The sequence below is a fragment of the Herbiconiux sp. A18JL235 genome, assembly GCF_040939305.1.
GTDB lineage: Bacteria > Actinomycetota > Actinomycetes > Actinomycetales > Microbacteriaceae > Herbiconiux.
The window spans coordinates 113,019-168,442 of record NZ_CP162511.1 but is presented as its reverse complement, the minus strand read 5'-3'; the positions used below and the strand labels follow the sequence as shown (position 1 = coordinate 168,442).

Annotated in this window: 56 protein-coding genes (2 of these 56 cut by a window edge); 36 read left to right on the top strand and 20 right to left on the bottom strand. The window is 69.9% G+C overall.

Features of this window, described 5'->3' with window-relative positions; genetic code table 11:
- From ABFY20_RS00820 to ABFY20_RS00810, 3 genes are all read right to left on the bottom strand, one after another.
- A protein-coding gene (locus ABFY20_RS00820; RefSeq protein ID WP_368498050.1) for an ABC transporter substrate-binding protein crosses the window boundary here: on the bottom strand, nt 1-331 show its 5' portion. 986 nt of this gene lie to the left of the window's left edge; the window shows 331 of its 1,317 coding nt (coding positions 1-331); the start codon lies at nt 329-331; its stop codon lies beyond the left edge, outside the window.
- A 44-nt stretch (nt 332-375) separates the two neighbouring features.
- Complete coding sequence (locus tag ABFY20_RS00815; RefSeq protein ID WP_368498049.1) at nt 376-3,075, bottom strand: family 78 glycoside hydrolase catalytic domain; 2,700 nt, start codon at nt 3,073-3,075, stop codon at nt 376-378.
- Nucleotides 3,076-3,202: 127 nt separating this feature from the next.
- Entirely contained in the window at nt 3,203-4,231 is a 1,029-nt protein-coding gene (locus ABFY20_RS00810) for a LacI family DNA-binding transcriptional regulator (RefSeq protein ID WP_368498048.1), read from the bottom strand.
- Nucleotides 4,232-4,358: 127 nt separating this feature from the next.
- Here ABFY20_RS00810 and ABFY20_RS00805 point away from each other — a divergent pair, with 127 nt between their 5' ends.
- From ABFY20_RS00805 to ABFY20_RS00780, 6 genes are all read left to right on the top strand, one after another.
- Nucleotides 4,359-5,156, top strand: coding sequence for an HAD-IIA family hydrolase (locus tag ABFY20_RS00805; protein WP_171707436.1), 798 nt, complete (start codon nt 4,359-4,361; stop codon nt 5,154-5,156).
- 60 nt (nt 5,157-5,216) lie between these two features.
- Nucleotides 5,217-5,993, top strand: a complete 777-nt coding sequence (locus ABFY20_RS00800; RefSeq protein WP_368498047.1) for a DUF4190 domain-containing protein — start codon at nt 5,217-5,219, stop codon at nt 5,991-5,993.
- A gap of 254 nt (nt 5,994-6,247) precedes the next feature.
- Entirely contained in the window at nt 6,248-6,787 is a 540-nt protein-coding gene (locus ABFY20_RS00795; RefSeq protein ID WP_368498046.1) for an RNA polymerase sigma factor, read from the top strand.
- A complete protein-coding gene (locus tag ABFY20_RS00790; protein WP_368498045.1) occupies nt 6,784-7,374 on the top strand; it encodes an Asp23/Gls24 family envelope stress response protein in 591 nt (196 codons plus the stop codon). The genes ABFY20_RS00795 and ABFY20_RS00790 overlap by 4 nt, the downstream gene beginning before the upstream one ends.
- A complete protein-coding gene (locus tag ABFY20_RS00785; protein ID WP_368498044.1) occupies nt 7,371-7,715 on the top strand; it encodes a hypothetical protein in 345 nt (114 codons plus the stop codon). Before ABFY20_RS00790 ends, ABFY20_RS00785 begins: the two co-directional genes overlap by 4 nt.
- Before the next feature lie 37 nt (nt 7,716-7,752).
- Nucleotides 7,753-9,447 carry a BCCT family transporter gene (locus ABFY20_RS00780; RefSeq protein ID WP_368498043.1) on the top strand — a complete coding sequence of 565 codons (1,695 nt, stop codon included), beginning with the start codon at nt 7,753-7,755 and terminating at the stop codon, nt 9,445-9,447.
- On the opposite strand, the gene ABFY20_RS00775 is transcribed toward ABFY20_RS00780, so the two are convergent.
- The 4 genes from ABFY20_RS00775 to ABFY20_RS00760 form a co-directional block, all read right to left on the bottom strand.
- Nucleotides 9,444-10,031, bottom strand: a complete 588-nt coding sequence (locus tag ABFY20_RS00775; RefSeq protein WP_368498041.1) for a TetR/AcrR family transcriptional regulator — start codon at nt 10,029-10,031, stop codon at nt 9,444-9,446. The two genes, ABFY20_RS00780 and ABFY20_RS00775, sit on opposite strands and share 4 nt — an antisense overlap.
- A gap of 5 nt (nt 10,032-10,036) precedes the next feature.
- Nucleotides 10,037-10,585, bottom strand: coding sequence for a hypothetical protein (locus tag ABFY20_RS00770; RefSeq protein WP_368498040.1), 549 nt, complete (start codon nt 10,583-10,585; stop codon nt 10,037-10,039).
- Between the two features lie 66 nt (nt 10,586-10,651).
- On the bottom strand, nt 10,652-11,227 hold the full coding sequence (locus ABFY20_RS00765) for a DUF3618 domain-containing protein (protein WP_368498039.1): 576 nt from the start codon (nt 11,225-11,227) through the stop codon (nt 10,652-10,654).
- Entirely contained in the window at nt 11,224-11,367 is a 144-nt protein-coding gene (locus ABFY20_RS00760; RefSeq protein WP_368498038.1) for a phage holin family protein, read from the bottom strand. Before ABFY20_RS00760 ends, ABFY20_RS00765 begins: the two co-directional genes overlap by 4 nt.
- 70 nt (nt 11,368-11,437) lie before the next feature.
- On the opposite strand from ABFY20_RS00760, the gene ABFY20_RS00755 reads away from it, so the two are divergent.
- From ABFY20_RS00755 to ABFY20_RS00715, 9 genes are all read left to right on the top strand, one after another.
- The gene (locus ABFY20_RS00755) at nt 11,438-11,950 is read left to right on the top strand and encodes a hypothetical protein (RefSeq protein WP_368498037.1); all 513 of its coding nucleotides are present in this window, start codon (nt 11,438-11,440) and stop codon (nt 11,948-11,950) included.
- A gap of 216 nt (nt 11,951-12,166) precedes the next feature.
- The gene (locus ABFY20_RS00750; protein WP_368498035.1) at nt 12,167-13,063 is read left to right on the top strand and encodes an ABC transporter permease; all 897 of its coding nucleotides are present in this window, start codon (nt 12,167-12,169) and stop codon (nt 13,061-13,063) included.
- Nucleotides 13,063-13,845, top strand: a complete 783-nt coding sequence (locus tag ABFY20_RS00745; RefSeq protein ID WP_368498034.1) for an ABC transporter permease — start codon at nt 13,063-13,065, stop codon at nt 13,843-13,845. Before ABFY20_RS00750 ends, ABFY20_RS00745 begins: the two co-directional genes overlap by 1 nt.
- Before the next feature lie 46 nt (nt 13,846-13,891).
- Complete coding sequence (locus tag ABFY20_RS00740) at nt 13,892-14,962, top strand: PotD/PotF family extracellular solute-binding protein (RefSeq protein WP_368498033.1); 1,071 nt, start codon at nt 13,892-13,894, stop codon at nt 14,960-14,962.
- Nucleotides 14,963-15,008: 46 nt separating this feature from the next.
- Complete coding sequence (locus ABFY20_RS00735; RefSeq protein WP_368498032.1) at nt 15,009-16,223, top strand: ABC transporter ATP-binding protein; 1,215 nt, start codon at nt 15,009-15,011, stop codon at nt 16,221-16,223.
- Nucleotides 16,220-17,032 (top strand): carbon-nitrogen hydrolase family protein, encoded by an 813-nt coding sequence (locus ABFY20_RS00730; protein ID WP_368498031.1) that lies wholly within the window; start codon nt 16,220-16,222, stop codon nt 17,030-17,032. The genes ABFY20_RS00735 and ABFY20_RS00730 overlap by 4 nt, the downstream gene beginning before the upstream one ends.
- 8 nt (nt 17,033-17,040) lie before the next feature.
- Complete coding sequence (locus tag ABFY20_RS00725; RefSeq protein WP_368498030.1) at nt 17,041-17,724, top strand: RraA family protein; 684 nt, start codon at nt 17,041-17,043, stop codon at nt 17,722-17,724.
- Nucleotides 17,724-18,461 carry a 3-keto-5-aminohexanoate cleavage protein gene (locus ABFY20_RS00720; protein WP_368498029.1) on the top strand — a complete coding sequence of 246 codons (738 nt, stop codon included), beginning with the start codon at nt 17,724-17,726 and terminating at the stop codon, nt 18,459-18,461. The genes ABFY20_RS00725 and ABFY20_RS00720 overlap by 1 nt, the downstream gene beginning before the upstream one ends.
- 4 nt (nt 18,462-18,465) lie before the next feature.
- Nucleotides 18,466-18,963, top strand: coding sequence for an Lrp/AsnC family transcriptional regulator (locus tag ABFY20_RS00715; RefSeq protein WP_368498028.1), 498 nt, complete (start codon nt 18,466-18,468; stop codon nt 18,961-18,963).
- An 8-nt stretch (nt 18,964-18,971) separates the two neighbouring features.
- Here ABFY20_RS00715 and ABFY20_RS00710 read toward each other — a convergent pair whose 3' ends face one another.
- A complete protein-coding gene (locus tag ABFY20_RS00710) occupies nt 18,972-19,484 on the bottom strand; it encodes an Lrp/AsnC family transcriptional regulator (protein WP_368498027.1) in 513 nt (170 codons plus the stop codon).
- 146 nt (nt 19,485-19,630) lie between these two features.
- On the opposite strand from ABFY20_RS00710, the gene ABFY20_RS00705 reads away from it, so the two are divergent.
- Entirely contained in the window at nt 19,631-20,917 is a 1,287-nt protein-coding gene (locus ABFY20_RS00705) for an LCP family protein (RefSeq protein ID WP_368498026.1), read from the top strand.
- A 158-nt stretch (nt 20,918-21,075) separates the two neighbouring features.
- Entirely contained in the window at nt 21,076-21,561 is a 486-nt protein-coding gene (locus ABFY20_RS00700; RefSeq protein ID WP_368498025.1) for a DUF4190 domain-containing protein, read from the top strand.
- An 84-nt stretch (nt 21,562-21,645) separates the two neighbouring features.
- Here the strand turns inward: ABFY20_RS00700 and ABFY20_RS00695 are convergent, their stop codons facing one another.
- Nucleotides 21,646-23,541 carry a DUF2207 domain-containing protein gene (locus ABFY20_RS00695; protein WP_368498024.1) on the bottom strand — a complete coding sequence of 632 codons (1,896 nt, stop codon included), beginning with the start codon at nt 23,539-23,541 and terminating at the stop codon, nt 21,646-21,648.
- A 169-nt stretch (nt 23,542-23,710) separates the two neighbouring features.
- On the opposite strand from ABFY20_RS00695, the gene ABFY20_RS00690 reads away from it, so the two are divergent.
- A complete protein-coding gene (locus ABFY20_RS00690; RefSeq protein ID WP_368498023.1) occupies nt 23,711-24,835 on the top strand; it encodes an epoxide hydrolase family protein in 1,125 nt (374 codons plus the stop codon).
- 56 nt (nt 24,836-24,891) lie between these two features.
- Here the strand turns inward: ABFY20_RS00690 and ABFY20_RS00685 are convergent, their stop codons facing one another.
- Nucleotides 24,892-25,602 carry a hypothetical protein gene (locus ABFY20_RS00685; protein ID WP_368498022.1) on the bottom strand — a complete coding sequence of 237 codons (711 nt, stop codon included), beginning with the start codon at nt 25,600-25,602 and terminating at the stop codon, nt 24,892-24,894.
- 95 nt (nt 25,603-25,697) lie between these two features.
- A complete protein-coding gene (gene pyrE / locus ABFY20_RS00680) occupies nt 25,698-26,246 on the bottom strand; it encodes an orotate phosphoribosyltransferase (RefSeq protein ID WP_368498021.1) in 549 nt (182 codons plus the stop codon).
- A gap of 174 nt (nt 26,247-26,420) precedes the next feature.
- Between pyrE and ABFY20_RS00675 the strand changes: the two genes are divergently transcribed.
- Entirely contained in the window at nt 26,421-27,365 is a 945-nt protein-coding gene (locus ABFY20_RS00675) for a hypothetical protein (protein ID WP_368498020.1), read from the top strand.
- Between the two features lie 22 nt (nt 27,366-27,387).
- On the opposite strand, the gene ABFY20_RS00670 is transcribed toward ABFY20_RS00675, so the two are convergent.
- On the bottom strand, nt 27,388-28,173 hold the full coding sequence (locus ABFY20_RS00670; RefSeq protein ID WP_368498019.1) for a hypothetical protein: 786 nt from the start codon (nt 28,171-28,173) through the stop codon (nt 27,388-27,390).
- Nucleotides 28,174-28,228: 55 nt separating this feature from the next.
- A complete protein-coding gene (locus tag ABFY20_RS00665) occupies nt 28,229-29,116 on the bottom strand; it encodes an SDR family oxidoreductase (protein WP_368498018.1) in 888 nt (295 codons plus the stop codon).
- Between the two features lie 74 nt (nt 29,117-29,190).
- Here ABFY20_RS00665 and ABFY20_RS00660 point away from each other — a divergent pair, with 74 nt between their 5' ends.
- Entirely contained in the window at nt 29,191-29,676 is a 486-nt protein-coding gene (locus tag ABFY20_RS00660) for a tetratricopeptide repeat protein (protein ID WP_368498016.1), read from the top strand.
- A 13-nt stretch (nt 29,677-29,689) separates the two neighbouring features.
- Here the strand turns inward: ABFY20_RS00660 and ABFY20_RS00655 are convergent, their stop codons facing one another.
- Both ABFY20_RS00655 and ABFY20_RS00650 read right to left on the bottom strand, forming a co-directional pair.
- Complete coding sequence (locus tag ABFY20_RS00655) at nt 29,690-31,963, bottom strand: cell wall-binding repeat-containing protein (protein WP_368498014.1); 2,274 nt, start codon at nt 31,961-31,963, stop codon at nt 29,690-29,692.
- 70 nt (nt 31,964-32,033) lie between these two features.
- Complete coding sequence (locus ABFY20_RS00650; RefSeq protein WP_368498013.1) at nt 32,034-33,260, bottom strand: YihY/virulence factor BrkB family protein; 1,227 nt, start codon at nt 33,258-33,260, stop codon at nt 32,034-32,036.
- A gap of 94 nt (nt 33,261-33,354) precedes the next feature.
- On the opposite strand from ABFY20_RS00650, the gene ABFY20_RS00645 reads away from it, so the two are divergent.
- Genes ABFY20_RS00645 through trxA form a run of 3 tightly spaced genes read left to right on the top strand, consistent with a single transcriptional unit; the run spans nt 33,355 to nt 36,725 of the window.
- Entirely contained in the window at nt 33,355-34,197 is an 843-nt protein-coding gene (locus ABFY20_RS00645) for an exodeoxyribonuclease III (protein ID WP_368498012.1), read from the top strand.
- A gap of 58 nt (nt 34,198-34,255) precedes the next feature.
- Entirely contained in the window at nt 34,256-36,271 is a 2,016-nt protein-coding gene (locus tag ABFY20_RS00640) for an amino acid transporter (protein ID WP_368498011.1), read from the top strand.
- A gap of 43 nt (nt 36,272-36,314) precedes the next feature.
- A complete protein-coding gene (gene trxA, locus ABFY20_RS00635; RefSeq protein WP_368498010.1) occupies nt 36,315-36,725 on the top strand; it encodes a thioredoxin in 411 nt (136 codons plus the stop codon).
- A 107-nt stretch (nt 36,726-36,832) separates the two neighbouring features.
- Here the strand turns inward: trxA and ABFY20_RS00630 are convergent, their stop codons facing one another.
- Entirely contained in the window at nt 36,833-37,405 is a 573-nt protein-coding gene (locus ABFY20_RS00630) for an NAD(P)H-dependent oxidoreductase (protein WP_368498009.1), read from the bottom strand.
- Nucleotides 37,406-37,508: 103 nt separating this feature from the next.
- On the opposite strand from ABFY20_RS00630, the gene ABFY20_RS00625 reads away from it, so the two are divergent.
- Nucleotides 37,509-38,144, top strand: coding sequence for a TetR/AcrR family transcriptional regulator (locus tag ABFY20_RS00625; RefSeq protein WP_368498008.1), 636 nt, complete (start codon nt 37,509-37,511; stop codon nt 38,142-38,144).
- A gap of 69 nt (nt 38,145-38,213) precedes the next feature.
- On the top strand, nt 38,214-39,194 hold the full coding sequence (locus ABFY20_RS00620; protein ID WP_368498007.1) for a hypothetical protein: 981 nt from the start codon (nt 38,214-38,216) through the stop codon (nt 39,192-39,194).
- A 23-nt stretch (nt 39,195-39,217) separates the two neighbouring features.
- Here the strand turns inward: ABFY20_RS00620 and ABFY20_RS00615 are convergent, their stop codons facing one another.
- A complete protein-coding gene (locus ABFY20_RS00615) occupies nt 39,218-40,138 on the bottom strand; it encodes an AEC family transporter (protein WP_368499841.1) in 921 nt (306 codons plus the stop codon).
- A 67-nt stretch (nt 40,139-40,205) separates the two neighbouring features.
- Nucleotides 40,206-42,311, bottom strand: coding sequence for an acyltransferase family protein (locus ABFY20_RS00610; RefSeq protein WP_368498006.1), 2,106 nt, complete (start codon nt 42,309-42,311; stop codon nt 40,206-40,208).
- Nucleotides 42,312-42,483: 172 nt separating this feature from the next.
- Between ABFY20_RS00610 and ABFY20_RS00605 the strand changes: the two genes are divergently transcribed.
- Both ABFY20_RS00605 and ABFY20_RS00600 read left to right on the top strand, forming a co-directional pair.
- Nucleotides 42,484-43,923 carry a DUF6421 family protein gene (locus tag ABFY20_RS00605; RefSeq protein ID WP_368498005.1) on the top strand — a complete coding sequence of 480 codons (1,440 nt, stop codon included), beginning with the start codon at nt 42,484-42,486 and terminating at the stop codon, nt 43,921-43,923.
- 30 nt (nt 43,924-43,953) lie between these two features.
- Nucleotides 43,954-44,703, top strand: a complete 750-nt coding sequence (locus ABFY20_RS00600) for an SDR family oxidoreductase (protein ID WP_368498004.1) — start codon at nt 43,954-43,956, stop codon at nt 44,701-44,703.
- 12 nt (nt 44,704-44,715) lie between these two features.
- On the opposite strand, the gene ABFY20_RS00595 is transcribed toward ABFY20_RS00600, so the two are convergent.
- The gene (locus ABFY20_RS00595) at nt 44,716-45,762 is read right to left on the bottom strand and encodes a hypothetical protein (RefSeq protein WP_368498003.1); all 1,047 of its coding nucleotides are present in this window, start codon (nt 45,760-45,762) and stop codon (nt 44,716-44,718) included.
- Between the two features lie 146 nt (nt 45,763-45,908).
- On the opposite strand from ABFY20_RS00595, the gene ABFY20_RS00590 reads away from it, so the two are divergent.
- The 6 genes from ABFY20_RS00590 (at nt 45,909) to ABFY20_RS00565 (ending at nt 51,892) form a co-directional block, all read left to right on the top strand.
- Nucleotides 45,909-46,175, top strand: coding sequence for a hypothetical protein (locus ABFY20_RS00590; RefSeq protein WP_368498002.1), 267 nt, complete (start codon nt 45,909-45,911; stop codon nt 46,173-46,175).
- A 109-nt stretch (nt 46,176-46,284) separates the two neighbouring features.
- Entirely contained in the window at nt 46,285-47,604 is a 1,320-nt protein-coding gene (locus ABFY20_RS00585) for a sensor histidine kinase (RefSeq protein ID WP_368498000.1), read from the top strand.
- Entirely contained in the window at nt 47,601-48,329 is a 729-nt protein-coding gene (locus ABFY20_RS00580; RefSeq protein ID WP_368497999.1) for a response regulator, read from the top strand. The genes ABFY20_RS00585 and ABFY20_RS00580 overlap by 4 nt, the downstream gene beginning before the upstream one ends.
- A gap of 186 nt (nt 48,330-48,515) precedes the next feature.
- Nucleotides 48,516-49,412 carry an ABC transporter ATP-binding protein gene (locus ABFY20_RS00575; RefSeq protein WP_368497998.1) on the top strand — a complete coding sequence of 299 codons (897 nt, stop codon included), beginning with the start codon at nt 48,516-48,518 and terminating at the stop codon, nt 49,410-49,412.
- Nucleotides 49,409-50,641, top strand: coding sequence for an ABC transporter permease (locus tag ABFY20_RS00570; protein WP_368497997.1), 1,233 nt, complete (start codon nt 49,409-49,411; stop codon nt 50,639-50,641). The genes ABFY20_RS00575 and ABFY20_RS00570 overlap by 4 nt, the downstream gene beginning before the upstream one ends.
- Nucleotides 50,642-50,812: 171 nt before the next feature.
- On the top strand, nt 50,813-51,892 hold the full coding sequence (locus ABFY20_RS00565) for a low specificity L-threonine aldolase (RefSeq protein ID WP_368497996.1): 1,080 nt from the start codon (nt 50,813-50,815) through the stop codon (nt 51,890-51,892).
- A 32-nt stretch (nt 51,893-51,924) separates the two neighbouring features.
- Here the strand turns inward: ABFY20_RS00565 and ABFY20_RS00560 are convergent, their stop codons facing one another.
- On the bottom strand, nt 51,925-52,506 hold the full coding sequence (locus ABFY20_RS00560; protein WP_368497995.1) for a hypothetical protein: 582 nt from the start codon (nt 52,504-52,506) through the stop codon (nt 51,925-51,927).
- A 112-nt stretch (nt 52,507-52,618) separates the two neighbouring features.
- Between ABFY20_RS00560 and ABFY20_RS00555 the strand changes: the two genes are divergently transcribed.
- The 3 genes from ABFY20_RS00555 to ABFY20_RS00545 all read left to right on the top strand — a co-directional run.
- Complete coding sequence (locus ABFY20_RS00555) at nt 52,619-54,724, top strand: heavy metal translocating P-type ATPase (protein ID WP_368499840.1); 2,106 nt, start codon at nt 52,619-52,621, stop codon at nt 54,722-54,724.
- Complete coding sequence (locus ABFY20_RS00550) at nt 54,721-55,017, top strand: metal-sensitive transcriptional regulator (RefSeq protein ID WP_368497994.1); 297 nt, start codon at nt 54,721-54,723, stop codon at nt 55,015-55,017. Before ABFY20_RS00555 ends, ABFY20_RS00550 begins: the two co-directional genes overlap by 4 nt.
- A 77-nt stretch (nt 55,018-55,094) precedes the next feature.
- On the top strand, nt 55,095-55,424 hold the start of the coding sequence (locus ABFY20_RS00545; RefSeq protein ID WP_368497993.1) for a DedA family protein. The gene runs 408 nt beyond the window's last position; only the first 330 of its 738 coding nucleotides appear in the window; the start codon lies at nt 55,095-55,097; the stop codon falls past the right edge of the window.

Genomic DNA, 55,424 nt, shown 5'->3' with positions numbered 1-55,424 from the left:
CAAGATCCTCGACGAGGGCACCGTAGTTGCTGACCGTCGCCCCTGGGGCGAGCTGGAGCACGTCGGGTCCGTTGTCGGAGGTGAGCGCAGTGCGCAGGTTGTTGAGATAGTCGCTGTTGGAGTAAGACGTGAACTCGACGGTGATGCCGGGGTTGTCGGCTTCGAAGGCGTCGATAGTGGGCTGACTCTCGGAAGCGTTCCATCCCCACCATGAGATGGTGACAGGGCCGTCTGACGCCGAGGTGTCGCCGCTCGCCGCACATCCGGTGAGGATGAGTCCGGCTGCGGCGGCTACGGCCGCTACAGCCGTCCAAGGTCGGGTCGATCGCATGAGTTGCTCCTTTGCAGTGGGGAAGTGGGGGTGTCGGGAGTGAGTCAGGTGACGAGGCGGGTGACGCGGTGTCGCCCGGGATCCACACGCCAGCGATAGCGGGGTGACGCGCCAGCCAGCGGCGCGGCCAACGGCGGCTCCGTCTCGACTGCGGTGAGGGTGAGTTCGACGCCGTTCAGCAGCACCCGTTCTCGCGGCGACACCGCGAGAACGATCGTTGCGGAGCAGGAGGGCGGCAGCTCGATATCCCACTCGAGGGTGCTGCCGTCATACGACCATTCGCTGCGGATCAGGCCTCGAGGTGACTCGAACGAGGCGGCGACGTGACCCACGGCGGCGTCGACTGCCGGTTCCATCTCGAGATCAGCGAAAGCGAGAGAGTTCCGGGACTGTCGGATACCGGCGGCGTAGGCGTAGAACCATTCGTCGATGGATCCGAGCGAGTAATGATTGAACGAATTCATCTGGGCCGACTGGAATCCGTCGGTCGTCGTCCAGCCGTCCCACCGTTCCCAGATCGTCGTCGCTCCGTGATCGACCGAGTACAACCACGAGGGGTACTCCCGTCTGCGTGCCAGCGCCCACGCGAGATCTGACCGGCCGATGAGGGACAGCGTCGGCAACAGCAGCGCCACCCCGATGAAGCCGGTCGTCAGCGCGGGGCCGCGCCTTTCGACGGCATCGACGAGCCGCGAGGCCACCAAGGGGAGCTCCCCGGGGTTGATGAGGTCGAAGGCGAGCGCGAGACAATAAGCCGTTTGCGTATCGCTCCGCAGTACGCCTGTCGAGCTGTCGAGGAACTCCCGCCTGAAGGCGTCGACGACTTCGAGCCGGAGGGCGCGAAGCCGCGCGGCCTCACTCGTCGCGTGCAACACATCAGCTGCAGCTGCCGTCAGTTCCAGGCTACGGGCGAAATACGCAGTAGCGAGTAACTCGCGATCGGTTTCCTCCTCGACGCCGAGCCAGTCCCCGTAGTTGAGGCCGGCCGCGTGACGCCAGAGGTGGTCGGGGTTGTGACGGTCGATGTGGCCGATCCACGCGAGCATCGACTCGAATGAGTCCTGCAGAACTCGAATGTCACCGTACAGGCGGTAGAGAGTCCACGGCACGATGACACCCGCGTCGCCCCAGCCAGGGGCTGCTTGCTGGGGTAGACGCAGACGTGGGGCGACGTCGGCGAAAGCCCCGTCGTCGTCCTGCGTGTACCGCACGTCGCGCAACCAGCTGGTGAGGAAAGCGGAGACATTGGCGTTGTAGGCGGCGCTGGGCAGAAAGACCTGGGCATCGGCAAGCCAGCCGAGGCGCTCGTCGCGTTGCGGGCAGTCGGTCGGGATGCTCACCATGTTGCTTCGAAGCCCCCAGACGATGTTGGAGTGAAGCTGATCCAGACCCTCGTCATTCAGGGTGAGGGTGCCGACCTCGCGATTGTCGCTTCTGACGGAGACTGCTTCTATATCCCGATCGGTGAGTGCGGCCACATCCCCGATCAGTTCCGCGAAGCGGAATCCGTGACTGGTGAACGTCGGCGCGAACGTCGCCGAGCGGCCGCTGGAGACGAACCGATCCGTGGCCTCAGCGGTGCGGAGGTTGTCGACGTAGAGGTCACCTTCCGGTGTGATCGTCTCGCCATGCCTGATGGTTATCGAACCTCCGCGTTCGAGTGACGACACGGTGACGTTCAGCCTGCCCACGAGGTTCTGTCCGAAGTCGACGAGGATGCGATCAGGCTCGGAGTGCACGATCCTGCCGGCCCTGTGTTCGATGGCCCGGATGGGTGGGCGTGGCGTGGACGTAGGAATGCTGGATCCGATGTCTCGGGCGCGCACCGGCACCCACGATGAGTCGGCACCGCCCGGAAGGGTCCAGTCCCCCAGGTCCACCCGGTCGTCGACGTACTGACCCATGAGGAGGTCCGCGAAGCGGATGGGCCCCTCGGAGCTGGCCCACCCTTCGCCGCTTGCCACGACATCCTCCGACCCATCGGAGTAACAGAGGTGGGCTTGTACGAGCAGCTCCGGCTCGGCACCGTAGTGCTCCGCCTGTCTACGGCGATCGAAGCCGACATACCCGTGCCACCAACCTGCGGCGACAGTTGCACCGAAGGCGTTCGGGCCGACGCGGAGCGCGTCCGTGATGTCGTAGGTCTGGTACTCGACGCGATCGGAATAGTCGGTCCAGCCAGGCTCCAGCTCCCGGTCGCCGACTCGCTCGCCGTTTGCGAACAGCTCGTAGACGCCTCGAGCCGTCACATGCACCACGGCTCGTTCCAGGTCACGCCGCACCGTGAATTCGTGCCGGAAATACGGCGTCGGGGGCAGATACCGTACTGCGTACGACAACCCGTCGTCGGAGGGTGGGTCGGCGCGCACCACGGACTGAGGCCCGCTGGCGATCCACTGTGCTTGCCATCGGCCTGCCCCGACCAACCCGGTCAGGAACACCGACGACGTCCTGGTGGAGGACCCGTCGGAACTGCGCACCTCGACGCTCCACGCATAACGCGTATTCGAGATGAGCGAATCCTCCCCGTGCCGGATCCCGGCGGTGAGGGGAGTCATCCACTCACTCTCCCAGGCGTCGACCGCAGACCGCGTGCCATCTCGCCACACCCGCACTCGTACGGCTTCGGGAGCCGAGTCGGCGGCGTTGCTCAACGACCACGATAGCCAGACAGCGCCAGCCACACCGGTGGGCTCCACGAGCTGATCGCAGAGCAGCGAGAAGGCGACCTGGCCATCGGTCATGTGGTCGTCTCCGATCTTTCTCGAGTGCATGCTCCATGAATCGATTCATCAATAGCGTGAGACCAACCTACACAAGAGCGCCAGGGAAGTAAACAGGCCGTATCAGGAAAATATGTATCGGTTCATATCAGGCACTGCGTCGGAGGATGAGCTCAGGCTGCAATCGCACCGTCTGCGGGCTGAATGCAGAGCCGAGCTCGGCCTGTTCATGGAGCAAGGTCACCGCAGCGGTCGCGATCTCCTCGACAGGCTGGCGCACCGTCGTCAGAGGAACGGTTCCGGTGGCGGCGAAGGGGATGTCGTCGTAGCCGATCACTCCTATCGCCGCAGGAACCTCGAGGCCGGCCTGGGTCAGCGCTTGAATGATGCCGAAGGCCATCTGGTCGTTTGCCGCGAACACCCCGTCGGGCCGGAGCGCTTCCGGAAGTCCCACGATCTGCAATCCGACCGACAACCCGTCTGAGACGGTCATGTCAGAAGTCTCGATCACCTGAAGGCTGACCCCTTCAGCCTTGGTCACCGCATCACTGACGCCGGCGAGGCGGTCTGACACCTGCGCCAGGGGGCCACCGGTGAACAGCAGCCGTCGGCGGCCAGAACGAATGAGATGCTCACCCGCGAGCCGGCCACCTTCGACTCCGTCCAAGAAGACGGCCGAGAACCCCTCGTGCCGTCCTACGCTGTCGAACAACACAATCGGTACGCCCCGGCGTCTCATCGCCTGGAGACGCTCGGAGACCCCGCTGTTCGGGGCGATCATGAGTCCGCGCACCTGCTGCAGCTCGAACAGCTCGATGTACCGGTCTTCACGCTCGGGGCTGAAGTCGCTGCTACCCACCAGCACGGTGAAACCGTCACGCTCGGCCTGCGCCTGAGCAGCGTGGGCTACCTCTCCGAAAAAGGGGTTCGTCAACGACAACGTGATCAAGCCGTACGTGCGGCTCTGCTTCTGACGCAATTGGCGCGCCAGGTCATTGCGAATGAAGCCCAGCTCTGACATAGCACGCTGGACTTTGACGCGATTCTCGTCCGACACATAGTCAGGTCGGTTCAGAACGTTGGAGACGGTGCCTACCGAGACGCCCGCGCGAGCGGCGACGTCCCGAATCTTCACCACACCGTTGCGCCCCGTCGGAGATTGCGTCGAGTCGGCCATTCGCCTATCTTCGCGCACACCGCTCCAGATCTCCGTGCGAAGGCCGCGTGCAGGGAAGTCTTCCGCCGGGGCACGCGCCCAGGCTCGCCCGGTAGCCTGGGGGCGGATGCGACGAGAGGGAGTGCCGATGTCACGCCGCGACGAGATCGAATGCTGGCTCACCGATATGGACGGTGTGCTGGTGCACGAGAACCACCCCATCCCCGGGGCGGCCGAGCTGCTTCAGCAGTGGCGCGACGAGAACAAGCCGTACCTGGTGCTCACGAACAATTCCATCTTCACGCCGCGCGATCTGAGTGCGCGGCTACGCGCATCCGGCCTCGAGGTGCCGGAGGAGTTCATCTGGACCAGCGCGCTCGCCACCGCCGCCTTTCTCAAAGACCAGATGCCGGGCGGCAGTGCCTTCGTCATCGGCGAGGCCGGCATCACGACGGCTCTGCACGAGGCCGGCTTCATCATGACCGAGACGGCACCCGACTACGTCGTGATCGGCGAGACCCGCAACTACTCCTTCGAGGCGATCACGAAGGCCATCCGTCTCATCGGGCAGGGCTCGCGGTTCATCGTCACGAATCCGGATGCGACGGGGCCGAGCGCTGAAGGCCCGCTTCCGGCGACGGGGGCGATCGCCGCCCTCATCACGAAGGCCACGGGCAAGGAACCGTACGTCGTCGGCAAGCCGAACCCGATGATGTTCCGCTCGGCGATGAACCGCATCGGGGCGCACTCGGAGAACACCGGCATGATCGGCGATCGCATGGACACCGACGTGGTGGCCGGCATCGAGGCGGGGCTGCACACCATCCTCGTGCTCACCGGCATCAGCGACCAGGCCGAGATCGCCAAGTACCCGTTCCGGCCCGACGAGATCATCGACTCGGTCGCCGACCTGCTCTCGAACGAGCTCATCGAGACCGAACTCTGACGGCATCTTCCGAGCTTCGCGGCTAGAGCCGAGCGGGGAGCATCCGGGCAGGATGGAGGCATGACCACTCCGCCCCCGGCAGACCCCGTCGGCAAGCCGCGCCTGAACGTCGTCGGACTCGTCTCGCTGATCGTCGCCCTCGCCGGAATCGGCTTCGCCCTGGTGCCCGCCGTGGCTCCTGTGGGCTGGGCGCTCATCGCGGTGGGGCTCGTGCTCGGCATCGTGGCGATGTCGCTGCGCGGGCGGAGCCGGGGGCTCGCCATCGCCGGGCTCGCGGTGTCGGCGCTCGGGATCGTCGTGGCGGGCGTGGTGATCGTGGTGTCACTGATCGGGTCGGCCCAGACCTTCCCGTCGCCCTTCCCGTCGGCGACGACGTCGCGCGAGGAGAGCCCCGCTGCGAGCACCGGCGACGATCCGTCCGGCAGCATCGACGACCCGCTTCCGCTCGGCACCCCTCTCGAGCTCGAGGGCTGGACGTACACGATCGACGACGTCGACGCCGACGCCGACGCCTCGACGGTCGAGGCGCAGATGACCGCGTCGGGCAACTACTTCGTGCCGCTCGCGGCCGGGCAGAAGTACATCGTGATGAGCTACTCGATCACGAACGACGGCGACGCACCCGCCTACCCCGCCGAGGTGGTGACCACCCCCGTCTCGACCGACGACGACGACCTCAACGTCGACCTCCCCCGCTACGTGCTCGACGACACCAGCCTGCTGCCGCCCGGTGACACCCGGATGCTCTCGGTCGCCTTCCTCGTGCCCGAGGACTCCCAGCCGCTCCTGCGCGTCACCCCGAACATCGTCGCCGACCCCGTCTACCTGCAGCCGTAGCGGATCGAGCAGACCCCGCCGCGCCCGCTTCGGGGAGTCCCCGCGAGACACGCCGCGCCGCTGAGCGCTCGGCTCTCGGGGTGCGACGAATGCTCCGGGTGTGCGTTCTGCGGATAGTCGCCGTCGTCGCGCTCGATGCAGACCGGGAATGAGTTGCCCGCCGAATCGGGGGTGGTAGGCCCGAAAGCGTCACGGAAGAATCCGCGACCGCGCGAAGGGCAATCCAGGTGGCCGACCAGACTCGAATCCGCGGTGTGCACCAGCTCACCGACGGCGCTCTCGCATCCCGGGCCGCCGACGGCGACCCGGAGGCCTTTCGGCAGCTCATCGTCCGGCACTCCTCGCTTCTGCGCGCCTACGTCATCCGCATCGTGAGGTCGACGGCCGAGGCCGACGACGTGGTGCAGGAGGCCTTCCTCATCGCGTGGCGGCGGCTGCCGGAGCTGCGCGACCCCGAGGCCGTGAAATCCTGGCTGATGCGCATCGCGAGCCGCGAGGCGTTCAGCCACCTGAGACACCGGGCCGCCGACATGCCGCTCGATCACGTCGTGGAAAGACCCTCCCCCACCCTTCAGCCTGAGTCGTGCGTGGTTCACGACCTGCAGCTGAAGGCCCTCGCCACTGCGCTCGACCGGCTGCCCGAGGCCCAACGGCAGAGCTGGCTGCTGCGCGAGATGGCGGGCCTCGGCTACGCCGAGATCGCGGAGGAGCTGTGCGTGCCCGTCAGCACTGTTCGCGGCATGATCGCCCGGGCCAGGGCGAGCATCCTGGTGCAGATGGAGGCGTGGCGATGACCGACCCCGCCCGCGCCGCCCTCGACTGCGGCAAGACCGTCGAGGAGCTGAGCCTCTACCTCGCCGAGGGCCGCACCCCGCCCGACACCGAGATCGAGACCTGCCCCGACTGCCTCAACGCGCTCGAGAACCTCGCCCGCCTCGGTGGTCTGTCCCGGGAGCTGCTGCGGCATGACAGCGACAGCCTCGCGCCCGCCTCCGACCGGTGGATCGACCGCCTCATGACAGCCGTGCACGACGAACTGCGCGCGGGCCGCGACATCCCCATCCAGCACCCCGACCCGCGCGTGCACATCACGGTGAGCGAGGGTGCGGTGCGCGCCCTGCTCAGGGCAGTCGGCGACGAGGTCTCGGGGGTGCACGTCACCCGCACGCGCATCGACGGCGACGTCGAGACGCCGGGGGCGCCGGTGACCGTGTCGATCGCCATCGCCGCGGAATGGGGCCGGCCCCTGCAGGAACTGGCGGAGGCGGTGCGCACCGAGGTCTTCGACGCCCTGGTGCGTCACACCGACCTCACCGTCACCGCGATCGACGTCACCGTCGACGAGCTCTACGCCGACCCCACCGGAAAGGACCCGTCATGAACGACCTCAGCACCCCCGTCTCGCCCGGCACCGGGTCGCCCACCGCCACGGTGCTCGCCGTCGACGGGGTCGTCGCCGTCTACCCGGCACCCACGCCGCTCGGCACCCTGGCCGCCCTGGGATCGCTCATCGGCAACACGCCCGTGCGGGAGCAGCCGCGCGCCGAGGTGTCCGTCTCCGCCGGCACCGACGGGCCCGTTCTCACCGCCCGTATCGGCACCCGGCAGGATGCGGGGGCGGCCGCCACGGCACGCTCGGTCGCCGACGCTCTGCTGCTGCAGCATCCGGAAGCGCAGATCTCTGTGAAGGTCAGTCGCATCGAACGCACCGTCGCACCCTGATTCTCCGGGGCCGGGAGGAGCGCCGTAGGGTGTTCTGATGCCCTCCGAGACCCGACCAGCTCCCTCCCCCGCTCTCCGCGACGGCCGCCGCGTCGCGCCGTGGGTGTTCTGGCCCGCGGCCGTCCTGGTCGTCGCGTTCAGCGCCTTCGCCGCATTCTTCCCCGACGCGGCGGGTGTCTTCTTCGGCACCATCCAGACCACCATCGTCAACACCTTCAACTGGTACTACGTGCTCATCGCCGCGTTCTTCGTGGCCTTCGCCCTCTTCGTCGGCTTCAGCCGCTTCGGCGACATCAAGCTCGGCAAAGACGACGACGAGCCCGAGTTCTCGCTCGGCGCCTGGTTCTCGCTGCTGTTCGCCGCGGGGATGGGCATCGGCCTCGTGTTCTACGGGGTGAGCGAGCCGCTCAGCCACTACGTCGACCCGCGCCCCGGTGTGACCGGCACGCCCGCGCAGCTGGCGCAGTCGGCGCTCACCCAGACCTACCTGCACTGGGGCGTTCATGCCTGGGCGATCTACGTCGTCGTGGGACTCGGCCTCGCCTACGCCATCCACCGCCGCAAGCGGCCGATCTCCATCCGCTGGGCGCTCGAGCCGCTCCTCGGCAAGCGGGTGCACGGAGGGTGGGGCAATGCGATCGACACGGTGGCTCTGGCAGGCACGATCTTCGGTGTGGCGACCTCCTTGGGGCTCGGCGTGCTGCAGATCGGCGCGGGGTTGCAGGCCGCCGGCCTGCCCGAACCGGGAACGCTGGTGAACCTGCTCATCATCGGTGTGATCGTCGTCTTCGTCCTGATCTCCGTGCTCTCGGGTGTGAACAAGGGCATGAAGTGGCTGTCGAGCGGGAATCTCATCCTCGCCGCCGCGCTGCTGGTGTTCGTGCTGGTGGTGGGGCAGAGCGAGTACCTGCTCCGGGAGTGGGTGCAGTCGATCGGGGCGTACATCCAGAACTTCGTGGGGCTCAGCTTCACCGTCTCGGCGTTCCAGGGCAGCGCGGGGGAGGCGTGGCAGGCGGATTGGACCTCCTTCTACTGGGGGTGGTGGATGTCGTGGGCGCCCTTCGTCGGGATCTTCATCGCCCGGGTCAGCCGTGGCCGCACGGTGCGGCAGTTCGTGACGGGTGTGCTCGTCGTGCCGACGCTGGTCGGCATCCTCTGGTTCGCCGTACTCGGGGGCTCGGCGCTGTTCCGTGAGCTGCAGAACCCCGGATCGATGCTCGACGCGGCCGGCGAGGTCGACAAGGAGGGGGCGCTGTTCCAGCTCTTCGAGACCCTCCCCGCCACGCCGGTGCTCACCGTGGGTGCGATCGTGCTGATCGCGATCTTCTTCATCACCTCCGCCGATTCCGGGGCGCTCGTGATGGGGATGATCGCCACCGGCGGCGCCCCCGAACCCGCCCGGTGGGTGCGAGTGTTCTTCACCCTCGCCACCGCGGGCCTCGCCATCGCCCTGCTCATCGCGGGCGGCCTGTCGGCGCTGCAGACCGCGGCGACGATCATCGCCTTCCCGTTCAGCATCGTGATGCTCCTGATGTGCTGGTCGACGGTGATCGCCTTCCAGCGTGAGCGGCGGCTCTACGAGCGCGCCCAGCACGCGCAGCTGCTCGAGAAGGTCGGCGAGCGGTACGGGCTGGAGGTGGAGTCGCCGAACGAGAGCGGCCTGCGCCTACGGCCGTGGAGTCGGCGGCGCCGCGAGGCGCCCGAGCACGAGCCGCAGAGCTCGCAGCGTTAGGGGCCGGCGAGCTCGTCGAGGTGGAGCGCGAGGGTGTCGAGCATCTGCGAGCTGGGGGCGGCGTCACCCGTCCACAGGGCGTGCAGAGCGATGCCGTCGAGCACGGCTCGCAGTCGCCGGGTCTCGTGGTCGACGTCGCGGCTGCCCGCGAACATCCCTTCCGCCGTCAGGATGTCGAGCGCGAGCCGGCAGACCCGGTCGACCCCGTCGCTCAGCGATCGCGCGGCCGGTCGCAGCGCGTCGTCGGTGAGCGCCAGCACGCCGAGCTGCACCTGCGCAACGAGCTCGGAGCGGCGCTCGGCATCGAGCGGCAGCAGCTCGCCGAGCATCGCGTCGACCAGCGCCCGCCCCGTCAGGTCGAGAGATCGGATGCGCGTCGTGGCCCTGGCCTCGATGAGTTCGAAGCAGTACACGCGCAGGGCCTGCTGCGTGGGGAACACCCGCCTGAGCGAAGCCGCAGCGATCCCGGCTTCGGCCGCCACCCCGCGCACCGACAGCGCGGCGAGGCCGTCGCGCTCCAGCACCCGGAGGGCGGCAGCGGCGATCTGCTCGGTACGAGCCTCGGCGTCGATCCTCTTCGGCACGTGTCCTATTCTGCGGGTCGGAGACCCGCCTCGGGCTTCTTCGGCCAGATCGTGTAGCTCACGGCCCAGACCACGTCGATGCCGAAGACGAGGGCGAGGATGCCGAAGTACCCGGACAGGGCGGCAGTTCGATCGGGGTCGCCGACCGCCACGATGACGGCACCGAGGATTCCGGCGGCGATCCCCACCGCGAGCAGGGTGCGCAACACGTCGCGCCAGCACTTGGCGGTGTAGCGGGAGCCGGTGAGCTTCTCGGGCGGCGGCCCTCCGGCGAAGCGGTGCTGGAAGCGCACGTCGGCCCACGCGACCATGCGCGAGCCGTAGGCCACTGACACCCCGATGTAGATGGCGGCTATGCCGTGCTGCCACGACGCGGTCGCCCCGCCGAGCAGGTCGACGGCGACGAACACCAGCAGAACCGCATCGATCACCGGTGCCGCGAGCAGCAGTCCCGCGCCGAGGCGGGGCTTGCGCAGCAGGTACCGTGCAGCCAGTCCGCCGAGGATCGCCACCCAGAAGGCGATCTCGCACGACACGATCACGATGAGCACCATGAGCCCGCCCCTCTTTTGTTAGTACGAGTGTACTCACAAAAATGGAGCGGGCTCAGGTGGCCAGGATCAGCTCCCGGCGAGGTTCTCGCGCGAGTGCTGCACCTGGTCGGTCACCTCGTCCTTGGCGGTCGTGGCCTCGGCCTTGATGTTCTCCACAGCGCCGCTCGCGGCGTCCTTCACCGCGGCTGCGGCCTGCTGGGCAGGCTCCTTGAGGTGCTCGCCCATCTCCTTGGCCGCGTCCGTCGCCTTGTCGACGAGCGGCTGCGCCTGTTCCTTGAGGGTCGACGCCACCTCCTTCTCCTTCTCGGAGGAGGGGATAAGCGACGCGGCGAGCAGGCCGACGCCGAAGGCGATGAGACCCACGGCGAGCGGGTTGCCCTCGGCCTTCGACGCGACCCGGCCCGTGGCGCCCGCGACGGCGCCCGCCGCGGAGCCCACGGCCGAGGCACCGGAGTCGACGGCGGAGTCGGCGACACCGAAGACGCGGTCTTTCACCCCGCCGACGGCCTCCTTCACCTTGTCGGTCTGGCGGTGCACGATCTTCGACGGGGTGACCTTGTCGGCGAGAGCGTCGACGTCGCCGCCGAGCTCGCGACGGGTGCGCTCGATCTCAGCGCGGATCTCTTCTGGTGTGTCGCTCATCGGTTCTCCTCATTCCTCTTCAACGTCTCCGGGATCTTCTTCGGCGAGTCGACGGTCTTCGGAGCGCCGTCGACCTTCTTCAGCTGCGTGCGGCCGACCGCGAACAGGATGAGGGCCACGACCGCCCAGATGACGGCCACGCGGGCGGGTAGCCAAACGGCCGCGAATGTGCTTGTGCCCGCTCGCGCCGGGTCGGCGCAGACTGGAACGGTGCCGAAGAGCAGCGAGACGGATGCGCGCCACAGCCCGCGCAGACACCGCCCCCGAGTGAGCACCTCCTCACTGGCGGGCGCCTCGGTCGTGCTCGTCGCCGACCTCGCCGGCGTCACCGCCGTCACCGCGACCGGCTTCCAGCTCGCCCGAGCCGGAGACCCGGCCCGCGGTGTCGCGGTCTGCGCGCTCGTCGCCTTCACCGCGTGGGTCCTTGCCGTCGTAGCCGTCGTCTCGGCGGCCAAGGGCGTCTCGTCCCGATCGGCGCGACGCTGGGTCTGGGTGGGGCTGCTGCTCAACTCGGCGGGCTCGCTCGGCATCGCTCTCGCAGCGGCGGTCGCGGGCGGCGCCGAGGAGCTGGCGACCGGCGGCACCCCGGCGCCCGCTCTCGTCACGGCGCTCCTGGTCGCCGTCGGAGGGGCGCTGGTGAGCGCCGGCTACCTGTGGTTCCTGCGCCGCGACGCGCACCCCGATCCCGCTCCTGGGGAGCGGCTCGCCGCGCGCATCGACTAGCATCGCCGGGTCGCTGCGAACTGCGCCGCCCGCTCGGGCGCGCGGTTCCGCCCACCGCCGTGCACCGCATCCGTCGCGCCCTGCGAAATGCGCAAGCACGAAACACGCAGGCGACGGATTTCGAGGCGACCCGCCCACACGCGCCGCGACCGGTCGCGCAGTATTGACGACACACCGCACCACCACCCGATACCCGAAACCTCCGAGGAACATCCCGTGAACGCATCGAGCCCCACGACCGCGCGGCGCCGCTTCGCACCGTCGGCCGCCGGCTACCTGATGCTGCTGCCGGCTCTCGCCGTGATCGTGCTGCTCGTCATCGTGCCGATGCTCATCATCGCCCGCGACAGCTTCGCCATCAGCGACCCCCTCGGCGGCAACCTCGGTGGCTTCACCCTCGACAACTACACGAAGCTGATCGACCCGGTCTACGCCAAGACCCTCGGCTACAGCCTCGGCATGGCGGCCCTCAACGCCGTGGTGTGCACGGTCGTCGGATACATCGTCGCCTACTACATCGCCACCCGGCCGGCCTCGCGGCAGCCGATCCTGCTGGTGCTCGTCATCATCCCGTTCCTCACCGACTTCCTGGTGCGCACCTTCGCGTGGATCACCCTGCTCGGCTCGGGCGGCCCGTTCATCTCGCTCGCCAGGGCGCTCGGCGTCGACGCCCAGTCGCTCGTGCCGTCGCAGCTCGCCGTCACGCTCTCGCTCCTGTACGCCTTCCTCCCAGTCGCCGTCTTCCCCATCTACGCCTCCATGCGGGCGATCGACCCGTCGCTGAAGGAAGCGGCGGCCGACCTCGGCGCGGGCTGGTTCCAGACCCACGCCAGAGTGTTCATCCCGCTCTCGGCCTCGGGACTCGCTTCGTCGGTGATGCTCACCTTCGTCCCCACCCTCGGCGTGTTCGTCATCCCTGTGCTTCTCGGCGGCGGTAAGGACCCGCTCGTCGGGAACCTGATCGTGACCCTGTTCACCGAGTTCCGCAACGAGCCGCTCGGCGCCGCACTCTCGATGGTCGTACTCGTGCTCATGCTCGCCTCGGTCGCGGGCGCCGGCCTGGTGCTGCGCGCCAGGGGCCGCGCGTCGCGCCGCACCCGGAAGGAGGCGTGATGGACCGCCTGACCTCCTGGATCGCCCGACTCGTCTTCGTCTTCCTCTACCTGCCCATCGCGGCGCTCATCGTCTACTCCTTCAACTCCTCCGAGGTGAGCTACCGGTTCGACGGCTTCACCTTCCGCTGGTACGCCGAGCTGTTCCGCGACCAGCTGCTGCTCGACTCGCTGCGCACGAGCGCCCTGGTCGGCCTCATCGCGGCGCTCGCGGCGACGGTGATCGGCTTCCTCACCTCGTTCGCCCTGGTGCGCTTCAGGGTGAGGGGTCGCGCGTTCTTCATCGGCGCCATCCTCATCCCGCTCATCGTGCCCGAGATCGTGCTGGGTGTCGCGATGCTCACCGTCTTCAGCACCGCGAGCATCCCGACCGGCCTCCTCACCCTGGTGCTCGGTCACATCGTCATCACCCTCCCGCTCGCGACCCTGGTGATGATGGGCGCGATGTCGTCGCTCGACCCGAGCCTCTCCGAGGCGGCGACCGACCTCGGCGCCTCCCCGTGGGTGACCTTCCGGCGGGTGCTGTTCCCGCTGCTGCGCCCCAGCATCCTCGCCGCCTTCCTGCTGAGCTTCACCACCTCGTTCTCGAACATCGTCATCTCCACCTTCACCGCCGGCGTCGGCACCACCACGCTGCCGCTGCGCATCTACTCGACCCTGCGTACGGGGCTCACACCCGAGCTCAACGCGCTGGGCACGCTGCTCGTCGTGGCGACCCTCGGCATCATCCTCGTCGTGGGCGTCTCGCAGATGCGCCGCATCCTCGCCGGGCCTCGTCCGTAGCCCGCACCCTTCCCTGCAATCGCAACCCGACAGAAAAGACCCCAACATGAACAAGAAGTTCCTGGCCCTCGGGGCCGTCGCCCTGGCCTCCGCCACCGTGCTCGCCGGATGCTCGGCGGGCGACGCCTCGTCGACTTCCGCCGGCGGCGACGGCTCGCTCAGCATCTACGCCTGGTCGGGCGAGATCCCCGACTCGGTCGTCGCGGGCTTCGAGAAGGAGACCGGCATCCAGGTCACCGTCGACACCTTCGACAGCAACGAGACCATGATCTCGAAGCTCGCCGCCGGCAACTCCGGCTACGACATCGTCGAGCCCAGCCAGTACGCCGTGCAGCTCATGGTGCAGCGCGACCTGGTCTCCGAGATCGACCACTCGAAGCTCGAGGGCTTCGACAACCTCGCCGAGAAGTTCGTCGACCCCTCCTTCGACCCCGGCAACACCTACTCGCTCCCGTGGGCCTGGGGCACCACCGGCATCCTCTACAACGAGGCCTGCACAGGCGCCCCCGTCACCGGCTGGAGCGACATGTGGAACCCGGCCTACAGCGGCAAGATCTACATGCTCGACAACATGCTCTCGGCCTACATCGCCGGCCTCCAGGTGAACGGGCTCTCCGCCACCACCACCGACCAGGCCGACATCGAGAAGGCCACCGACTCGCTGCTCGAGCAGAAGCCGCTGCTCGGCGGCTACAACAGCACGAACTACGCCGACCTCGTCGGCACGGGTGACGCCTGCATCGCCGAGGCCTACTCGGGCACCACGTCGGCGAAGGCCGTCGAGGCCAACCCCGACGTGCACTACATCATCCCCGAAGAGGGCGGCACGCTCTGGACGGATAACTTCTCCATCGTCAAGGGCACGGCCAACGAGGATGCCGCGTACCAGTGGCTGAACTACACGCTGCGCCCCGAGGTGGCCGCGCTCCTCACCGACGACGCGTCGCTCGCCTCCGCCAACGAGGCGGCCCTTCCGCTCGTCGCCGACCAGTCGCAGGTGGAGAACCCGGCCATCTACGCCCCGGCCGACTCGCTCACCAACTCCGAGTTCATCGTCGACCCGGGAGACGCCCTGGCGTACTTCCAGGACGGCTGGACCCGCGTGCGCGCCTCCTGACGCGCATCCGCCCGCCCTTCCCTCCCACACGGAAACGCAGCCAACCATGAACGAGACCACCGAGACGCCGGCGGTGAAGCTCCGCGGCCTCACCAAGAGCTTCGGAGCCAACCAGGTCGTGCAGCCGCTCGACCTCGAGATCGGCCGCAACGAGTTCTTCAGCATCCTGGGCCCCTCCGGATGCGGCAAGACCACGCTAATGCGCATGATCACCGGCTTCGAGAAGCCCACCGGCGGCTCGGTGGAGCTCGACGGCAAGAACGTCGACGGCGTTCCGACCAAGTCGCGTGACCTCAACATGCTGTTCCAGAGCTACGCGCTGTTCCCGCACCTGACGGTGTACGAGAACGTCGCCTTCGAGCTGCGGGTGCGCCGCACGCCGAAGCGCGAGATCGACCAGCGGGTGCGGGAAGCCCTCGAGCTCGTGCGGCTCGGAGCCTTCGGCGACCGCAAGCCGGCCGAACTCTCGGGCGGCCAGCGCCAGCGCGTCGCCCTCGCCAGGGCCGTCGTCGGCCGCCCCGCGGTGGTGCTGCTCGACGAGCCGCTCGGCGCCCTCGACCAGAAGCTCCGCAAGGAGATGCAGTTCGAGCTGAAGCGCATGCAGCGGGAGGTGGGCATCACCTTCATCTACGTCACCCACGACCAGGAGGAGGCGCTCACCATGAGCGACCGCATCGCCGTGATGAGTGAGGGTCGGGTGCTTCAGGTCGCGAGCCCGATCGAGATCTACGACGCGCCCTCCTCCCGGTTCGTCGCCTCCTTCATCGGCAGCTGCAATCTGCTCGACGGCGTCGTCGACGTGCAGGGCGGCTCGGTCACCGTGCCCGGCGTGGGTTCCGTTCCCGCGGCGGTGCCGGCGGACGCCCGGCCCGGCACAGGTGTGACCCTCGCCATCAGGCCGGAACGGGTCACCATGACCGCGGCGGTCGCAGGCACAGCGGGCACGGCGGCGGGTTCGGCTCCGGCCGACTCCGTCGCAGGAACCCTCGTCGAACGCGTCTTCCTCGGCGACGAATGGACCTTCCACGTGCTGCTCGAGTCACGCGGCCTCGTGACGGTGAGCGTGCCGAGCGGCGCGGAGTCGGCAGCTCTCGGGGCTGTCGCCGACGGGTCGCCCGTCGTGCTGTCGTGGCCCGCCGATGCGGCGCGCGTGCTCCCCGCCGACGGCTCGGCAGCATTCCCGTCCTCCAGCCCGGCCTCCCCCGCCGCCGCATCCTCCAACCCCGCCGCATCCGTCACCACCCCGGAGGTCTCCGCGTGAACCCGTCCCTCGTCGCCGCTGTCGCCCAGCTCGCCCCCACCGTCGACGGTGCGGCGAACCGGGAGGCGATCGCCGCGCTCACGGCCGACGCCGCGCGAGCAGGCGCCCGGCTCGTGGTCTTCCCCGAAGAGGCGATGCTGCTGGCCGGCGACGTCACCGGCCCGCTCGGACTCGTCGTCGAGGAGGAGTGGCCGCTCTTCCTCGCCCAGCTCTCGTTGCTCGCCACCCAGCACGAGCTGTGGATCATCGCGGGCGGCTACGAGCCCACCGGCAGCGACCGCCCGTTCAACACCCTCGTCGTGGTGAACCCGCGCGGCGAGGTCGTCGAGTCGTACCGCAAGCTGCACCTCTACGACGCCTTCTCCTACCGGGAGAGCGACTACGTCACCGGCGGCACCGAGCTGCCCCCCGTGGTGATGATCGAGGGCGTCGCGATCGGCCTCGTGAACTGCTACGACATCCGCTTCCCCGAACTCAGCCGCGACCTCGTCGCACGCGGCGCCGACGTGCTCTCGATCTCGGCGGCCTGGGTCGCCGGGGCCCGCAAGGAAGAGCACTGGGAGACCCTCGTGAAGGCCCGTGCCATCGAGAGCACCTGCTGGGTGCTGGCCGCCGGCTCCTCGTCGCCGGAGTGCATCGGCAGCAGCCTCATCGTCGACCCCATGGGGGTGGAGCGCGCGGGCCTCGGCACCGTGAAGGAGGCGATCGCCGTCGTGGAGCTCTCGCTCGACCGCACCGCCGAGGTGCGTGAGGTTCTGCCCGCCCTCGCCAACCGCCGTCTCGTCTCGACCGTCACCGTTCAGGAGTAAGCACCACCATGCCGTTCAGCCAGGGCCCCACGCCCGCCGCCCTCCCCGCCGAGCTCGTCGAGAAGCTCGAGCGGGTCTCCTTTCCCACGCTCGGCCACTACCTCGAGGAGGGCTTCGCCGACCACGGCATCCGGCGCATGGTCGGCACGAAGCGCGTCGTCGGCAGGGCCATCACGGTGCGTCTCACGGCGCAGGACTCGACGGTGCTGCACCACGCCGCCGGCTGGTGCGAGCCCGGCGACGTGTTCGTCATCGACACCGGCGGCGACACCCGCCATGCCCCGGTGGGAGAGGTGCTCGCGGCGACGCTGACGCTGCGCGGGGCGGCCGGCGTGATCGTCGACGGCGTCGTCACCGACCTCGACGAGGTGGAGCAGTTCGGCCTCCCCGTGTACGCCCGCGGGTCGAGCGTGCTCACCACGAAACTACTATCGGTGGATGCCGGCGGCGTGAACATCCCCGTCACCTGCGGCGGGGTTGCCGTGCAGCCGGGAGACGTCGTGCTCGCCGACCGCAACGGTGTGTTCTTCGGCCCGGTCGACGTGGTCTCCGCCCTCATCGACACCGCGCTCGCCGACGATGCCGAAGAGCCCGAGCTGGTCGAAGAGCTGCGCCAGGGCGCCCGTCTCGGCGACCTCACCGGTGCGAGCGCCGCAGTCGCGGGCTGGGCTTCGGCAGGGGGAGCCGCCTGATGCTCGTCAAGGCAGCGATCAACGGAGGCCGCACCCGCGACGAGCATCCGGCCGTCCCCCTCACGAACGAGGAGATCGCCGAGGCCGCCCGAGCGGCGGTCGCCGCCGGCGCCGACGTCGTGCACGCGCACGTGCGCACCGCAGACGGCGGGCAGACCATCGCCCCGGATGCGGTGGCCGCGATGGTGCGCGCCGTCAAGTCGGTCGACCCCTCGGTGGTCATCGGCACCACGACCGGGCTCTGGACCTGCTCGGGCCACGAGGAGCGGATGCGCCACTTGGCCGCCTGGCCGGCCGACGCGCTTCCCGACTTCGCTTCCGTCGCCTTCTCGGAGGAGGGAGCCGCCGAGGCCGCCTCGCTCGTGATCGAGCGCGGCATGGTGCTGGAGAGCGCGGTGTGGCACCTCGACGAGGTGCCCGCCCTGCTCGCGTCGCCGACGCTGCACCAGAACGTGCGCGTGCTCATCGAACCCGAAGACGAGGAACCCGACGACGCCGTGGCTCACGCACGCGCCATCGCGGCTGCCCTGCGTTCCGGCGGCGTGACCGCCCCCCTGCTGTACCACGGCTACGACGCGACTGCCTGGCCCGTGGTGCGAGCGGCGGTCGCCGACGGCGCCGAGGTGCGCGTGGGCTTCGAAGACATGCTCGTGCTCGACGACGGGTCCGTGGCCCCCGACACCGTGGCGATGGTCGAGCTGGCGCTCGCGATCGAGGCGAGCGCCGCGCGAGAATAGGGGAATGGCTGCAGACGACCTCGATCGTCGCCTCGTCGAGCTGCTCGGCGAGGACGGTCGGCGCGCCTTCACCGACATCGCCGCCACCGTCGGTGTCTCGGAGGCCACCGTGCGGGCGCGCATCCAGCGACTCACCTCGAACGGCACGCTGCGCATCGTCGCCCTCTGCAACCCGCTCACCCTCGGGCATCAGTCGGTGCGGCTGCTGCTCACCGTGCACGGGCTGAGCCCGCGCAACGTCGCCAAGTCGCTCACCGGCCTGCCGACCATCGGTCACGTCGCGCTCACCTCGGGCGCTCACGACATCTACCTCGAGGCGACACCGCGCGACCTGGGGCAGCTCGCCGACCTGCTCGACGACATCCGCCGCACGCCGGGCGTGGTGACGATCGACCAGTTCGTGCTCACGCGGCTCTACAAGGACTACTCGTGGAACGGATTGCGCGACCAGTCGGGTGAGAGGGCCATGGGAGGCTCGCTCGGGGCCGCGCCCGCCGGATAGTCAGCGGCTCAACGGGGCAGCGCGCCGGTCGCCGGATGCGGGCGGGTCGGCCGCCCGATCGGCTCGCGGAAGCCCGACCACACGTACTCGTCCTTGATGACCTCCAGCACCGCGGCGGTCTCCAGGTGGTCGACGCCGGTGATGGAGCGCACGGTGTCGGTGAGGAAGGCGTTCATCTGCGCCTGGTCGTCGCACCGCACATCGGCGCTGAGGTCGTAGGAGCCGATGCACGCGGCCACGTACTTCACCTCGGGCAGCGCGGCGAGCGCCCGCGCCACAGTCTCCACCGTGGCACCGCGCACGCGGATGGAGAGGTGGGCCTCGACGTAGCCCATCTTGGGGCTGTTCGGCATGCCGACCACCTGCACCACCCCCAGCGAGAGCAGGCGGTGGTACCGCTGGCGCACACTCCCCTCGGAGAGTCCGACGTAGCGCGCGATCTGGCCGAAGGAGCGGCGGCCGTCGAGCCGCAGCTGGTCGATGATCTTGCGATCGATCACGTCGACTGCCTCGAGCTCCATGCCGCAATTGAATCACGCGCGACGGCAAATGCCCGGTCAACCCTGAGAAAGTGCCCGGCCGGCGGCGAGCCTCGTCGGCTACTATCGACGCTCGGACGGAAACGCACGCGCCGTCTTCTCCCCGCATCCACTCGAAGGACACGCATTTGAGCGACACCAGCCGGCGCCACGGACGTCAGAAGACCGGGCCCACCCGCCACGGCCGACTGCACACCCCGTCTCCCGTCGGTCTGGTCGTGAAGGCCGTGGCCGTTGCCCTTGCCGTCGCGCTCGTGAGCATCGGCGGCGTCGCCGCCTACGCGATCAACGGCATCGCCCAGCAGGTGAACGCGAACGCCGTCGACATCTCGGGCGGCGGAGACCAGCCCCCGCCCCCGCCCGTGCTGGGCGCGTTCGAGGGGGGCTTCAACTTCCTCATTATCGGCACCGACAACGACCCCAACCAGGGCGACACCTTCGGTGAGCGCGACGCGACGCTGAACGACGTGAACATCCTTCTGCACGTCTCCGCCGACCACAAGAACGCGGTCGTGGTGAGCTTTCCGCGTGACCTCATGATCGCGCATCCGGAGTGCACCGACCCGAGCACGGGCGAGGTGTTCGACGCCATGTCGTCGCAGCCGCTCAACGAGGCCTTCAGCCGCGGCGGGCTGGCCTGCGTGAACACCACCATCGAGAGCCTCACGGGGCTCGACATCAACTATGCGGCGGCCACCTCGTTCAACGGCGTGATCGAGATGACGAACGCCATCGGGGGCGTGCCGGTGTGCCTCGTCGAGCCGATCTTCGATTCGGACTCCGGTCTCGACCTGCCGGCGGGCACCAGCGTCATCGAGGGGCAGATGGCCCTCGCGTTCCTCCGCAACCGGCACGGCGTGGGCGACGGCAGCGACCTCTCGCGCATCGCCTCGCAGCAGCAGTACCTCTCGTCGATGGTGCGCACGCTGAAGAGCGCCAACACGCTCACCGACATCTCGAAGCTGTACGGTCTCGCGTCGGCGGCCGCCCAGAACATCCAGCTGTCGACCTCGCTCACGAGCCTCGACTCGATGGTGTCGCTGGCTCTGACGATGAAAGACGTCGACCTCAACAACATCGTCTTCGTGCAGTACCCCACGGGCGCCGACGCCGACGACCCGAACAAAGTGGTGCCGGTGCAAGACCTCGCCGACGTGCTGTTCGCGAAGCTGCAGGCCGACCAGCCGTTCACCCTCGCCGAGGGGTCGACGGGCACCGGTTCGACAGTGGTCGACGACGGGACGACGGCACCGGCCGATCCCGGCACGGAGGCGGGCACCGACCCCGGAACCGACCCCGCCACGGGCGATCCCACGGCCACCGACGCTCCCGTCGAGGCCTCTCCCGAGGTGATCGACGGCCTCAAGGGTCAGACCGCGGCGGAGCAGACCTGCGCCAACGCGTTCTCTTACTGAGCGGCTGCCACCACTCGGCCGCCGCACCCCGGGAGCCCCGCATGGGCCCCAGGCACGGTGGCGAGCGGTGATCGACGACCCGGGTTCATGCCGGGGTACCACGACGACGAGACCTGGGTGCGATCCGCGGCGCAAGGCGGATGCGTAGCGTCGAAGACATGACGAACCAGACCGACACCCTCGACCCCGCCATCCAGCCCACCGACGAAGCCAGGCCCGGTGACACCGGAGCCACGACCCCCATCGCCGGCGGCGACACGGTCACCGGCGGCGACACGTACGCCGGCGGCACCACCGGAGCCACGACCCCGATCACCGGCGGCGGCGCGTACGCCGGCGGAACCGTCCCGCCCCTGCCTACCGGCCCGGCGGCGCCTCAGTACTCCGCTCCGGCGCCGGCCAAGACCAACACCCTCGGCATCATCACGCTGGTGCTCGGTGTTCTCGGCTTCGGTCTCGTGCCGGTGATCACCGGACACATCGCGCTCGGCCAGATCGCCCGCAACGGCGAAGACGGGCGCGGCATCACCCTCGCCGGTCTCATCCTCGGCTACGTCACCCTGGCCGGGTGGCTCGCCGTCGCCCTGTTCTGGATCGCCGCCGCAGGCATCGCGATCTTCGGCGCCGCGGTCTCGACGTACTGAGACCCGCCCCGCGAGCCGCATCGCGACCCGCACGGAAACCCACGGAGGGAGACGGACGGCGCAGCACCCGGGTGGCGGGGTCGATCAGACCCCGCCACCTCCGCCACCCCCGCCGCCGCCGCCCGAGAAGCCCCCGCCGCCGGAGAAGCCGCTCGAACTGCTCACCGAGCTACCGGAGTACGACGACGCGGTGCTCGCCGACATCGCCGAGATGCTGGAAGCGAACAGGTAGGCGTTGAAGGCCCCGTCGCCTCCGCCGTACCAGTCGGGCCGGCTGCCGAGGCTCTCATAGTAGGTGCCGAGCACCTTGGCCCACTCGGTCTCGAGGTCGAGCAGCACCGCCCAGGGCAGCAGCTTCTCGTAGAGCTTCACCACCTGCCCCCAGTCGGGCGCGTTCACGCCGGTGCGCAGCGCCCCCTCGGGGCTCTGCAGAACGCGGTACCGCTCCTCCTCCGCCCATTCGATGTACATGCGGATGCCCTTGATGTAGTCGCGCAGCTCAGCCCCCTTGGCGGTGAGCGGCGCCCGGAACGAGATGGCGATCACGACGGGCACCGACACGACCGCCGCGAACACGAACAGGACGGGCAGCCCGCCGCCGAGGCCCAGGTCGGCCGATTGGATGCCGCAGACGAGCCCCACCGCGGCGAGCGCGAGCGACGCGAGCAGCAGCAGCGACGACCGCCCCGACACACCCTTCTTGAAGTAGCCCTCCGAGATCGCGCGCTTTCGCGTCGCCTGGGTGAGCTTGTAGAGCGCCTTCGCCAGGGGCGTGTCGTTCTTCTTCAGCTCCTTCCACGCGTCGGGAGCGAGGTCGTCACCGAAGACGATGCGGGCGAACTCGAGCTCGGCCGCGTTCAATCCCTGCGGCGTGAGCAGGTGCAGCCAGTACACGGGCTTCTTGAACACCAGGCCGCCCTCCTGCTCGACGATCTGGATGTTGTGGCGCACCGCGAGGTCGACGAACGACGCCGCCGTCGCACGGGCGGTCTTCTTCATCACCAACGAGGCGAGGAAGATGTCGACCCCGGGCGGCGGGGTGTACTCGGGGATGATCGTGGGCCGGCCGGGTGCGTCTCGCAGACGGGTGACCCGGTAGACGACGGCGAGCACGATGAGGAGAAGCGACAGCACGAGGGCGACCAGCTGCGCCCAGCTCCACCCGCTCGAGAGGTACGACATGTCGCGCGGTGTGAACGTGCCCGCCGTGAAGGCGATGCCCACGGTGACGTTCTCGCCGGGGCCGAGCTCGCTGACAGCGGTGGTGAACACCGCCGCTCCGCCGTCATCCTTGCGGTCGATGGTGCACGCGGTGCCGTCTCCCTGGGCTCCGACGAAGCACCCGGTGTCTCCCGTCAGGGCCGGAACGAGCTCGGGTGCCACCACCGTCGTGGTGCGGTGCTCGGCGAACGGCTGCCGCCAGAGTGTGCCGTTCGTGTCCCAGTAGAACTCGTCGTCGTCGGTGTTCTCGAAGTACCCGGTGACGTCGCGCTGCGTGTAGGTGAGCACGTAACTCTGCTCGCCGTGCACGAAGTCGTCGGCGGCAATGGTGACGACGAGATTGCCGTCTTCGGTCTCGCTCTCGTAGTCGCGCGGGGTGCCGTCGGCGTCGGTGACCGAGACCAGCGTGAGATCGGTCGGATGCCCCTGGTAGTCGAGCGGGATCGCCCGCTGGATGCCGTGGTTCTGATCGATGTCGGGGAACTCGGCGACGAAGGTCTCGGTGGTGCGGAGCGTGGAGTGGCCCTCGTCGTCGATGCCGAGCTCGTACCGCCCGTCGAACGACGAGAACGAGAAGTCGTTCACCCCGCGCAGCGGCGCACCCGCCGGCGCGAGCGCGGTCGCCGAAGCCGCCGGAGCCCCGGCCGCAGCCACCCCCGCGGCGAGGCCGACGGCGGCGAGCACCGCCAGCATCCGTCGCCCCACGCTCCTCGCTGCGCGACGACGGGCTGAAGCACGAACGGGCAGGTGAGCGACCATGCTCACACTCTAGTCACCACCCCTGACGTTCCGGAGGAATGCTCACCCTCCTGCGGAATCGTCGAAGATAGGTCGGATGACCTAGGTGCGCAGACCACCTCAGGGCGCACGATGGGATGAGTCCACCGACGCGAGGCCGGCCTGCGCCGCCCGCCTGAGAGGAGTCTCCATGACGACGCCATACGACGCCACCACCTCGCCGATCGCTCCGTTCCCCCGCGTGAGCGACGAGGCGATCGACGACCTGCGGCAGCGGCTGCAACGCTTCCGGCAGGTGCCGACGGTTCGCGGAAGTGCGTTCGACGGCGCCGACCTCGGGGTGAGCCCGGAGCTGGTCGCGAGACTCGTGGAACGCTGGCGGGACGGCTTCGACTGGCGCGCCGAGGAGGAGCGCCTCGCCGCGCTGCCGTGGCGCGCGACGACGGAGGCCGCCGTACCCGTGCGGGCGATCGTCGCCGAGGTGCCCGGCGCCCCGGTCGTGCTGCTGCTGCACGGCTGGCCCGACTCCGTGCTGCGGTTCGAGCGCATCCTCCCCGAGCTCTCCGACGTCACCGTGGTCGCTCCGGCGATACCCGGCTACCCGTTCGCCGCGCCCACCGACGGCGAGGCGCTCCCGCCCACCGGCGCGGCCGATGCCATCGCCGCGGCCATGGCCGAGTTCGGCTTCGAACGGTATGTGATCTCCGCGGGCGATGTCGGCTGCAACGTGGGCGAGGCGCTCGCGGCGAGGCATCCGGATGCTGTCGCGGCCCTCCACCTGACCGACGTGTCGCAGCAGCACTTCCTGAACGGCGTGCCCGGCGACCTCGACGAGGAGGAACGGGCCTACGTCGACTACGGGATGCGCTGGCAGGCGGCGGAGGGGGCGTACTCGCACGAGCAGTCGACCCGGCCCCTCACCCTGGGCGTCGGGCTCGGCGACTCCCCCGCCGGGCTCGCGGCGTGGATCGTGGAGAAGCTCGTGCGCTGGACGGACTCCGACGGCGAGCTCGAGAACGCCTTCACCCTCGACGAGGCCCTCACCTGGGTGAGCGCCTACTGGTTCTCCGGGTGCATCGGCACCTCGTTCGCACCGTACTCTGCCGACGACCCGCAGAGCTGGCCGCGGGTCGAGGCGCCCACGGTGTTCACGGTCTTCCCCCGCGATCTCGTGAACGCCCCGCGTCGCTTCGCCGAGCGGTTCTTCGCGATCGCCGACTGGCGCACCTTCGAGCAGGGCGGGCACTTCGCCGCCTGGGAGCGGCCCGACGACTACCTCTGGGGCGTGCGGCGCGCGCTCGAGCTGGCGCGGTGATGGCGCTCGCATGGGGCGCGCACGCGGGCACCGGGCGGGCACGGGGCGCGGCGCGGCTAGGTGGCCGGCGGCGCCGGGGCGACGGCGAGCGAACCGGCGAGCGGCGCCCCGCTCTCGGCGCTGAAGAAGCAGAACCAGCGCCTGTCGCCGGCCGCCCACTGCGCCTCGTCGGCCGGGAACGCCGCTTGCCAGCGCAGATCGGGCACGGCGGCGGCTGCAGCCGGATCGAGCACCGACGGGGCGGTGCAGAGCAGGTTCATCCGTGTGGCGAGCTCGACCTCGCCCGGGTACGTGGCCGCGGCGTCGCCGTCGAGCAAGCCGGTGGCCACCAGCTGCGCTGTGTGCTCACCGCCGCAGTCGACGACCGTGAACTCCTCCGCCCACGGGGAGCTGAAGGAGGAGAGGCACTCGCCACCGGCGAGGGAGCGCCACGGCTGAACCCCCGCGGCGGCCTGGGTGGAGGGTGCGGGTGCGGCGAGGTCGAGCGTGGCGCCTGACGAGCCGGCGGCCGGGTCGCCCGTCGGGTTCTGCGTGGGGAGGGGCGACTGCGCGGGCGTCGGCCCCGGGGTCGCTGCGGTCTCCACCGGGGTGGCCACCGCATCCGCTTCGCCGCCGTCGTCGCCGCCGCCCGCCCAGCTCGTTCCGGCCGCACGCCCCGCGAAGAACAGGGCGACCACGAGCGCGGCGGCGAGCACGAAGGAGCCCGCCACGATCACCCGGGTCGCCGCCCGGCCATCGAGGCCCCTCGACGAGCGGTGCCGCCCCACAGAGGCGGGGTCGCCGTGCGCGGGCGCGCCCCCCGGCGCTCCGCGACGCCCCGGATCACCGGGGCTCGACGACGTTTCGCGGGGGCTCGACATCGTTACTCGAGCCCGAGGTCTCCCAGGCCGATGGCGTAGTGGTAGGGGTAGCCGGCCTCCTCGATGCGTTCACCGGCACCGGTCGCGCGGTCGACCACCACGGCCACACCCACCACGATCGCCCCGGCCTTCTCGAGGGCGGCGATGGCGGCGAGCGGCGAGCCACCCGTGGTCGAGGTGTCTTCGAGCACCACGACGCGCTTGCCCGCGACATCCGGGCCCTCGACCTGCCGGCCGCGGCCGTGGTCTTTCGGCTCCTTGCGCACCACGAAGGCGTCGTAGGCGAGCCCGCGCGCGGCGCCCTGGTGCAGCACGGCGGAGGCGATGGGGTCGGCGCCCATGGTGAGTCCGCCCACGGCGTGCACGTCGTGGATGCCGGCGATGAGGTCGAGCATGACCTGGCCGATGAGCGGCGCGACCCGGTGGTCGAGCGACACCTTGCGCAGGTCGACGTAGTAGCTGGCCTTCTTGCCGCTCGTGAGCGTGAAGTCGCCATGGAACACGGCGTCGGACTTGATGTACTCGATCAACTGGCTGCGCGCATCACTCACGGGCCCAGTCTACGGGGCGGGTCGCATCCGGCTTCGGCAGACGGTGGCCGCGCGGCATGCGGTCGAGGGCTCTCGAAGGCGCTGTCCGCGCGACTTGCGGTCGGGATCGCACCCGGGCACGATGAGCGCACCGGCACCCGGCAGGCGGAGCCGCGACCGCGCCGAGGAGCGAGCGTGCACGACGACACCCTGCTGGCCATCCTGCACAGGGGACGCCCCGCCACCATCGCGGAGGCGGCCCAGCTGGCCCACCTCGACGAGGCGGCCGCCCGCGGTGCCGTCGAAGCGCTCCGCGAGCGCGGGCTGCTCGGCGGCAGTGGCGATGAACTCGCCTACCCCGACCCGGCGGCCTGGGTGAGCGAGCGGGTATCGGCCCGCTCCTCCCAGCTCAGACGCGACGCGCAGAGCGCCCTCGACGACATCGAAGGCGTCATCGCCGACCTGCCCCGCATGCTGCGCCAGTTCTCGATCGGCGAGACGACCGCCGACCCGGTTCCTGTCATCACCCGGCACGGCCCGCACGCCTCGGAAGATCTCTGGTTCGACAACGCTCCCCACGAGTCGGGCACGCTCTTCGCGGTGCTGCCTGAGGTGACCCGGTTCCTCAAGCCAGACCCCGACCGCGCGGCGCGCTTCGGGCGCGCGCTCGCCGGCAAGACCTCGGTACGCGTCATCATCCCCACCTCGGCGGTCGACGAGCCCGCCGCCGCGCGCTCGATCGAGCACTACAGCAGCTTCGGTGTCGAGTACCGCACGCTCGACTCGCCGCCCAGCTGGTTCTGGGTCGACGGAGACCAGCTCGCTCTCCCCTTCGAATGGGGCGAAGGCGCCCCCACGAGCGTGCTGGGCGTGCGCAACGCCGCTCTCGGCGGCATGGCCGTCGACTACTTCGAGCGGCTCTGGTGGCAGGCCGAGCCGATCCTGCCCGCCGAGCATCCATGGACACCGCTGCTGACGCTCATGCGCCAGGGCATCACGCTCGAATCGGCCTCCCGGTCGCTCGGCATCAACCCGCGCACCGGCCGGCGGCGCATCGCGGCCGCGATGGAGCACTACCGAGCCACGACGCTGTTCGCCCTGGGTGTGGCGTGGGCGGCGGAGGGCCGGCGGTCGGAGTGACGACGCGCCCCGCGCAGTGTTCCTAGGGGCCCGCGAGCAGCTGGATCGACGCCGACACCGTGAACGCGTTGACCGACGAGCTGAAGCTCGCCGTCACGAAGGTGGTTCCCTGGCCCTCCGGCCAGGTGAAGGCGATCGATGACGCGCCGGGGGGCAGCTGGAAGTTCCGGAAGGTGCGCTGGCCCCCGTTCCTGAAGTCGATCCAGCCGTTCGTCGGCGCGGCGACGGCGGTGGGAACCGAGTCGAAACCCGAGATCGCGGCGAGCTCGCCGACGGCGTACGAGCCGGGCGCGGCCGTGACGGTGAGGGTGTTCGTTCCGCCGAAGTACCCGACCGCCGCATCCCACGCCAGCGTCGGCCGGCCGGCCGGCCCGACGTTGATCTGCGTCGACGACGTCTCGCCGTTGTTGCTCCACTCCGCAATGACGTCATAGCCGCTCGTCCAGTCGATCCACGGGTTCGTGGTGAAGACGTAACTGCCGGCGGCGAGCGCCTGGGAGGAGCTCAGGATGCCCGAGGGCGGGACGGCGCCGTAGCTCCACCCCGCAGGCAGGGTCTGGAAGCTCGGCGAGAACGGCATGCCGACGGTGTACAGCTCGATCGCGCCCGTGGAGCCGACGGCAGCCGAGCCGGCCGGGATGGTGAGGATGAGCGAGTTCGGCGCCTGGAAGTCACCGTTCAGAGAGTTCCAGGTGAGGGAGGAGGTCTGCTGCCCGCTGGCCGCCGCCGAGGGCGCCGCAGCGACGGCCACGAGAACGGGCGCCGACCAGGCCGCCGCCATGACGGAGCGGCGCGAGATGTCGTTCATGCTCACGATGATGACGGCCGCTGCCCCCGCTGACAAGGCTGCGCCGCATCTTCCTCTACGGCTGACGACCGGATGCGGTGAGCAGCTCGCGCAGAGAGCGCGGCGGGCGACCGGTGAGCCGCCGCACGTCGTCGGTGAGGCGGGCGAGCTCGCCGCTCGCGATCGCCGTGTACGTGCTCACCCACGCGTCGAGCTGCCAGGGCGGCGCCTCCCAGACGGCCCGCGAGGCATAAGCCTCCGCGACCGTCTCATCGTGGTAGCGGATGGGCCCCCGCCCCCACAGCTCGGTGAGCAGCTCGGCCACCTCCGCGAGCGTGAGCGCCTCCGGGCCGGTGAGCTCGTAGGTGGCTCCCGCGTGCGCCGCCGGGTCGCGCAGCACGGCGACCGCCGCGTCGGCGACGTCGGCGCGGGCCACCGCGGCCACCCTCCCGTCACCCGCCGGGCCGCGGATCACCCCGTCCTCCCCCGCGAGCAGCGGCAGGAAGTCGGCGTAGAAGTCGTCGCGCAGGAAGGTGAAGGCGATGCCAGACTCCCTGATGTACTGCTCGGTGGCGTAGTGGTCGCGAGCCAGGGTGAAGGTGGCGTCGGGCGCCGCCCCGAAGAACGAGGTGTAGACGAGGTGCCCGACTCCGGATGCTCTCGCCGCGTCGACGAACGATCGATGCTGCTCCAGACGGTCGGCACTCTCGGCCGCCGACACCATGAACAGCACATCGACTCCTTCGAGGGCCCGCTCGGCGGCGCCGCGGTCGCCGTACCCGGCGACGGCGATCTCGACCTCCGCCCCGGCGCCCCTCAGCTCGACGGCGACCCGCTCCCCCCGGGCAGAGTCGCGCACCACCAGGCGCAGCCTCGCGCCCTCCGTCCCGTCGGCTGCCAGCAGGCGCGCCGCGCGCCCGCCCACCTCACCCGTCGCCCCGGTCACCGCGATCGTCGTCACCATGCCCCCATCCTGCCCCCTCGCCACCCCTCCGCGACCCGACGCGACCTCACCGGGCACCGTTCTAGGCTTGCCGAATGGATGCAGACGACTGGGAGAAAGAGGTCGCCGACCTCTGGGCCGACGAGGGCGTCGACGACGACGAGCGCATCGACAGGATGCGCGCCCTGGCCGAGCAGGCACCTCACCCCGCCCTCGGCGAGTTCGAACTCGGCGGAGCGTGCGACTCGGGCGGCCGTGAGGCGGAGGCCGACCGGCACTACGCCGCCGCCACCGCGGCCGGTCTCCGCGACGTCGACCCCGGCCGGGCCGCGCAACTCGCCATCCAGCACGCCTCGACCCTGCGCAACCTCGGCCGCGTCGAGGAGGCCGTGACGATGCTGCGGAACGCACCCGAGCATCCCGCCACCGGCGCCGCACCCGCCGTGTTCCTCGCCCTCGCCCTGCACAGCGCGGGTCGCTCCGCCGAGGCGCTGCGAGTCGCCCTCGAGGCGATCGAACCCACCCTCCCGCGCTACCACCGCTCCGTGCGCGCCTACGCCGCCGCCCTCACGGACGACTGAAGCATCGGCCGCGTCACCCGATCACGTATTGTCGGAGTGCTCCCTCGACGTCACGGGAGATGCTGGACGTTCCGCCCAGCACGATGATGCGCGTCGGGTCGAGGCGTTGAAGTTCGAGGGCGACCGTCGACGGCACGGTGTCGGGGCCCACCAGTAGAACCGGCGCCTGCTGGGTGATGGCGGCGGCAGCACCAGACAGGGCATCGGGGAAGGTGTTCCCTGAGGCCACGTAGACCGTCTTCGACTTGCTCGGAAAGGCGTTGCTCGCGATCGCCGCGGACGTGGCGAACCGGTCGGAGCCCGCGATGCGCTCCGTGGGAGCGATGGTCTTCACCGCGTCGACGACGGAGTCGGCGATCGTATTCGGGCCACCGAGAACGACGATCTTCTCGGGCTGCGTCCGACGGAGCTCTGCGAGCACGCTGTCGGGAGCGGAGTTCTTTGTCACGAGCAATACGGGTCCGCCGCGCGAGCCCGCCGCTGCCGAACCCGACAGCGCGTCTGCGAAGTTCTCGCCCGACGCGATGTACGTCACTGCGATTCCTCCACTGCCGAAGATGGACTTCGAGATGTTGACCGCCACCTCATACCGGTCAGCGCCCCCGATGCGACTCACGGAAGGCGCATACGACTCGAGGCCCTTCAATACGGCATCACTCACCGAGTTCACCCCTCCGACGACGACGATCTTTCCCGGCCTCAACCGACCGAGCTCCGACGCGGCAGCCGGGGGTATCGAGTCGCGCGGGGTGAGCAATACGGGTGCGAACTGCGGCCCGGCCGTCGCCGAGACCGCCAACGCGTCTGCATAGACCGCCCCAGACGCGACATATACCGTATCGACGCCGGCGGAGAATGCCCGGGCCGAGATGCTCGCCGACGTCTCGAAGCGGTCGACTCCCGCAACCCGCTCGATGGTCGGCACCTCCGCCCCGACCGCGTAGATGGTCGACCAGATGCTTCCGGGAGACGCTGACAGCACCGCATCCGATGTCAGAACCACGACACGTCCGTCTGCCGAGATGGCGCTGTCCCATGACCAAGCGCTTCCCGCCGCACCGGTGGTGCGGTCGACACTCACCAGCGAGACACCTCTGGCGGATCGCGCGTAGACCTGAGCCATCCCCCTGGTGTCGGACTCGACGAGGTCCGTGGCCCACGACGTGAAGGTCACTATCGAACCGTCCGCAGAGAGTGCAGGCCAGTCCGACCGATCATTCGCGGCTGACGTTCCCGAACGGTTCACGCTCACAAGCGTGGAAGAGGACTCCCGCAGATTCCGCACCATCACCTGCTCGTTTCGACCCGTGCCGGGTGTGTCGACGATGTCGGTCGCGGCAGTCAGATAGGCGATCGTCGATCCATCGCCCGACAGCGAGGGCATCCACGATCCTCCGTTCCCACCGACACCACCCCCGTTGCGGGACTCCGAGACCAATCGCGTCGATGAGCCGATTCGAACGTAGACCTGAGTGGCACCGGCCGGGTTGCCCCTGGGTCGCGCATTGGACGCCGCCGTCGTGAAGGCGATGACCGAGCCATCGGCGGAGACAGATGGTTCGTCGGCGAGGGCATCGAGCAGAATCGGGTGTTCGGCGGTCGAACCATCGGCGACACTCACGAGCTCAACCCTTGAGGTAGCGTCAGCCTCCGCGGGCGCGCGGTAAACGAAGCTTCGAGTGGAAGGAACCGTCGACGTGGAGATGAGATCGGTGGCTTTGGACACGAAGGCGACGGTCGAACCGTCGCTGGAGATGGCGGGGTCGGAGGACTCCCCGTTGCCGGCACGCATCCCACTCGATGCCACGCTGATGAGTCGCGTGATGTTGCTACCCATGTCTCTCACGTAGACGTTCCACTGACCCGACCCTGTCGGAAGTGCTTGGAGATTACCCGCCCATGACGCGAAAGCGACGAGGCGACCGTCCGCTGAGATCGAACCGTGTGCAGAGGGACCGGAGCCGGGAATGTTCTCGGAGCCCGTCACGGCGCTGACGAGTCGCACCTCACCCGTAACGAGATCTTTCCGGTACACCTGATCGTTGATGGGCTTGTTGTCGGGCAAGAGGTTCTTGGCGTGAGATGTGAAGACCACATAGCGCGCATCCGCCGATATGGATGACTCGGTGGAGTCGCCATCTGCGCTTGCCCCCGTAGGAGTGGCGCTCACGACGACGGTATCCCCGAAGCCGGGAACGGTCGCGTGAGCGGCGCCCTGCGCTAACACGGCCGAGCCGAGCGCCAGCACGGCGATCACACCATAAAACGATCGTTTCGTCGCCTTCATAAGGCGAGCATACGTCATTTTATGCCCTGTCGCGAAGCTGACCTGAGCATCCTCGATGGACGGGGCGAACTCAGGAGGCGCCCGCGCGACCGCGCTCTTCGAGCGCGGCGAGTTCTTCGCGGGCGGCGTCGAGGCGCCAGCGGGCTGCGGGGCGGCGCCACCAGGTGGCGTCGGCGAGCTCTGCGGCGGCCTCGCGCATCCGGATCTCGGCCGCCAGCACGAGCGCGTCGTGCTCCATGGCGGCACGCTCGCTCGCGGTCGGCTCGTAGAGGAGTTCGCCGCGGTCGTCGGCGGCAACCGAGATCCAGGCCGCCGCGACCAGGGTCGCGACGCTCGTCAGCCGGAACCACAGCAGCATCGCGATGAACACCACGAAGGTCGACAGCAGCGGGTTGCGCGAGGCACCGCCGAGCAGTTGGCTGCCGGCGACCTGCAGCACGAGCAGGGCGGCTCCTCCGAGGGTGGCGCCGCCGAGCATCCGCTTCACCGTCAGCCGGGCGTTGGCGAGGAAACGGAACAGCACCATGAGCGCGATGGTGTCGATGAGGTAGACGACGACGAGCCCGAGCACGGTGACGAGGCCCGTCGACCAGTCGCGCAGAGCGTTCGGGAACAGCGAGTACACCCAGTCGAGGGCCGCCGTGCTGGCGACGCTGAGCACGGCGGCGGCGAACAGGGCGACGCCGAGCACGAGCGCCACCACGAAGTCGCGCGCCTTGAGCAGCACGTAGGAGCGGGGGTCTCGTGGCACACCGAAGATGGCGCGCACGGCGACACGGGAATAGGTGATCCAGCCGATCGCGGTCCAGATGAGCACCACGAATGCCGCGACGCCCGTGATGGTGAGCACCGAGGTGCTCGAGCTCGCGATCGCGAGCAGGTCGCTCTCGGGGATGACCCCTTCGGGGCCGATCAGCCCGGGGATGTAGGTGTTGATCACCTCGATCAGCGCACCCATCGTCTCGGGCGAACCCACCAGCCAGATGCCCGCGACGGCGAAGATCACGTAGACCGCGGCGAACACGGCGAACAGCGCCTGGTAGCTCATTCCCGACGAGAGGAGGAAGCCGTTGCCGGCGAGGAACCGGCGCCAGACGCGCGTGGGGAAGAGCGCGAGGGTGTCGTTCGTGAGGGCGGTGATGCGGGTGAGCGGCTGGTCGAAGCGCTCCTGGAGGCGCTGGGTGTGCTGCTCGATGCGGTCGCGGAGGGTGGCGTCGACGGCGGCCGCGTCGGTGTCGTCGACGTGCCTGCCGTCGTGCCCGCCGTCGCCGGGGCCTCCGCGTGCCGCTCGCGCCATGCCGTCAGCCTAGTGAGCGGACGTTGCGGGTGCGGGGCAGTGGTGCGTCCCGCCCCGCGCATCCGATGACGGATGCTGCCGGTAGCGTTGAGGCATGCGTGTTGCGACCTGGAACGTGAACTCCATCCGTGCCCGAGTGGGGAGGGTCGTCGACTGGCTGGTGCGGGAAGACGTCGACGTGCTGGCGATGCAGGAGATCAAGTGCAAGGAGTCGCAGTTCCCGTTCGACGCCTTCCACGAGGCCGGGTACGAGGTGGTGCTGCACGGTCTCAACCAGTGGAACGGTGTGGCGTTCGCGAGCCGCCTGCCGATGACGGATGCGGCGAACACCTTCACCGGCATGCCCGGCTTCGGCAAGGCCCTCGACGACGGCTCGCTGCCGCTCGAGGCCCGCGCGCTCGGCGTCACCGTCGACGGCGTGCGGCTGTGGAGCCTGTACGTGCCGAACGGCCGCGAGCTCGAGAACGCGCACTACGACTACAAGCTGGCCTGGCTCGCCGAGCTGGCGGAGCAGACGAAGGCGTGGCTCGCCGCGCACCCCGACCAGCCGCTCGCGCTCATGGGCGACTGGAACATCGCCCCGCTCGACACCGACGTGTGGGACATCGGCGCGTTCGCCGGCTCGACCCACGTCTCGGCGCCCGAGCGTGCCGCATTCGCGGCGTTCGAGCAGATCGGCCTGAGCGACGTGGTGCGCCCACTGGTGCCCGAGGGCTACACCTACTGGGACTACAAGCAGCTGCGCTTCCCGCGCAACGAGGGCATGCGCATCGACTTCATCCTCGGCTCGCAGCCCTTCGCCGACCTCGTCACCTCCGCCCGCATCGACCGCAACGAGCGCAAGGGCGACGCCCCCTCCGACCACGTGCCGGTCGTCGTCGACCTCGACCTCGACCTGGAGACCGACGACGACGACCGGCCGATGATCTTCGGCTGAGCTCCCGACCCGCCGTTCCGTCACGCGCGCGTCGGCGGCGGCGTGTATAGATGGAGCCATGTCTTCTTCGAGCGTCGGGGCGGGGTCGTCGATCACGCCCGGGGAGCCGCACCCGGCCCCCGCTCCGCAGGGGTCTCGCCTGCGCCGCTGGCTGACCGACGGGCTCTCCGAGCGCGCGGGCCGACACCCCGGGCCGGGGGCGGTCAAGCCCGAGAAGACGCGGTCGTGGTGGCGGGTGATGTGCCTCACCGGCGTCGACTACTTCTCCACCCTCGGCTACCAGCCGGCCATCGCCGCGCTGGCGGCCGGCCTGCTCAGCCCCATCGCCACGGTCGTGCTCGTGCTCGTCACGCTGTTCGGGGCACTGCCGGTGTACCGCCGGGTCGCCCGCGAGAGTCACCGCGGCGAGGGTTCCATCGCCATGCTGGAGCGTCTCCTGCCATGGTGGGGCGGCAAGCTCGTGGTGCTGGTGCTGCTCGGCTTCGCAGCGACCGACTTCATGATCACCATCACCCTCTCGGCGGCCGACGCGAGCGCGCACGCCATCGAGAACCCGTTCGCCCCCGACTGGCTGCAGGGCCAGAACATCGCGATCACGCTCGTGCTCATCCTCGCCCTCGCCGTCGTCTTCCTCCGCGGCTTCAAGGAGGCCATCAACATCGCGGTGGTGCTGGTCGCGGTGTTCCTGCTCCTGAACGCCGTGGTGATCGCGGTCGCCATCGGTCACGTCGCCTCGAACACCGTCGTCATCGACGACTGGTGGAAGGCCCTCACCACCCAGCACGGCGACCCGCTGATGATGATCGCGATCGCCCTCATCGCCTTCCCCAAGCTCGCGCTCGGGCTCTCGGGCTTCGAGACCGGTGTCGCCGTGATGCCGCAGATCAAGGGTGACGAGGGCGACACGCCTGCGAACCCGGTGGGGCGCATCCGGGGCACGAAGCGGCTGCTCACCACGGCGGCCGTCATCATGAGCACCTTCCTCATCACCTCGAGCGTCACGACGACGCTGCTCATCCCGCAGAAGGCGTTCGAGGCGGGCGGCCCCGCCAACGGCCGCGCGCTCGCCTACCTCGCCCACGAGTACCTGGGCGAGGGCTTCGGCACGGCCTACGACGTCGCGACCATCGCCATCCTCTGGTTCGCCGGCGCCTCGGCGATGGCCGGGCTCCTCAACCTGGTGCCGCGCTACCTGCCGAGGTACGGCATGGCCCCGCAGTGGGCCGGACTCGTGCGCCCCCTGGTGCTCGTGTTCACCGCCATCGCCGTCATCATCACGCTCGTATTCCGCGCGAACGTCGACGCACAGGCGGGCGCCTACGCCACAGGAGTGCTCGTGCTCATCACCTCGGCGTCGCTCGCCGTCACGCTCTCGGCCAAGCGCAAGAAGCAGCGCAAGGCCATGGTCGCGTTCGGCATCGTCACCGTCGTGTTCGTCTACACCACGATCGCGAACATCATCGAGCGGCCCGACGGTGTGCGCATCGCAGGCCTGTTCATCCTCGGAATCGTCGTCGTGTCTGTCGTGTCGAGGGTGCAGCGGTCGTTCCAGCTGCGCGCCACCTCGGTGACCTTCGACCCCGAGGCGCTCGACTACCTGCTGAGCGATGCCGACGAGTACGACTCTCTGCGCATCATCGCCCATGAACCGGATGCGCCTGCCGGCACGAGCGACGCCGAGCTCGCCGCGGAGTACCGGCAGAAGATCGACGAGGAGCGCCGCGACGCGGGCATCCCCCGCGGTACGCCGGTCATCTTCCTCGAGGTCATCCCCTCCGACTCGTCCGACTTCGAAGAAGACCTCGTCGTCCACGGCGAGGCCAGGCTCGGCTACCGCGTGCTCACCGTGCGCAGCGGCAACATCCCGAACACCATCGCCTCGGTGCTGCTCGAGATGCGCGAGCTCACGGGCGTCGTGCCCGACGTCTACTTCAGCTGGACCGAGGGCAGCCCCATCTCGAACATGCTCCGCTACCTGGTGACGGGCACCGGTGAGGTCGCGCCTGTCACGCGCGAGGTGCTGCGCCGGGCCGAGTCAGACCCGAGACACCGCCCCGAGGTGCACGTCAGCTGAGCCTCGGTGGGAATTCCCGGCCGTGTGTGCCGTTAATGAAGGCATGTCCACGAAGACTCTGACCATCGACAACCACGACGAGACCGTCGCAGACGGAATCGTGCTGATCGACTTCTGGGCCGACTGGTGCGGCCCGTGCAAGCAGTTCGCCCCGGTCTTCGAGAAGGCGTCGGACGAGCACTCCGACATCACCTTCGCGAAGGTCGACACCGAAGACCAGCAGCAGCTGGCCGCGGCGTACGGCATCACGTCGATTCCGACGCTCGTGGGGTATCGCGACGGCATCCCGATCTTCGCGCAGCCCGGGGCCCTGCCTGGCACCGTGCTCGAAGACGTCATCTCCCAGGTGCGCGGCCTCGACATGGACGCCGTGAAGAGCGACTACGCCAAGGCGGTCGCCGAGCGCGAAGCGCAGGCGGGCGCTGCGAGCGCCCCGTCGCCCGACGCGGTCTAGTCGCGCGAACCGCCGCCGTGGCGCCCACCTCCCTCTTCTGGGCGAGGTGGGCGCCGCGGCGTGTTCCGTCCGGCTACCGGGGGGCTGTGACGTGGGCTCCGCGCTGGTTACGCGGCCTTCGCCGCGGGTGCCCTGAGGGCGGTGACGAACTCGTCGAGGAAGCCCCTCAGCTGCTCCACGGTCTCGTCGTCGTCACGCGGGTGGGTCTCGGCGAAGCGCACGACCGAATGGGGCACGGCGACCGGCTTCGGCTCGAGCACGGTCGCTCCCGCGATGCCGTAGGCCTTGCGGGCCTCGTCCTGGGCCCACACCCCGCCGTACTGGCCGAAGGCGGTGCCGATCACGGCCACGGGCTTCTCGGCGATCGCGCTGGCGCCGTACGGACGCGACGACCAGTCGATGGCGTTCTTGAGGTTCGCGGGCAGGGTGCCGTTGTGCTCGGGCGTCACGACGAGAACCGCGTCGGCGTCGGCGATCGCTCGGCGGTAGGCCACGACCGCCTCGGGCAGCCGGCCCTCGACGTCGACGTCCTCGTTGTAGAGCGGCAGGGCGTGGTGGCCCTCGAACAGGCTGAGGGTGGTGCCCTCGGGGGCGAGTTCGACGACGGTCTCGGCGAGCTGCCGGTTGGTCGAGGCGGCACGCATGCTGCCGACGAGCACGAGCACGTTCTTCTCGGTCATGTCTTCTCCACGGTCGGTGTGAGGTTGGTCAGAGCGCCGGGTGTCCGGCATGAACTATAACTGGACTCTGGTCCGGTTATTCCCGCGTGCTACAGTCCGAGTCATGGAGCCGCTCGATCCGCTGGCCCTCCCTCGTATTCCGCTGGTGGGGCCACCGGTGGCTGAGCGCGCCGACGCCGCGCGCAACCGAGCGAAGCTCGTCGCGGCGGCGCGCCGCATCGTCGAGCGCGAGGGCGTTGCCGCCCTCACCACCGACCGCCTCGCCGCCGAGGCAGCGGTGGGCAAAGGGACGGTGTTCCGCCGCTTCGGCTCACGCGCGGGCATCTTCCAGGCGCTCCTCGACGACGTCGAACGCGAGTTCCAGGGAAGGTTTTTGGGGGGACCGCCGCCGCTCGGCCCCGGAGCCCCCGCCGTCGAGCGCCTGGTGGCCTTCGGGCGCGCCCGCCTCGAGGTGCTCTCACGCCAGGCGCCGATCATGCGTGCCGCCGAACTCCCTCCCGAACAGCACTACGAAGTGCCGGCCCGGCGCATCGTCGAACTGCACATCGCGACCCTGCTGCGTGAGGCGGGTGCGACAGCCCAGACGGATGCGGGGGTGCTGTCGTTCCAGCTGCTGTCGGTACTCGAGGGGGCGCTGACGATCCCCGAGGCGCGACTCACCGACGAGCACCTCGCGCGCCTCGCCGACGGCTGGGAGCGCCTCGTGCGGGCGGTCACCCGCCCCACCGCCGAGGAGTGATCCGCTCGAGTCGCAGCGGGTTCGCATCGCGCCCGCGATGAGTACGCTCGAGACCCAGGAGGTCGGAGCATGACGGCGGAGCAGCACGAACGGCTCATCACGATCGCCCGCGAGCTCTGCGCCCTCCGGCCCGCCGAGTTCACCGCCGCCCGCAACGCCCGTGCAGCGTCGCTCAAGGCCGGGGGCGAGCGCGAGCTCGCCGCACTCGTGCGCGGCTTCCCCCGGCCCACCGCCGCGGCCTGGGTGGTGAACGCCCTCGACTCCGAGCGACCCGACGAGGTCGACGCCGCGCTCGATCTCGGCGAGCGGATGCGCGTCGCCACGGAGCGCGTCGATCGCGATGCGATCCGCGAGCTGAGCCGGGAACGACAGCGCCTGCTCTCCGATCTGGCGCGATCAGCCCGCGCGTTGGCCGAGGAGTTCGAGGTGGGTCTCTCGCCGTCCGCCGTCACCGAGGTGCAGCAGAGCTTCCAGGCCGCGCTGGCCGATCCCGCCGCCGCCGAGGCGGTGCGCAGCGGCATGCTCGTGCGCACCATCTCCGGCGACGGTCTCGAACCCACCGATCTCGAGGGGGCGTTGGCCGTCGACGGTGCGCGGGGAGCGCCCCGCCGCAGCACGCCGTCGTCTGCGAGGAGCCGCCCCGGCACCGGCGAGAGCGCCGGCGGCACCGCGTCGCGTGGTGCATCGAGGTCGTCGGCGGCCCCGGCAGCACGACGCGAGCCACGCCCCTCGGCTCGCGCCCGAGCCCGCGAGGCCCTGGAGCGCGACCACGCGGCCGCCGCTGCCGACGCGGAGCGCGCATCCGCTGCCCTCGCCGACGTCGACCTCGGCATCGACGAGCTGGCTGCTCACCAGGAGGGCCTGCTCGTCGAGATCGACGACCTCGAGCAACGGCTCGCCGAGACGCGCAACCTCCTCGACGCCACCGCGACCGAGGCGGCCCGCCTCCGGAAGGCCCGCGCCGCGGCGGAACGCGCAGCCTCGTCGGCCGATCGCGAGGTCGCGCGATTCCGCACACGGCTCGATGCGCTGGGCGAAACCGACGACTGACGCGTCGGGCCGCAGGTGGTCGCTCAGGCGAGCAGCGCCGCGACGAGCACCAGCATGGGCACCGACCCGATGGTGGTGAGCAGCACGGTGTCGCGGGCAATCACGATGCCGCGTTGATAGCGCGACGCGAAGTTGTAGATGTTCTGGGCGGTCGGGAGGGCGGCGAGCGCGACGACCCCGAACAACTCGTGCCCCGACAATCCGAACACGAACCTCCCGAGAAGATATGCCGATATCGGCATGAGGACGAGCTTGATCGCGCCGGCGACGACGATCTCGGCCCGCCCGTTGCCCGCCTGCAATGGGCGCTGGCCCACGAGGGACATGCCGAACGACAGCAGCACCAGGGGGATGGCCGCTCCGCCGATGAGCTCGAACGGCGCGAACACCGCATCGGGCAGCTGCACGCCGGTCACGGCGAGCACGAGGCCCGCCGCCGACGCGATGATCATCGGGTTGCGGAGGGGCTGCGTCACGATGCGTCCGAACGACGCGCGCCCGCTCGTGGCGATGTCGAGGGTGCCGAGCACGAGCGGAGCCATGACGACCAGCTGCAGCAATAACAACGGCGCCACGTATTGCGCACTGCCCAGCACGTAGGTGGCCACCGGCAGACCGATGTTGTTCGCGTTCACGTAGACCGAGGAGGCCGCGCCGATGGTGGTCTCGGCCACCGGACGCCTGAACCACAGTCGTGAGGCGGCGATGAAGACGGTGGCACCGATGACGACGATCAACGCGGTCACCGCCATCGGCGCGGAGAACACCTCCGCGGGGTGGGATCGGCTCAGCACCGTGAACAGCAGCGCTGGTGTCGCGACGAAGAACGCCACCTGGTTCATCACCCGGATGCTGTTGCCGGGGAGGAAGCCGAGTCGCTGCACCAGGTAGCCGACGAGGATGACGAAGCCGATGATGCCGAAGCCGGTCAGCACCCCTAGCACGCGGCGCTCGCGGTGGTCGATCGAGCGACGCGGGCGCTGCACGGTGGTCGAGGCGAGGAGCCGCCGCTCATCGGCTCAGGGGGGAGAGCATCGCCCGCTCGATGAAGGGTTCCAGCGTGAACGCGAAGGTACGGGTGAGGTGGTCGACGTCGCGGTAGACGTTCGCACCGCCCACGACCGCGGGGCATTCCTCGCTCGTGCAGTAGGTGTCGCTGAAATCGAGCAGTGTCACGTCATCGCCCTGGGCGAGGGCAGCATCCGCCGCCATCGCGATGGGGTCGAACTCGGCGAGCCCCTCGTCGCGCGGAATCGCGCACGAGGCGGCGTCTTCGGTGCGCAGACACTTGTTGGGGTCGTCGGGCCAGGCGGGGTTGTCGACGACGGTCACGATCGGGGTTCCCGCGGCGAGCACAGGGGCCCAGGCCGCGCCGTAGCCCACGGCTGCGACCTGCTCGTCGTCGGAGGTGCCCGGCACGTTGCGGTCGGTGAGGGCGGCGGTGAACACCGCGTCGAAGGGCTCGTGGGCGGCGAGCTGCCCCGTGAGCTCGGCCCGCCAGTCGTCGCAGGAGACCGCGAAGGCGTCGCGGGCGGACAGCGGCGTCGTGGTCCACGGGCAGCCGCCCTTGAGGTAGGTGGTGAGGTGCCAGCCGTTGCGCTCGGCCATCTCGATGAACGGATCCATCAGGGCGTAGGCATGACTGTCGCCGATGAGCGCGACCTGAGGCGCATCGGCCTCCTCGCTGCCGAACTGGCAGTCGCGCACGGTGGCGTCGTTGAGGGTCGACAAGCACTCCGGATGCTGGGGCCGGTCGGCGTTGCCGAAGCCCGGGCTCGGGATGATGACGTCGGCGAGTTCGGGGTTGTCGCAGCGCGGAACGAGCGGCTCGAGGCCGTCGGTGGGGCCGGACGCGGCACCGAAGCACTCGGGCGGATCGGTGAGGGTGGAGGCCAGCTGCGCGGCCTCGGCGTCGTACTTCGGCTGCTGCACGGCCCAGGCGGCGCCGGCGAAGAGCGTCGAGACGACCATCGCGCCGACGACGGCGAGCATCGTGGTTCGCGGGCGGCGCTTGGTGAAGAAGGTCCAGGTGCGGGCGGGGTCTTCGATGAAGCGCTTGGTGGCCCAGGCGATGACGAAGCAGAACAGGAACAGTGCGATGCGGTTCCAGATGCTGAGGCCCCAGCCCGGGATGTAGGGGGCGATGACGATGAGCGGCCAGTGCCAGAGGTAGAGCGAGTAGGAGATGTCGCCGATGAAGCTCACGGGGCGGAAGCTCAAGACGCGCCCGGCGTCCCACGGCTTCTCGCGGTGCTGCGCCACGATGACGGCCGCGGTGCCGAGCACCGGGATGGCCGCCATGTACCCCGGGAACGGCGTCGTCTTGTCGAACAGGTAGCCGCAGGCGAGCACCACGACGATGCCGCCGTAGCCGAGCAGGTTCGACTGCCAGGCGCGGACGGGTCGCAGTCGCGGCAGCAGGGCGAGCGCGCCGCCCACCGCGAACTCCCACACCCTGGTGTAGGTGACGAAGTAGGCGGCGGCCGGGTCGGTGACGGTGACGAAGACCGACAGCGCGAACGAGACGACGCCGACCACGGCGAGCACCGAGATGAGCGCGAGCCAGCGCCGCCCCTTGAGGAACTTCACCGCGAAGACGGATGCGCCGAGCAGCAGCACGGGCCAGAACAGGTAGAACTGCTCCTCCAGCGACAGCGACCAGTAGTGCTGCACCAGGCTCGCCTCGTTGGCCGCGGCCAAGTAGTCCACAGAGTTGAGGGCGAGCACCCAGTTCTCCACATAGAACGTCGAGGCGAGGATCTCGCGGACGTTCTCGGTGAGACTCGACAGCGGCATGACGAACAGCGTCATGAGGCTCGCGAACACGAGCACGGTGATGGCAGCAGGAAGGAGGCGGCGTGCGCGCTTGGCGTAGAAGGAGGGCAGGGCGATGCGCTCGGTGCGCTCGAGTTGGCGGGTGAGCTGCTGCGTGATGAGGAAGCCCGAGATCACGAAGAAGACGTCGACGCCGATGTATCCGCCGGTGAGACGGCCGGGCCAGAAATGGTAGACCACCACGAGCAGCACGGCGATGGCGCGCAGACCCTGCAGGTGCGGGAGGAAGTGGTCGGGTCTCGCGCCCTTGTCGGCGGCGCGCGCGCCCTGCTGCTTCTCCATCGGCACCATGCTACCCGGGGCCTCCGCCCGCGCCTGGGAGCGCCCGGCGCGACGGTCGTGCAGGTATTCGGCGCGCATCCGGGCCCTTCACGCAACGAAGCGGCTCGGGCGTCAAAGAACAGCGGATGCGTTGTGCCTAGGCTCGAGGAGACGACCGATTGGAGGTTCCACCATGTCCGCACGACCCGCCGCCCTCGGCACGCAGTCCATCATCGGAGAACCCGAGGTCGTCGAAGACGCCCGCCTCGTCGCGGAGTCGCCCGCGTGGCTCGGCCTCAAGGCAGCGGTCTCGTCGCTGCAGACGCTGCAGGCGAAAGACGGCTCGGTGCCCGAGCCCGGCGACCACGACCGCGCCGCCTCACTGGTCGACGATGTGGTGCGCGAGGTCGCCGCGCTCACACCCGCCTTCCCGCACGACCGCGAGTACCTCGACGCCGTGCGCGCCGACTTCGCGGCGTGGGCGGCGGGCGGCTTCGGGGTGCCCGACTTCCTCAGCTCGCTCGTCGCGTTCCACCCCGAGAAGCACCGCGTCGACGGGGCGCGTCACCTCGTGGTGTTCCCCATGTACACGCAGAACGGCAGCACGAACCGGCACGTCGAGGCGGTGCTGGTGGAGGTCATCTGGCCGTCGTTCATCGCCGAGCTCGAAGCCGGCGACTACTCGAACGCGCTGTTCGTGCCCATCCGTTTCCTCGACTTCACCTCGGGCTACGACACGAACTCGGCCGTGCTCTTCCCCGAGTCGGTGGCCACCTCGACCATTCCCGCCTACACCTGGGGCGCGATCTTCGCCGATCGCGAGGCCGCCCGGTTCCGCCGCGTGGTGCGCGAGGCCGCCGCCGTCACCCGGCTCGAGCTGCCCGCCGACGCGCAGCGTCTGCTCGACGACCAGCAGCTCGCCGAGCGCACCTTCGTGATGTGGGACCTCATCCACGACCGCACCCACATGCGCGGCGACCTGCCGTTCGACCCGTTCATGATCAAGCAGCGCATGCCCTACTTCCTCTACTCGCTCGAGGAGCTCCGCTGCGACCTCACGGCCTTCCGCGAGGCGGTGCGCATCGAGCGCGGCCTGCTGGCGGCGGGCGAGCTCGAGGGCGGTGAGTTGTCGATGGCCGACGAGTCGCTGCGCGAGCACGCGAAGCTGGTGCAGTACGCGGTGCTGTTCGACCGCATCTTCCGTTTCGCCATCACGGGGTCGCGGGTGCGCAACTACGACGGCCTCGGCGGGCAGCTGCTGTTCGCCTGGCTGCACCAGCGCGGGGTACTGCACTGGACCGACACGAAGCTCACCATCGACTGGCCCGAGGTGGCCGACGCCGTGACGGCGCTCGGCGACGCCATCGACGAGCTGTACTGGCGGTCGATCGACCGGCCGAAGACGGCGCACTGGCTCGCCGCCTACGAGCTCATCACCTCGACGCTCACGCCGAACCCCGCCTCCGTGTGGGCGGAGGGGCCGAAGGCGCTGCCGCTCGACGGGCCGCCGCGCGGGCTCACCGACGCCGTGCTCGACGACGAGTTCCCGCTCTCGATGTTCTACGAGGCGCTCGACAAGAAGATGCGCGCGGTGATCGAGTCGACGGCAGGCATCACGGGGGCTGCGGCCTGAGCGCTCGGGCGTCGGTGGGAGGATGAGCGCATGAGTGACGAGGCGATCGCGGGCGCAGGCGCGACGGGTGCGGCGGGCCGGCGTGTGGTGGTGGCCGGTGCCACCAGCGAATCGGGTGCCGCGGTGTCGACCGCCCTCATCGGGGCCGGCGCATCCGTCGTCGCACTCGGATCGAATCCCTCGAAGCTCGCCGAACTGGCCGCGCGCGTGCCGGGCATCACCACCGAGGCGTGCGACCTCACCGACAGCGCGGCGGTCGACGCCCTCGCCGCCAGGCTCACGGCCGAGGGCGACGGCGGTGTCGGCGGTGTCGACGGACTCGTGCACCTCGTCGGCGGCTGGGTCGGCGGCCGCGGCATCGTCGGCCAGAGCGACGAGGGCTGGGAGGCCATGGAGCGCTCGTTCCGCACCCTCCGCAACACCACGCGCGCCTTCTACCCCGCGCTCCTCGCGTCGCAGGCGGGCCGCGTGGTGTTCGTGTCCTCCGAGAGCGTCGACGCCCCCACCGCCTCGGGCGCGAGCTACACGGCCGCGAAGGCCGCTTCGGAGTCGTGGATGCGCTCCGTCGCCCAGGGCTTCGCCGCCGGGCAGTCCGCCTTGGGCCTGCGCTCGGCTGCGGCCGTCTTCGTCGTGAAGGCCCTCGTCGACGACCGGATGCGCGCCGCCTCCCCCGAGAAGACCTTCCCTGGCTTCACCGACGTCACCACCCTCGCCGCTGCCGTCCTCGACCTCTGGAACAAGCCCGCGCCCGAGCTGAACGGAGCCCGCACGCACCTCTGAAGACGGGTCAGGTCATGGCGCGTTCTGACGGTTTCCCACTCCGTTGCGCCGATACACGCTCGTACCCTTGCGGCGCTGCGACACAGGGGTGAGGCCCGCAGCCTCGAGTGTGCGCACGATGCGGCGCGACAGCGTGGGCAGCCCGGGCGCCACCCCAGGTGACTGCCGAGCGACTCCCACCACTAGCGACTTCCGCACGACGTCAGCGGTTCGCACCCCCACGACCTCGACGCGCGCGTAGTCGGTGCCCGTCACCCAGGTGAGTTCCGCGAGGTGGGCGTACTCGAGCTCGAGAGTGGAACCGGCAGCCGTCACGCGCATCCGCTTCGCACCGAAGGCGACGGAGCAGGCGACGGTGTGGCGGGCGTTGCGCAGGCGCAGCAGCCCGTAGAGGGGGAGCGCTACCGCGGCCCCGAGCACGATCACCAGGATGCGCGGGCCGAGACTCATCGCCACGTCGTCGAACGCGATGAGCAGCACGGTGCAGACGACACCGCCCACGATCACGAGCGCGACGATCTGCAGCGTCAGGGTGCGCAGGCGCATCGGCACGGCCGAGAAGCGCACCATCGACCCGTCGTAGTCCTCCTCCCAGCCCGGGGGCACCGGTGCCTCGCGTGCGGGGCGGCGCGCCAGGGCGGTGACCCGGCTGATCAGCCCGAGCCAGATCCACCCCGCTGCGGGAATCGACGCCATCTGCACCAAGAACGCCACCGACCGGAGCCCCTCGGGCATCGCGGGCGCGACGTCGGGCCAGATCTGGGTCGAGAACCACAGCACCGCTCCGGCCACGACCGCACCGACGGCGTGCACGGTCGCGCCGCGGCGGGGCGACATGCGGAACGTGACGTTCACGAAGCCCAGCCCGCACAGCCACCCGCCGACGAGCCCTGACAGGAACGGCACCAGCTCGAGCCCCTCGCCTACGAGGTACCAGGGCAGCGCTGCGGCCAGCAGCACCCCCGCCCACAGCCACGGACTCGCGATCAGCCGACGGAAAGCGGATGCGCGGGGGGCCGGGGCGGGATCGATCGACCCTGCGGTCCTGGCGCGCGACACGCCCCCCAGCTTGGCACGAGTAGAAAGTACTCCGGTCGGGGTGTGGGCAAGCGGTGCGACCGTGGAGTCGGCTCCCGCCGGGGGCCGGCGACCGCATCCGATCGTCGCGTGCGGGTCGCGCGTCCCTACCCCGAAGGAGAACCCTCATGACCTCGATGTCCCCAGACACCCGATCCACCCCCGCCGACTTCCCGGGCCGCACGCTCGGCATCGTAGGGCTCGTTCTCGCCATCGTCGTGCCGCTCGTCGGTGTGATCGTGAGTGCGGTGGCGTTCTCGCAGTCGAAGAAGGCCGGCTACCCCAACACCCTCGCCCGCGTCGGCATCATCGTCGGCGCGGTGCTCACCGTGCTGGGCCTCATCGTCTCGATCATCTCCATCATCGCGAGCGCCGCCGCCTACTCCTACTACTGATTCGGCCCTCGGCCTCCTGGGCGCCGTCCACACCTCCGTGGCGGCGCCCCGGAGAGCGCTCATCCCCCCGACGGATGTCCTGTGCGCCACCCCTCGGTAGCGTGGAACCATGGCCCTCTCCCCCGACGACTGGAAGCGCCCGCGACCCGGCGCAGACGGCTACCGACGCGACGCCCTCGTCGCCGCCGCACTCGTCGTCGCGTCACTCGGAAGCGGGCTCCTCTACCGCGCCGCCATCGACCAACCCCACGCCCCCTGGTGGGGCTCCCTGCTCTGGGCCCTCGTCATCGCGGGTTCGCTCGCCTTCCGTCGCCGCTTTCCCGAGCTCGTCGCCCTGATCGTCGGCATCACCTTCGTGGTGGGCCAGTACGTCGGCATCTACGAGCAGCTCTTCGCCAACATCTGCCTCTTCGTCGCTCTCTACACGCTCGGCGCCTGGAGCCAGAACCGCCTGCTCGCCACTGTCGAGCGCATCGTCATCGCCGCCGGAATGGTGATCTGGCTTCTCTCCGTGCTCATCTACCAGGGCCTCACCCCTGACTCCACCCCCGGCATCTCACGCGACGGCTTGTTCTCGCAATTCATGGCCGCGAGCCTCATCTCCATCGTCACCAACCTCCTCTACTTCGGCGCCGCCTTCGTCTTCGGCAACGCCTCGTACACCGCGGCCCGCCAGCGTGAGGCGCTCGAGCAGCGCACTCAGGAGCTCGAACGCGAACGCGAGGTCAGCAGCCGACAGGCGGTCGCGCTCGAACGGGTGCGCATCGCCCGCGAACTGCACGACGTCGTCGCCCACCACGTGTCGGTGATGGGCCTGCAGGCCGGTGCCGCCCGGCGCGTGCTGGGCAAGAGCAGCGAGACCGACCCGCGGGCGGTCGACGCACTCACGCAGATCGAGGAGAACGCGCGGGAGGCCGTCGACGAACTGCACCGGATGCTCGGCGCCCTCCGCCAGTCCGACGACACCGACGCAAGCCGGTCGGCCTCCACCCGCGGCCTCGAGCAGCTCCCCGAGCTCGTCGCCGATGCGGAGGCCACCGGCCTTCCCGTCACCTTCACCACCGTCGGCACACCCGTGCCGGTGCCCTCGGTCGTCGGACTCAGCGCCTACCGCATCGTGCAGGAGTCGCTCACCAACGTGCGCAAGCACGGCGGTGCGCGGGCCACGGCCGACGTGCGGCTGCGCTACCTCGGCTCCGAGATCGAGGTCGAGGTGAGCGACACGGGAACGGGCCTCAACCCGCTCGCCCGCCACTCGTCGGCGCCGCCCGGCTCGGCGGGCGCCCCCGGTGGGCTCGGCCAGATCGGCATGCGCGAACGCGCGGCAGCGGTCGGCGGCGAGATCGTGATGGAGCCCAAACCCCGCGGCGGCTATCGGGTGCGCGCCATCCTCCCCGTCTCACCCCGACCGATCGGAGAGTCCGCATGACCGAACGCGATCCCAGCATCCGCGTCGTGCTCGCCGACGACCAAGACCTGGTGCGGGTGGGCCTTCGCATCATCCTCGAGTCGGAGGACGGCATCGAGGTGGTCGGCGAGGCCCGCACCGGTCGCGAGGCGGTCGACCTGGTCTCGCGGGTCGACCCCGACGTCGTCTGCATGGACGTGCAGATGCCCGAGCTCGACGGCCTCTCCGCCACCCGCGAGCTGATCGCCCGAGGCACCCGCGCGGGCATCCTCGTGCTCACCACGTTCAACCGCGATGACTACCTGTTCGAGGCGCTCGAGGCGGGGGCCAGCGGCTTCGTGCTCAAGAACTCCTCGCCCGAAGACCTCGTGGCGGCGGTGCAGGTGGTGGCGCGCGGCGACGCACTGCTGTCTCCCGACGTGACCCGTCGGGTGATCGAGAACGTCGCTGGGCGACGCGCGGCTCCCGCGAGCGCCGGCGCCACCGCGCCCGCACCACCCCACCCGTCGGCCGAGGCTCAGGCCGCACTCGCCGCACTCGCCGAGCTCACCGACCGCGAGCGCGAGGTGCTGGAGCTGCTCGCTGCCGGCCGGTCGAACGCCGAGATCGCGGGCGAACTGTACCTCGGCGAGGCGACCGTGAAGACGCACGTCTCGAAGATCTTGCAGAAGCTGGGTCTGCGCGACCGCATCCAGGCCGTGGTGTTCGCGTACGAGAACGGCGTCGCGGTTCCGGGCACCGCCTGAGGCGCCGGGGCTCCGACCCCGAGCCCGCGCCGCCCGACGCCGAGCCCAAGGCGGCCGACTTTCACCCGCGCAGCGTTCACCCGCCCGACGTTCACCCGCACGGCGGACCCGCAGCCCCCCTCACGGCGGATGCCCGCATCCGTTCCCCCTTCTAGCGTGGAAGTACACGAACAGAAAGGGGTCACCGTGCTCGAGGTCGCAGACATCTCCCGCAGCTTCGGCGCCCGAAAGGTGCTCGACGACGTCAGCTTCTCGGTCGGCGACGGCCGCATGACGGGCTTCGTCGGCGGCAACGGCGCCGGCAAGACCACGACCATGCGCATCATCCTCGGCGTGCTCTCGAGCGACACCGGATCGGTGAGCCTCGACGGCACCCGGCTGACCCCCGCCGATCGCGCCCTCTTCGGCTACATGCCCGAAGAGCGCGGCCTCTACCCGAAGATGAAGGTGGCCGAGCAGATCGTCTACCTCGGCAAGCTGCACGGGATGAGCGCTGCGGCCGCCAAGGCCAGCACCGACGACCTGCTCGAGCGACTCGGCCTCGGCGAGCGCGCCGATGACACCGTCGAGAGCCTCTCGCTCGGCAACCAGCAGCGGGCCCAGATCGCGGCGGCGCTGGTGCACGACCCCGGTGTGCTCGTGCTCGACGAGCCCTTCTCGGGTCTGGACCCCATGGCCGTCGAGACCGTGCAGGCGGTGCTCGCCGAGCACGCCGCGGGTGGCGCGCCCGTGCTGTTCTCCTCCCACCAGCTCGACATCGTCGAGCGGCTCTGCGACGACCTGGTGGTGATCGCGGGGGGCACCATCCGCGCCAGCGGCTCGCGGGACGCCCTGCGCGAGGAGCACTCCGAACCCCGCTACGAGATCGACCTCTCGGGCGACGCAGGCTGGATCAGGGAGGTACCCGGCCTCGCGGTGATCGACCTCGACGGCACCTACGCCCAGTTCGAGGTCGAGCGCGGCGAAGCCGGTCGCGCCGTCGCCCAGCAGGTTCTCACCCGCGCCATCGCCACAGGCCCCGTCACCCGCTTCACCCCCGTGCAGCCCAGCCTCGCCCAGATCTTCAAGGAGGTCGTGAAATGAGCACCGCCACCCCCGCTCGCCGCGCCGACGCCGCCACTCCCCGCGATCCGCGGGCGGGCCGGCCGAAGCGGCCTTCCGTCGCCCAAGGCACCTGGCTCGTCGCCCAGCGCGAGATCTCGATGCGTCTGCGCAGCAAGGCCTTCCTCGTCTCGACGGGCATCTTGATGCTCGCCATCCTCGCCTCCATCGTCATCGGCGGCATCGTCGGAGCGACCATGTCGGCGCCGAAGGTCGCCGTGGTGAGCGGCACCGCGTCGGTCACCGAGTCGGCAGCGGCAGCGGGCGCCCTCGAGGTGACCACCGCCGACTCGCCCGAAGCCGCGGCCGCCCTCGTCGAAGACGGCACCGTCGAGGCGGCCATCGTGCCGACGGGCAGCGTGAAGGGCGGCACCCCGCCGACCGGCACCGAAGCGACCGGCGGCACCTCCGCTTCCGCAACCCCCGCCTCCGGAACCCTCGACTACGACATCGTCGCCCTCGACTCCGCCCCCACCAGCCTGGTGCAGTTGCTGAGCGTCTCACCTCAGGTGGTGCTGCTCGACCCGAGCGACGACGGCGACTGGTTCCTCACCTACATCGTCGGCATCGCCTTCGGCGTCGTGTTCTTCATGTCGGCGGTGACCTTCGGCACCACCATCGCGCAGAGCGTGGTCGAGGAGAAGCAGACGCGCGTCGTCGAGATCCTGCTCTCGACGATCTCGGCCCGGGAGCTGATGGCCGGCAAGGTGGTGGGGAATAGCATCCTGGCCTTCGGTCAGATCGCCATCATTGCGGCTATCTCGGCGCTCGGACTCACCATCACCGGCCAATCGGGCCTGCTCGGCCTGCTCGGCCCGGCGATCGCCTGGTTCGTCGTGTTCTTCGTGTTCGGCTTCGTGCTCATCGCCGCACTGTTCGCCGCGACCGCCGCCCTGGTCTCCCGGCAGGAGGACGTCGCCTCGGTCACCTCCCCGGTGACCATGCTCGTCATGATCCCGTACTTCCTCGTCATCTTCTTCAACTCCAACGAGCTGGTGATGGGCATCATGTCGTACGTGCCGTTCTCGGCGCCCATCGGCATGCCGCTGCGGCTGTTCCTCGGCGACGCCGCGTGGTGGGAGCCGCTCGTGTCGCTCGTCATCCTGCTGGCCACCACGGCCGTGGTGGTGCTGATCGGCTCGCGCATCTACGCGAACTCGCTGCTGCGCACCGGGGCGCGGGTGAAGCTGCTCGACGCCCTGCGCGGCTGAGGCAGGCAGCATCCGAGGGTCGCGTCGCAACGGGCGGCTGGCCGGGGCATCCGGTCGCGAGGCACGGCCTGCACGCGAAATCGGCGTCGCACGCAACTTCGGGTTGCGGCGGCGCCGATCGCGCACGAGGCGGTCGCCGGATGCGCGGTGCCGGTGAGAGAGACTAGAACGGTGACCGAGACGCCCACCTCACCGCAGCCGCTGCACGACCGCTCCTACCGGGGCTTCGCCTCAGACAACTACGCGGGGGCGCACCCCGAGGTGCTGGAGGCGATCGCTGCGGCGAACGGCGGGCACCAGATCGCCTACGGCGAAGACGTCTACACCGCCGAGCTGCAGATGGTCGTGCGACGGCACTTCGGCGAGCAGGCTGAAGCCTTCCCCGTCTTCAACGGCACCGGAGCGAACGTCATCTCGCTGCAGTCGATGCTGCCCCGATGGGGAGCGGTGGTGTGCTCGACCACGGCGCACATCCACACCGACGAGAACGCCGCACCCGAGCGCGTCGCCGGGCTCAAGCTGCTCACCGTGCCCACGCCCGATGGCAAGCTCACCCCCGAGCTCATCGACGTCGAGGCCTGGGGCTGGGGCGACGAGCACCGGGCACAGCCGCTCGCCGTGTCGATCACGCAGACCACCGAGCTCGGTACCGCGTACACGGTCGACGAGATCGCCGCGATCAGCGAGCACGCGCACTCCCTCGGCATGACCGTGCACCTCGACGGTTCGCGCATCTCGAACGCCGCGGCGTCGCTCGGCGCGTCGTTCCGGGAGTTCACGACGGATGCGGGGGTCGACGTGGTCTCCCTCGGCGGCACCAAGAACGGGCTGCTCTACGGCGAGGCGGTCGTGGTGCTGTCGCCCGAGGCGGTGACGGGCATCCCGTTCCTGCGCAAGCTCGACATGCAGCTGGCGTCGAAGATGCGGTTCGTCTCGGCGCAGCTGATCGCGCTCTACGGCAGCGACCTGTGGCTGCGGTCGGCATCGCACGCGAACGCGATGGCCGCGCGGCTGCGCGCCGCGGTGGAGGGCCTGCCGGGGCTGGAGTTCACCCAGGAGACGCAGGCGAACGCGGTGTTCGCGACACTGCCTCCCGGGGTCGCCGACCGCCTGCGCGAGAGCTTCCGTTTCTACGACTGGAACCCCGCGACGCGCGAGGTGCGCTGGATGTGCGCGTTCGACACCACGCCCGACGACATCGACGCCTTCGCTGCGGCGCTGCGGCGGGAGCTCGAGCGGGCGCTCGGGTAACTCGGGGCGGCCGAGGCGCGCCCGAGGCGGGGTCACTCTAGAGAGGACTCAGGGGTGCAGCCCGGGGGCTGCGAGTTGCCGCTGACGGTGAACTCCTCGCAGGTGAGGAACTTCGACTGGTTCACGCCGAGGAGGAAGCTCGCCAGCGCGATGAGGGCGACAGCACCGATGACGACCAGGCGTCTCGGCCACGAGATGTCGTCGCCGAACTCGGGCCAGACGATGCGGGCGAGCACCCAGATGGTGGTCGGCACCGCGAGCAGGCCCACGAGGATGCCGAGGAGCGCGACGGCCCACGCGAACACGTCCTCGTCTCTCGGCACCGGCACGAACGACAGTGCGAGCCAGAGGCTGGGGATGAGCAGCGCCAGAGCGCGGAGGATGCGGGCCCTCCCCCGCAACTGGAGCAGCACGACGAAGAGAGCGCCCGTCGATGCGGCCCAGACGGTGAGCATCTGGTCGAAGAAGAAGTCGCCCCAGGCGCCGAGCGTGAAGGCCGGCCACCACACCGCGACGCTCATGCCCACCACGATCACCCCGGTCACCCTGGCCCGGTTCGTGGCGCGGGATGCGGTGGCGGTCGCCGTCTCCGTCGGCGCGTCGTGGTGGGTCACGCGCTCACGGTATCACCCCCGCGCTGTTCGCCGAGAGCGTCTTGCGGAGTACCCCCTAGGGGTATAGTTTCGGGTCATGGCTCACAGTGAACAGGATCACGCCGCACACCAGATGACCGCCGACGGGGCGGCGCACGAGCACGACGCCCACGCCCACGCCGGCCACGACCACTCAGGCCACGTCGCGGTCTTCCGCCGCCTGTTCTGGGTGATGCTGGTGGTGGCTGTGCCCGTGGTGGCCTTCAGCCCCATGTTCGCCATGATCGTTGGCTACACCCTCCCGGCCGACGGCCTCACCCCTTGGGTCTCGCCGATCCTCGGCACTGTCATGTTCCTCCTCGGCGGCCGCCCCTTCCTCTCGGGCGGCGTCGACGAACTGCGCGCCCGGCGCCCCGGCATGATGCTGCTCATCGCACTCGCCATCAGCGTCGCCTTCGTGGCGAGCTGGGGTGCGACCCTCGGCCTCCTCGATCACGAACTCGACTTCTGGTGGGAGCTCGCCCTCCTCATCGTCATCATGCTGCTCGGTCACTGGATCGAGATGCGCTCGCTCGCCCAGACCACCTCCGCGCTCGACTCCCTCGCCGCGCTGCTGCCCGACCAGGCCGAGCGACTCGACGACGCGACGGATGCTGTGGGCACCGGCGCGCATCCGGTCACCGTCTCCCCCGCTGAGCTGCGCGTCGGCGACCTCGTCATCGTGAGGCCGGGCGGACGGGTGCCCGCCGACGGCGAGATCGTCGACGGAACCGCTTCGCTCGACGAGTCGATGGTCACGGGCGAGTCGCGGCCGGTCACGCGCGGCCCCGGTGACTCGGTCGTCGCAGGAACCGTCGCGACCGACAGCGCCCTCCGCCTCCGCGTCACGGCGACGGGGGACGACACCGCGCTCGCGGGCATCCGGCGGCTCGTCGCCGACGCTCAGAGCTCGACCTCGCGCGCCCAGCGCCTCGCCGACCGCGCCGCCGGCTGGCTGTTCTGGTTCGCGCTCGGCGCCGCAGTCGTGACGGCCGTGGTGTGGACAGTTGTCGGCAGCCCCGACGACGCCGTCATCCGCACCATCACCGTGCTCGTCATCGCCTGCCCGCACGCACTCGGGCTGGCCATCCCGCTCGTCGTGTCGATCTCGACCGAGCGCGCCGCCCGCGCGGGCATCCTCGTGAAAGACCGGCTCGCCCTCGAGACGATGCGTCGCGTCGACACGGTACTGTTCGACAAGACCGGCACCCTCACGCTCGGCCGACCAGCCGTCGTCGAGCTGCGGCCGGCCGCGGGCGTCGACGCCGACGAGCTCCTGGCGCTCGCTGCCGCCGCCGAGGCGTCGAGCGAGCATCCGCTCGCGCGGTCGATCGTCGACGAGGCACGGATGCGCGGCCTCGCCGTCGCTGCGGCCAGCGCCTTCGAGTCGTCACCCGGTGTCGGCGTGTCGGCGGTCGTGGGCGGTGCGCGCGTCGAGGTGGGTGGCCCGAGACTGCTGCACCGCGCATCCGTTCCCACTGAGGGCGGTGAGGTGTCCGACAGCGGAGCGGTACTTGCCGGTGGTGCAGGCGAAGGAGGTGGTGCAGGCGGAGGAGGTGGTGCAGGCGCGGCGACCCTGCTGCACGTGGTGCGTGACGGGCGGCTGCTCGGGTCGATCGCGCTCGCCGACGGGGTCAGGCCGGAGTCGCGCCAGGCCGTCGCCGACCTGCTGGCGAAGGGCATCGAGGTCGTCATGGTCACGGGCGACGCCGAACCGGTGGCGCAGGCCGTCGCCCGCGAGCTCGGCATCACGCGGGTGTACGCCGGCGTGCGCCCCGAAGACAAGTCGAGCACCGTCGCGGAGCTGCAGGCCGAGGGGCGTGTGGTGGCGATGGTGGGCGACGGCGTGAACGACGCGCCGGCGCTCGCCAGGGCCGATGTGGGCATCGCGATCGGCGCCGGAACCGATGTGGCGATCGCGTCGGCCGGCGTCATCCTGGCCAGCGACGACCCGCGCTCGGCACTCTCGGTGATCGCTCTGTCGAGGGCGAGCTACCGCAAGATGACGCAGAATCTCTGGTGGGCGGCCGGGTACAACCTGCTCTCGGTGCCGCTCGCCGCCGGTGTGCTGGCGCCCGTCGGGTTCGTGCTCCCCATGGCTGTGGGGGCCCTCCTCATGTCGCTCTCGACGATCATCGTGGCACTCAACGCCCAGCTGCTGCGCCGGCTCGACCTCACACCAGGGAGAATCTCCTCATGACCGAACACGCGCACCACGGCTACATCTCGAACAAAGACGCGTACCTCAAGCGCCTGAAGCGCATCGAGGGGCAGGCGCGGGGCATCCAGAACATGGTCGACGAGGAGAAGTACTGCATCGACATCCTCACTCAGATCTCGGCGATGACGAGTGCGCTCGAGTCGGTCGCTCTCGGTCTCCTCGACGAGCACCTCAATCACTGCGTGCTCGAGGCAGCGGCCGAGGGCGGCCCCGTCGCCGAGGAGAAGCTCCGCGAGGCCTCAGCCGCCATCGCCCGCCTCGTGAAGTCGTAGCGCTCCGCGCGCCTCTCGCGCTCCGCGCCTCGCGCACCCCCAGAGCCTTGCCAGGCGCATCTCCTACTGTTGTCGGTATGAGCCTGGCCTTCGCCGACCCGAATCCCTTCCTCATCGAACCCGCCGCAGCATCCGTCTCGGAGACCGGGGGTGGCGGCGGCGACAGCGAGAGCCTCGGGTTCATCGGCGACGCCGCGGTCGGCCTCATGGAGGTGCTCGGGGCACCCGGCGCCGGGCTCGCCGTCTTCGCCGAGAACCTGTTCCCGCCGATTCCGAGCGAGGTCATCCTCCCGCTCGCCGGTTTCGCTGCCAGCCGGGGCGACCTGAATCTCATCGCCGCCATCGTGTTCTGCACGCTTGGCTCCGTGCTCGGCGCCCTCACGCTCTACGGCCTCGGCGCCTGGCTC

Bases quoted from the DNA above. Each gene is read 5' to 3' on its own strand.
- ABFY20_RS00815 (WP_368498049.1), bottom strand. From the start codon at position 3,075: ATGACCGATGGCCAGGTCGCCTTCTCGCTGCTCTGCGATCAGCTCGTG.
- ABFY20_RS00810 (WP_368498048.1), bottom strand. From the start codon at position 4,231: ATGGCCGACTCGACGCAATCTCCGACGGGGCGCAACGGTGTGGTGAAG.
- ABFY20_RS00805 (WP_171707436.1), top strand. From the start codon at position 4,359: ATGTCACGCCGCGACGAGATCGAATGCTGGCTCACCGATATGGACGGT.
- ABFY20_RS00800 (WP_368498047.1), top strand. From the start codon at position 5,217: ATGACCACTCCGCCCCCGGCAGACCCCGTCGGCAAGCCGCGCCTGAAC.
- ABFY20_RS00790 (WP_368498045.1), top strand. From the start codon at position 6,784: ATGACCGACCCCGCCCGCGCCGCCCTCGACTGCGGCAAGACCGTCGAG.
- ABFY20_RS00785 (WP_368498044.1), top strand. From the start codon at position 7,371: ATGAACGACCTCAGCACCCCCGTCTCGCCCGGCACCGGGTCGCCCACC.
- ABFY20_RS00780 (WP_368498043.1), top strand. From the start codon at position 7,753: ATGCCCTCCGAGACCCGACCAGCTCCCTCCCCCGCTCTCCGCGACGGC.
- ABFY20_RS00770 (WP_368498040.1), bottom strand. From the start codon at position 10,585: ATGGTGCTCATCGTGATCGTGTCGTGCGAGATCGCCTTCTGGGTGGCG.
- ABFY20_RS00765 (WP_368498039.1), bottom strand. From the start codon at position 11,227: ATGAGCGACACACCAGAAGAGATCCGCGCTGAGATCGAGCGCACCCGT.
- ABFY20_RS00745 (WP_368498034.1), top strand. From the start codon at position 13,063: ATGGACCGCCTGACCTCCTGGATCGCCCGACTCGTCTTCGTCTTCCTC.
- ABFY20_RS00740 (WP_368498033.1), top strand. From the start codon at position 13,892: ATGAACAAGAAGTTCCTGGCCCTCGGGGCCGTCGCCCTGGCCTCCGCC.
- ABFY20_RS00735 (WP_368498032.1), top strand. From the start codon at position 15,009: ATGAACGAGACCACCGAGACGCCGGCGGTGAAGCTCCGCGGCCTCACC.
- ABFY20_RS00725 (WP_368498030.1), top strand. From the start codon at position 17,041: ATGCCGTTCAGCCAGGGCCCCACGCCCGCCGCCCTCCCCGCCGAGCTC.
- ABFY20_RS00720 (WP_368498029.1), top strand. From the start codon at position 17,724: ATGCTCGTCAAGGCAGCGATCAACGGAGGCCGCACCCGCGACGAGCAT.
- ABFY20_RS00715 (WP_368498028.1), top strand. From the start codon at position 18,466: ATGGCTGCAGACGACCTCGATCGTCGCCTCGTCGAGCTGCTCGGCGAG.
- ABFY20_RS00710 (WP_368498027.1), bottom strand. From the start codon at position 19,484: ATGGAGCTCGAGGCAGTCGACGTGATCGATCGCAAGATCATCGACCAG.
- ABFY20_RS00700 (WP_368498025.1), top strand. From the start codon at position 21,076: ATGACGAACCAGACCGACACCCTCGACCCCGCCATCCAGCCCACCGAC.
- ABFY20_RS00695 (WP_368498024.1), bottom strand. From the start codon at position 23,541: ATGGTCGCTCACCTGCCCGTTCGTGCTTCAGCCCGTCGTCGCGCAGCG.
- ABFY20_RS00690 (WP_368498023.1), top strand. From the start codon at position 23,711: ATGACGACGCCATACGACGCCACCACCTCGCCGATCGCTCCGTTCCCC.
- ABFY20_RS00670 (WP_368498019.1), bottom strand. From the start codon at position 28,173: ATGAACGACATCTCGCGCCGCTCCGTCATGGCGGCGGCCTGGTCGGCG.
- ABFY20_RS00665 (WP_368498018.1), bottom strand. From the start codon at position 29,116: ATGGTGACGACGATCGCGGTGACCGGGGCGACGGGTGAGGTGGGCGGG.
- ABFY20_RS00660 (WP_368498016.1), top strand. From the start codon at position 29,191: ATGGATGCAGACGACTGGGAGAAAGAGGTCGCCGACCTCTGGGCCGAC.
- ABFY20_RS00655 (WP_368498014.1), bottom strand. From the start codon at position 31,963: ATGAAGGCGACGAAACGATCGTTTTATGGTGTGATCGCCGTGCTGGCG.
- ABFY20_RS00650 (WP_368498013.1), bottom strand. From the start codon at position 33,260: ATGGCGCGAGCGGCACGCGGAGGCCCCGGCGACGGCGGGCACGACGGC.
- ABFY20_RS00645 (WP_368498012.1), top strand. From the start codon at position 33,355: ATGCGTGTTGCGACCTGGAACGTGAACTCCATCCGTGCCCGAGTGGGG.
- ABFY20_RS00640 (WP_368498011.1), top strand. From the start codon at position 34,256: ATGTCTTCTTCGAGCGTCGGGGCGGGGTCGTCGATCACGCCCGGGGAG.
- trxA (WP_368498010.1), top strand. From the start codon at position 36,315: ATGTCCACGAAGACTCTGACCATCGACAACCACGACGAGACCGTCGCA.
- ABFY20_RS00630 (WP_368498009.1), bottom strand. From the start codon at position 37,405: ATGACCGAGAAGAACGTGCTCGTGCTCGTCGGCAGCATGCGTGCCGCC.
- ABFY20_RS00625 (WP_368498008.1), top strand. From the start codon at position 37,509: ATGGAGCCGCTCGATCCGCTGGCCCTCCCTCGTATTCCGCTGGTGGGG.
- ABFY20_RS00620 (WP_368498007.1), top strand. From the start codon at position 38,214: ATGACGGCGGAGCAGCACGAACGGCTCATCACGATCGCCCGCGAGCTC.
- ABFY20_RS00610 (WP_368498006.1), bottom strand. From the start codon at position 42,311: ATGGAGAAGCAGCAGGGCGCGCGCGCCGCCGACAAGGGCGCGAGACCC.
- ABFY20_RS00605 (WP_368498005.1), top strand. From the start codon at position 42,484: ATGTCCGCACGACCCGCCGCCCTCGGCACGCAGTCCATCATCGGAGAA.
- ABFY20_RS00600 (WP_368498004.1), top strand. From the start codon at position 43,954: ATGAGTGACGAGGCGATCGCGGGCGCAGGCGCGACGGGTGCGGCGGGC.
- ABFY20_RS00590 (WP_368498002.1), top strand. From the start codon at position 45,909: ATGACCTCGATGTCCCCAGACACCCGATCCACCCCCGCCGACTTCCCG.
- ABFY20_RS00585 (WP_368498000.1), top strand. From the start codon at position 46,285: ATGGCCCTCTCCCCCGACGACTGGAAGCGCCCGCGACCCGGCGCAGAC.
- ABFY20_RS00580 (WP_368497999.1), top strand. From the start codon at position 47,601: ATGACCGAACGCGATCCCAGCATCCGCGTCGTGCTCGCCGACGACCAA.
- ABFY20_RS00570 (WP_368497997.1), top strand. From the start codon at position 49,409: ATGAGCACCGCCACCCCCGCTCGCCGCGCCGACGCCGCCACTCCCCGC.
- ABFY20_RS00555 (WP_368499840.1), top strand. From the start codon at position 52,619: ATGACCGCCGACGGGGCGGCGCACGAGCACGACGCCCACGCCCACGCC.
- ABFY20_RS00550 (WP_368497994.1), top strand. From the start codon at position 54,721: ATGACCGAACACGCGCACCACGGCTACATCTCGAACAAAGACGCGTAC.